Consider the following 55,242-nt stretch of genomic DNA (forward strand, 5'->3'; position numbering starts at 1 on the left):
CGAGTATCCAAAGACTTCTCCAAATTTCCTTAATCAACGATTGAATCCACCTTTCATTCTTTAATCTCAATTTTTCTTTTATTAAATTGCATGTGAGTACGCAATAATTCTCGTGAGTCCATACTTTCAATACAATCGATCATCTCTTTCCTCACATATTCTGCGACGAAATCGATAATATCCTCAGAATCCACTTTAATCTTAGTCTCTATTCCTTCTTCTGTATTTCCAACAATATATACCTCACCCCCAAAATCACCATGATATATAAACGTTGCGCTTTTCTTTTTAAAAGAATGCATTTTACCATCCTCCTGAACACGTAATAGATTCAATTATTCTAATAACTTTGACTTACTCGTACACTTGAGAAACCCTAAATACGACCTTCTTCATGGTCTTTAACAAATTCTTCACACTCTTCTAGAGTACCAAATATATTACCATACTCATCATAGCTAGAAATACTTGGAATCAACTCGTTTGTAATATGATTAAATGGAATCCATCCTCCAATTGCTTTGTATGCACTATGAGTTTCAGTAATTCTTATATTCAAAGCTCTTGCCTCTTCATATACCCTCTGAACAAATTCTGCATCATATCTTCCATCCACTGTAATCGCCTCATTTCTGTATATTAATTACGTATACGAACTAAGGAACCTTCATTAATGTAGAAACTTTCATTGCGACCAGAACGAATTTGAATAGGGTCTCCTTGACAAAAACTCCATTCATAACGACCTTTAATCCACCCATCACCAAACTTTACTTCAATATAACTCCCAGCATGTACTTTTTCTCCAGACACAAAGTGTCTTAGGCTGCCTCCTCCCTCATGTCCTAATGTGATATACCCCTCAATCATCCCTTCTTTAGTAGGTTCAGGTGTCATTGGGTCTTTTTCCCCCACCCACTTCTTTACATTCATTCTGAATCCAGGTATAGGTTCTAACCAATCCGCATCAAAATAATAGGTGCCAGTATAATTACCAAATCGTTCTGTATTAAATAGCATTCGAACTTCTGAAAAATCAGGTAATCTAACTACCTCTTCGCCAACCTCAGGATAATACCGCTCAATTAGACTTGACCAAATACGTGAAATAAAATCATCGTTACTCTCTAATTCAAATCTTGGTAAAGTAGATATAAAATCGGCCCTTCTCTTCCCAATTGACTCTACGTCATGAACCCGGTTACTCGTTCCTAGATATGGATATAACAAATATAATCCTAAGTGATATAGGTGAATATCAATATCCCCAGACATCAACTTATCTAATAATAATTTCAGAGCTTTAATGCGGTCTGTTTTTGTATCCGCATGAAGACGAAGTCGATTTTTGATTTTTAAATTTGAAAAGTATGAGTAGGGGTAGTGATAAACTACATTAGCATCATACCAACGGTGAATCACTAAAGGCCACTCCGTCCCCCCTTTACCTGGCATGCCGGACTTGTACACATCCTCCATATAATTCATTACATGTTTGAGATCATTCTCAATAGTTTTGGAATTATTCTTATCCAGTCCTCTCACTCCTTTTCTAATTTATCTATGCAAACAGATACATTTATTAGCTATATTCCTCATATTACTGATCCATTTCATAGCTCTTATCATCAAATTGCGCACATCTTTCACCTTCTATCGGCTTCATTTGCTTCTCGAATAAACAACTCATAGCGATCCAAGTTAATCGGGTGAATCTTTCCGTGCAAAAGGCAATTGTCCTCTTCTAACGAAAAACCATCGATGGATTCTGCTGATTTAATTTTCAAACCATTAATAGAAACTAGATAATATTCTTGTCTTATCGTTTTTACCTCAAATTCTCTAATCCGTTGCCTGGCTTTCGTTTCACTGATCCGAAACTCTACAAGCTTCTCTTTGCGCTCATTAAAATGCTTATATAGTACATTTAATACATTGGATACTTTATGTTGTTTAAAAATGAGTTTTTCGATGAATACAAGAACGAATAAGATAAGAATCAGAAGCAATATGACAAATTGTATGTTCACCGTGTTCACCTCATGTAATCGGTTCGTTCATGTTGTAGTTTTTCGATAGCATCTTTAAGATCTTTTACTGCAATCAATTTCATTTGACCTATGCTGTTGTTCTTAACTTGTTCTTTCATTGAATAGGGATACAAAAATAGGTCTGCTCCTGACTCTGCTGCAACCTTCATCTTAGTATTTAATCCTGAAATCTTTTTAACCTCTCCCTCTGAACTTATTGATCCTGTACCAACAATCTTTAGATCACCCAAATGCATCATATCAGGTTGGAGCTGTTGAACCAGCCCAAGAGCAAGGATCATGCCTGAGGAGCTGCCTATCATGTCGTTTGGAACATTAATAATTCTGTCTTCGTCAAGTTCTGTGTAGGGAGTGTTATTAGCAAGCATAATGCCTATAGATGGCTGACCGTCACTACCCGGGATCAATCTAGACTTAAGAATCATTGTCTCCCCTTCTCGCAGAAGCTTCACTTCAATAATTTCTCCTATTTGTTTTTCCCTCAAAGCACCTGGGATGTCAGAAACAATGTCGATCGGATATTCATCAATGGAAATAAGATGATCTCCTTCTAAGAATACCGATACCTCTTTCATTTCAGGAACTAATATCACCACAGGTGATTTCAATGTACGAGGAACATCCATATCTAAGTAAGAGAAGACGGAATGGAGTATTTCTTGTTTCATATAAGGAAGAATGTTTCTTGATATTTTCCTTTGATCTTCTGGTGATAAGTCGAATTCATATTGCGCTGCTTCTAATTCATAACCTTTGATCGCATTTATAATATCACTAATCTTTTTAGAGGAAATGTAACTTTTGTTGTACACTATGTTGAAGTTTGATGGTACTTTTTTAGAAGTAAACATACTTGAGTCAAGCATTTCATCGACACTTATAATTCCACCTGGACCTATATATGTGCGACTCTGTTGGGGTATCAATATATCAAGCCATACTAATAGAAGCACAGCTGCGCTTAAGATTAGAACTTTCTTATATCTCATTATAAGCCCCTCACTTAAAGCAGCCTTATTTGTTTGTGTGATTCATCTACTTCCTTTAATAGCTTTAAATGGTTAACATGACTAATCACTCCTTTGTTCATTTTATGAAACCTTACTAAGTAATCAAGTACATGCGACTCGGTAGGCAAATCAAGCGTTTTCTTTAAATGTTCCACTTCATCCTTTACATGTGGCTTTGCTTTCACACTCTTTCTAGGGTCCTTTTTGTTATTCAATTTCATCACCTTTCTGATCATCAATCATTTTGTACCCAAATGAGTATCATTTGTACCCATTATACCCCGTTTTGTACCCAAAGTAAATTCATTCCAAGGAATTAACTTCATAAAGAGACCCCTTACATAACGGAAGGGGTTGTAGTTACAAACGTTCTATATGGTTAGTCCCAATCTCTCATCCTCGATAGGAGCAGCTTAATCAAATTTCGCTGATTTCCTTTTCGTACTTCAATAATAAAATCCCAAAAGAGAATTGAAATGAGCTCATGAAGTGTCATTTTAAATTTGGAGTCGGCAAGCCTTAAATCTTGTAAAAACACTTCACCCCTAAGAGCGAGCTGTCTCTTCATATCAATTTCAAGAGCACTCCACTTCATATCAATCCAATCTTCTTCCGATTCCACAGTTAGGTGTCTGTGATGAACCGATCTCTTTTCTAAAAGTCGCTTTATCATTTCCTCTGTCTGATAGTGACTTCGTATTTGCAGCAAAAAGTCTTCGTATAACATTTGTACCAGCGAAGCAACTGAAATGAGATTATCGGGATCTTCACCAGTCAAGCTGTACATATCATCAAGAAAGATTTCAGCTCGCTGAAAATCTATTTCCCTAGCTTTAATGCGAACCGGAGTAGAGTTTTTCTTTCTATTCCCTTCAAAAAAACCACTGAATGCATGGATAAAACTTTTACGCTTCATATTCAGCAAAACGAATCACCACCTGACCGCAATTTAAGTAATTCATAATATACCGATGAACAAATCGTCTAATTGAAGAATTACTTTGGAAAGCCAGCTCCTCTACGTAATCAAAGGTTTTTTGATCAAGTTTTATGTGCATGTATTGACCTGTGTCCTGGTATTCAATTTGATGCAAGCGGTCAGGATAAAGTTTGTAATGGTCTAGCGCTGCTATGAATACAAGGGTGTTTGAAACGGATTCATTTCTAACGATCTGCCTTTTTTCTTTCGCGAGGCCGCGCAATTTCTTCCTTTGTTCTAGTGTGACAGGAAACTTAATTGACTTTAATTTATCCGAACGTACTTTCCTTTTCCGTTCTGCTTCATTCACAGGAATAGACTCTGGTTCTTGAAAGAAAATTGAGTTAAGCCCTCCCCTTTTCTCCACTTACAATTCGCCTCCCTTAAATATCCCATGGTCATTTTGCTATTTTTCCATTTTTCTATTAATAAAACCTATGAGGACAATCTATGAATTAGAACGTTTACGACGTGGTTTTTATGGAGAGAATATTACATAGAAGGAGGTGTTTAATTGATGAGTAGCGTCACTAAAAAGGAAGCAATGGAATTAATGCATATCATGAAAAAAGTGGCCCATAGACACACCGTTCCTAAAGTGGTGAAGAACAAAAAAAAAGGAACTACAAAGTAGCTCCTTTTTGATGGTTATTTCTTTGAAACTTCAAAAAAGTTATAGATGATAGAAGCAGCCTCAGCGCGTGTAACATTCTGTTTAGGACGGAACGTACCGTCTGGATAGCCCTTCACAATCTCAGCTGCAGACAGCAACTGAACATCTGTCATTGCCCAGCTAGAGATATTAGATGTGTCACGATAAGCCATGCCTTTCAATTCATGTTTTTCCATTAGGCTGCCGATCATTCTAGCTGCCTGTTCTCGTGTAATTAAGGTGTTCGGTCTAAATTCAGTTTTACTAAACCCTTTAATTACTCCATGATCATGCGCAATGCGCAATGTTCGATAGTACCACGCATCAGATTCAATGTCCTTAAACGCCATAGGCGTTGATGAGCCTTTTTCTTCTAAACCAAGCGTCTTGACTATGAACGTCATAAACTCCGCGCGTGTAATGGCTCTATGCGGCTCAAACAATCCATTTACGGGTTTTGCAATAATACCTCTGTCATATAAGGATAAGACCTTATTTTTGTTGTACAGCCCTTCAATATCCTTAAATACGACATCTTCAATTTTCTGTTCTTCTTTATTGTTATCTTGTTCGTCAGGGACTTTGTTATCATTACCATCGGATGGTTTGTTATCGCCATCATTAGTAGAAGATGAATCCTCTGTACTCGACTCGCCATTACCAGTATTACTCGAAGTATCCGATGATTTCGCAGTCCGTGATTTTATCATTTGAACTTTAGATCGATCACCGGATTCATTTTCTGTCCAAACCTCAACCTGGATATCCGTATCTGGTTTAAGATTTTGAAGTGTGAATGTTTTTTCTTTCCCGCGATAAACTTCCTTATTATCTTTCGTCATAATAATCATTTCGTTTTTAGAACCGATCTTGAAATGATAAGTTATTTGAGACTGAGCAGCATCAACATCTACTTTAAGGTCTCCAGATGGCAAGGTATCGAACGATGGCACTTTGACTATCGAACCTTCTCCAGTAGAATTGAATGGTACTAAGACTATATCCTTGTATCGCTTAGCACTCTCTAATCCTGTTAATGTAGCAAATGAATCTTTTGTTTCTACGAGTAGATTACCTCCTTGATACACTCGATAACCATCTGCTCCAGCTGCATCTTCCCAATCGATTTTCACACTATTCTCTGATATCTCTTTCATTACTACTTGTTGATTGTCCATACCTGGACGCATAACCCAAACAAATGGTGTTTCTGCACCTATGCCAGTTTCGTTAACAGCTTGAATTGTAAACCTATAAGTTCCACCTTGCTTCAATGACTTAACCGTCCATTCAGCATTGGTAGCAATGCCAATTTCTTTCCCTTCTTGCTTAATCACATAGGTTTTCGCAGAAGGGGTAGGCTCCCAAGAAAGTTTTAAGTTCTGACCATCTTCAATAGCTTTGATTACCCCAACTTGAGAAGGTAAAGTTAAAAAGGAAGCAGACGTATTTGGGCTATACCCCGATTCATTGCCAGCTGCTACATTTACCTTATAATGCTGACCTGCATTTAAACCCGTTACCTCCAACTCCGTATCAGAAGTTTCTATTTCCCTATCTCCAACCTTCACTCTATATTTGTCAGCACCAGTAGCTGCTTTCCATGTAAGAACAGCTTTTGTTTCATTAATATTCGATATTTGCATGGAGTCAGCTTCTACTACTGCTGGGATCGTTTTTAACGAAGTAGATACTTCTTCGCCATGTCCACTTCTGTTTTCAGGTCGAACACTAATCTTATAACGCTCTCCTGGGTTAAGATCCTTCACCTCAAATGTTGTTGCTGGAGTGTTCCCAACTACTTGACCATCCACAAGAATTGAATAAGTACTTGTCCCTTTCAAACTATCCCATTCTATAATCAAATGATCAGATCCATATTCTAACGTCCGTATACCACTAATACGTGATGGTAACGTAACCACATTTAATAAATCTGCCATTTGTCCGGTTCCTGTTTGATTGATTGCTGAAATAAAGTAATTATACTCGGTTTCTGAAGCAAGCCCACGATCCCTAAATGACAACTCATTACCATTGTATATCGTGAGTTGTTCTCTCTTTAAATCATAATACGTAGCAGTCGTTACTGAATCCCAATTCAAATGAACACCATCATTATAAATTTGTAACGTTGAAAACTTTCCTGGTGCACTTGGGAGCGACAAATAACTAGCTGTTGCTGCAGCTCCTCGTCCTGCGCTATTTTCTGCAGCTACCTTAACCGTATAGTATCTACCTGGCTGCAAATTGTTTACAGGATGATACGTTGCTGATGTGACTGTATTTTCAAAAACAGCCTGTTGAGATACATTTTCTATTACACTTATATGATACTTATCTGCTAATGGAACTGATTCGAAATACACGTTCGCGTTCGCTGGATCTCTTTCAATAGAATACAAAGTTAACTGCTTAGGTGCAGTTGGTATTGTTTTTGCAGATACCGGTGAACTAAACGCGCTGCTTCCACTGTGGTTCTTAGCCATCACCCTGTATTGATATTCGTTCCCAGGACTAATCGTACTATCAATCAGAGTATTAGTAGGATATGCAACATTCCAAACTTGCCCTGTCGTCATATTTTCAATGAAATATTGGTATCCATCTGTTAGTACGTTACCAGGTAGGTTCCATGACAACTTAATTTTGTTTTCTTCTGCTGAATCTATTTTTAAATTTGGTGCAACTGGTAAGGACTGCAGCTGTAATTCTTGACTTGTCATCTGCTGTGTATTCCCAGCCAAGTCCGTTACTTTCGCATGCACGTACCAAACACCCTCGTTTGTGATTGTAAGCTCTTGTTCATTTTTTGTAGCAGCTGTCCAGTGTAAAGGTGCTGCCGGACTGTTCGTAACCGCATAAAAACGATTGTTTTCGTCAATACCTTGATCGTCTTTATAATGTATAACAATTGGAATATGTCCTTCATGCCAAGTACGCTTCATTGGATCGATAACAATAGTCGGATCCGTTCGATCGATTTTCACCATCAACTCGGATAGTGCACTCACATTACCGGCCTTATCTATCGTGCGGGCTTGTACACGAGTTACACCATCTTTAGTAAGTTCGATCGGACCTGTATATTCATTCCACGTTTGTCCGTCGATACTCCATTCACTTTTTTTAACACCATGAGCATCGATTCCATGCTCGAGAGTGACCGTCACGTTATTATCTGTTCCAACCTTCGACTCCAACTTGGGCGCTGTTGACGCGGTTCTATCAATATACACCAACATCTCAGATTCTGGTCCTATTAATCCAACATTATCAATTGTACGTCCAACAATTCGAGAAATTCCTTCCTTGGCTATTTCAAAAGGTGTAATGTACTCCTTCCAAGGGCCCCCATCCACACTATATTCACTCTTTTTTGGACCACTCTGTTTAGCACCAGTGGGACTACTAGCTTCTGAATCTGATCCATGAAGCATAGTAATTATTACATTATTAGGTGTCCACTCATTATGATCTGTTCGAAGTTGAGGTGATTCAGGTGGGGTTTGATCGATATAAACAGCCCTTTCAGGTGCATCAGTGATAAGCCCTGCTTTGTCTACTGAGCGAGCTTGTATATATGTTGATCCTTGTTCTGTGATGTTAAATTCTCCAGTATACTTAGTCCAGTCTTGCTTGATATCACCATATGTATTAGTAAGTTTATATTCTGTGTAGGCGATACCTGAATGATCATCAATACCAGGCTTTATTGTAACCGGCACTGATTGACTAACCCATTTTGATGTCGCCGGCAAAATCTCAGGAGCAGAAGGAGCTTGGCGGTCAACAGTAATAGTTCCATAATATGTTTCCTCGCCTTGTTCACCATGTTGATCTTTCCCAATAACTTTGAAATCTTTATAAACGCCATCCGGCAGCTCATCAACATGCCATTCTAATGCCCATACTTGACTAATGTTAGTATCAATAGTTGTTTCTTTGCGAACCCCATTTAACTCTGCACTAATAGTAATTTTGTCATCAGCATGATCGGTATGAGTATCCGGATCAATGGCCGTGCCTTCAATTCGAATCGTACCATTATGAGATACCATTCGATCTTCATGAAATGGATATATTCGTGGAGCTTCATTTTTTATTTTTTTATAAAAATACACTTTGTAACCAACGTAATCTTGAACATATCCACTATCTAGTAATATTCCTTCCTTATTTACTAAGTCTCCACACGTAAACGTAGGATTGGTTTGATACGGATCTTCCATTTTTCTAAGCTCTTTTTTTTCTAGTCCTTCGTATCCTTTATCGTACTCAAGCTGGTAATAAACATCATATTGGTTCAAAAGATAGGGATCAAACTCTGCTATCTTTGTGTGCATTTGGTATTCGTGATAATATACCATTTTGTTTCCTTGAATGGACGGATCTAAATCGTAGTATAGACAGCGATCTCCACCATCATTGTAAGGAATATAAGTAGATGACTCTGTTATTAATTCATAACTTAAGACATCTGTTTGAGATGCATTAACACGTGATATCCCAAATGGCTGAGTAATACCCGATATTACTATAAAAGAACATAACATTGCGGTGAATCGCTTTCTTAAAATTGTCATATTGTAATTTTCACTCTCCTAAAAAAATTTGCTTTAGCTTCATTACCTTTAAGTACTCTTCAACATCTGTGAGTGAATACTTGGATAATTCTTGATACATTTTGAACTTTTCAAAGGTTTTAGGTTGCTGCAAAGCACTAACAAAAGCATCCTTTCCACATTCCATAATCATGCGTGCTGGGTCCATTTGTTCAGGTAGCTCTCCCACCCAAACTTCCATGCCCTCGTCAGAAAGGAGTTGCCCTGATTTTAAGGAGCCCTTTCTTCCTGCAGCATCACCGTCATAAACGATGAATACTCTTTTTACACCTTTCCTTTTTAAAAGCTTGGCATGTTCCTTCGTAAACTTTCCTGCACCGCCGGCATCAACTCCATTCTGCACACCATGACTTTCGGCTACTAAACGATCAATAGCAGCCTCAAATAATAGAACAATATGCTTGGGATTGATCTGATCAATGCCGCCTAGAATATTGTCACCTTTGATATAAAGATGCTTCAAACTAGTGTTCTCATCATTAATCGATCTTCCGTAAAGATCGATTATTTTTCCGTTCCGACTAACAGGAATAACAGCACGATGGAACAACGTATCCATGCCCTTTGAATTAATCAGCTTATAGTCAAGAAGCTCTTCTTTTGTATAGCCTTTTCCTTCTAAAAAAGACCGTAACGCACGACCTCCAGGAGCATAACCGACTCCATGTTTTTCAATAACCTCTTTAGCTATTCCCCTAGTGACTAAGTAGTCGTTTTCATACTCAGCATAGAACGTTGCAGCCAGCTGGAATGCATCCTGTTTTCGTTTGAGAGACTCCAACTCTTTCGGATCAACGACAGGTAATTCAACGTTAGCCATTCTAGCCAGTTCTACTACAGCCGTATAAAAGCTCATTCCGACTACGGTTCTCAAAAAATCAATGGCATTTCCACCATACCAACAGTTCATACACATGAATTTTTGTGTTTCGATTTTGATGCGACCATTGTCCATATCACTCTTGCCACAGCAAAATTTCGCTACGTAGAAATGATTGAGCCCTTGCCCTCTTTTTACTTCAACACCATAGTTAGCCATCACATCAATCATTTCTACTTGACCGAGTAGATTATTGACAAAAGTTTGCTCAAAACGAATATTCACTATTAGTCACCTCAGGTATTTTAGATTATCTGAATATCATATAAATAGTTCAAATTATCTATATTCAGATTAGCAAAATGTGCCTACACCGTCAAGGTTGATAGAACCAACCTCCTATGTTTTTGCACAAACTATAAGTCGGAGTTCCCCCATCTCTGAGATAAGATCCACAATACATTTTTTTTGCGGCCGGTAATGCTTGCCGCTTGGCACATAAGGACTATGCAAGGCTAGTTCCACCAAGGTTCCACCAGGCGCGTTTTTCGCGGCGCTGGAACGGTGGAACTCTATTGTCATAAGGGTAAACTGTAAAACAGGCAAACCTTTGACAATAGAGTCCTGCATGGTACGCTGAGCCGGCGCGGCAAGTGTCCATCTTTAGGCCGCTAGCTTCCGATTTATCGAAAGCTTTCCTTATAAAGAATTCATTTAAAAACTGAGGAAATTAACCTAGTAAAACAAACTTTCTGAAAAACTTGATGATCTACTAATTTAATCAAGCACCTATTAGATATTGTTCCACCCCAGGGGAAGTTAATTATGTATAAGATTTATATTTAGAAGAACTAACAGAATCAGAAGTACCAGGCAGCTGCATATCAGTCAACAAGCGGTTAATAAATGGAACGGAAAATGATTCAACAATTAAGTCATATCTGATATATGGAGAATACTTATCATACTTAAAGGAGAATAAGAACTTTTTTTAAAGAATCTTCCAATAATATAAATCATGTGCTATTATCTTAATATCAACTAGATTATTCTCCGTGTATTAAATTTAAAGGAGAAGATTAAAATGAAAATGAAATTAAATGTACTTGTTGCCTCTACCCTAGCACTAACAACACTTTTATCCCCTCTGCAAGCCTTTGCAGCTCAAGCTAAACCCGCAGCTATTACCACACTATCTATTCCAGATCCAGGATCAAGCTTCACCTTGATTGGTGAAAAAAGAGAGACTTTTGATAACACCATTGTTAATAACGTCCTCTCTGCAGCACTAGCGTTCATCTTTGGAAAAGTAACAAAACTGGAGAAAGTCACTAATTCGGCTGGATACATTATTGGACTTACTGCACTTAGCAATTTCATTAACACGAAATTGAGCGATAGTCGTTATGTTTATGCTAATATTCGTGTTGGAGTTAGCTATAATTCTTATCTTGGATACTACGAATACGTCGAAAGCGTTGTTCATTATAAAGATGCCAACTTTAATCAAATCAAAGAGGTATATTACGCACAGACTGGCCATAAAGTTGAAAATGATGTTCTAGCTCGCTACGGGCTTAGAAATCCTTAAAAAAATGAACGAAAACGCCAACGAGTGTAATTGACTCTCGTTGGCGTTTTATTGTCCCATTCCTCTTTCCTATAACCCTTGTGTAAATTCAATGAAACGTCGCACCATAACCACGGCCTGCGCCCTTGTACCACTAGCTTTTGGTGACAGTAATTTTTCAGATGTCCCAGATATAATACGAGCTTGTATGGCAATATTAAAGGCATCTTTGGCCCATGGGCTAACCTGGTTAACATCTTTAAATGAGTGAATATTAAGGGTGTTGGTATAAGAGAAGTTTTCTGTATTTTCAATAAGACGGCCAAAGATAGCAGCAATCTCTTCTCTTGTTATTTTCTCATTAGGTCTAAACTGATTTTTCTTGTCACCCTTTACAATACCTGCAGCACTAGCTCTGTTTACTGAATCATAGTACCAAGCATCTTCTTGTACATCAGCATATTGCATAGACTTATCGCCTTTGAGCTCAAGTGCGGTAACGAGCACTTGAATAAACTCGGCTCTTGTAATTTGCTGATCTGGGCGAAATGCTCCGTCTTCATATCCCCCAATCAACTGGCGTGCAGCCATTAACTGAATGTCCTCGTTAGCCCAATGGCCCAGAATATCATTAAATCGACGTTCTATCATTCCAGCGGATAAAATGGTATCTCCATATACAGATACATACTTGAGATTATTGTGAGCACTGGTTCTCGCAAGCTTTTCGTTTTGATAAACAACGGCTCTCTTCGTGTTCTCAAGCGTTAGATCTAGATTCAGCTCTATATCGACGTGAAGCGATTTATGATTACCCGTTGAGACTTGATAATCTACCATAGCCGGTATTGATCCTTTAGGCAGCTGAGATCCCATGGACGATAACCGTTTTAAGGACAAGGTTAACACATCTACAGGTAGCTCATTAGATTTTAAATTAGCACTTATCTTGCCTACCTCTAAACGAAGCGCAAGTTTCTTATCCTTAAGAAACCCCAATGTATTGTTATCTAGAGTAATAGCATGCTGGCTATCATTAGCTTCCCCTACTTTTATTACAAGCTTTTTACTTTTGTCAGAGTATACTTTTTTGATATCTTCCAAATTAACCTTATATGGAGTTGTTCCTGATTTTTCTCGAATATCTAGCTCTAACGTATCTCCTTTTAGTACAACACTTCCTACAAGTTTAGATTCCGTAGTTTTTCCATTGTTCGTATTTGTACCTGTAGAACCTAAGCGAATAAGATGTATCGTATAGGTTGTTTGCTTTCCATACCCATCATGAAGTGCAACTTTGATTACATTAGATCCTTCTTGTAATGAGACATTTACAAAATTACCTGCTTGAGCATAACTGTTTCCAATCACCACATACGCCGGAGCATTTACAAAGGCGAATACCTTTGCTGTTTCCTTTTCAAACGGAACGGTCGCAGTGTAATTTGTTCGAGCAGGATCAAACCATTCTGTAAATTTGACATCCTCTACAAACAAACTTCTAAGCGGCGATGAGCTGCTAGGAGTGCCACGAGTGATTTTTAAGTTATAGCTATTTATTCTTCCTTCCGGATCCGTTACTGTAATATTGAAATGATTATCTCCTACTACTAAGGTTGTATTATGAGCTGTTCCTGACGCAATAGGACTTCCATTTATCTTAATGACGGTGGAAGTATCAGCTGTTGTTACAATTGCCGCATCTGCTCTCTCGAAGGGCACATGAGCAGTATATGAAGTTCTTCCAGACATAAAAGCCTCATTCAACTTTACGTCTAGAAGAGACAGTGAGATTAGATCAGACTTCGTTGATTGATTAAGTCTCGTAACTTTTACTATGTAGTGTGTGGATTGTTGGGTGTTGGACCCGATCACTTCTACCTTAAATTCATTTAATCCTACTATTAAAGGTAGTGTCATCTGACCTGATATCTCGGTATTATTGATCTTTATTTTAGATCCAGAAACGCCGACTGGATAAATGGTTATCTTATCTTTGGTATAGGCTGCCGTAGCTGTATATGACAATCTTGCTGGCGAAAATGTTTCATGTAAGGGAATGTCTAGTCGCAAAGTTGTTAGTTTTACATCCCCTACTGATTGACCGCTGCTCGTATGACTCAATATTACAGGTGAACCTGATTTACCAATCTTGTTATACCCCACGATACTAAACTGATATTGTCGTCCTGGGCTCAGACCAGTAATCCTAAACTCTCCATCGCTTGCTTTAACTTGACCAAGAGTGTTCCCATCTTGAGAAACGAAAACCGTTTCTAGATCTGTAACTCCTGCAGGAATAGACCATGTTACGATCGCTGCTGTTTCCCCCGTACTCTTAATCGATGCTGATAGAACGGAAGGAACAGGATTTCTCGTCACATTAATTGTATATGATTTCTCTGCGCCATCAGCTTTTACTAAAACAGTTATACTTGTAATTGAATCAGCTGCTAGCTGTATTTCTTGGGATGGATTACCACTATTAATCTTCATCCCATTTACCGTAATGGTTGCTCCTGTATCCCTTGCTGTCGCAGTAACTGTGGTCTGTTGCAATTCACTATTAACCTTTGCTGAATATTGAGTAGTAGACTCATGGAATGGCTGATCAAGCTTTATCCCTTCTATTGTAAGTGAGGACAAGCTGGCATTGTCGGGAGCAGCTGCAGCTGCTGGAACGGAATATAAACCAAATGAAATAAAGAGAATAAATAAGATATAATGAGATATTCTTTTCAACTCAGGTTCTCCCCTTATAAAAATACCGGAGCATTAAATGCCCCGGTATACGAATTTTAGTGTGGTACGGATGTATTGAAGTCGTCATAGCTAGACAAGTCCCCATGATAGAAAATAACGTCTCCATCGCTTAATTGATAGGTATGACCATAACTGTCCTTCTGTGTATTCTTAAAACCTTCCATCTTCCATTGGTTATTCAATGGTGTCGAATGGCCTGGCAAACGATAATACCGCAAGTATGGGTTTCTCGTATCATTATTACGGACAGTCTCAATGTTGAAGTTTACTACAATGTATCCGTTCTTCAAGAAGATGGGCGACTTATCGTGTAGACCCCCATTTTTTCGTCCATACTCAGCAATATTGGTCCCTTTATCAACGACGTATACTGCAGGTGGCAAATAGTATTCACCGTACCACTTCTGAATCGATGCATTTGCTCTTTGTGGACTAACAGTACTAGGAAGCCCTGCTTTTGGTCCAATAAAGGTACGCAGCTGATACGGCAGCGTGAGCTGGCTATAGTACCCTGATAACATTTCCTTTTTAGCTTTGCTTTGATAATCCATGATAAATGCATTACGAGATAGCCCATTTGAGCCATAGTTGTCGTATGCAAAATTCGCAGAGTCCGTTATCTCGTGTGCCGGCACATTACGCATCGGATCATTCAATTTAACTGTTTGCTTGATGTTGTCATCTGGAGAACCAATTTTAACAAAGTACTTTTTACGTGAATGATCATGGTAATACAGATCAACTGGCCTACGTCCTGTACCGTCTTTGTTCACAAAGTAAAACGTAGGTACAATGCGCACTTTATCGTTAGCCCCGAACATGTTCCCCATCGTTTTAAAGTCAAACTTGAATGGATAGCCGGTTTTCACACTCACGTTTTTATACCCTGGATTCGTATGACTACCTGGCTTAATTGGGAGCTGCAATGGCTTCGCATTACTTACTGGATTCCCGTTTAGATTACGGTTTCCAACGAAGTTACCGTTGATATCTCGATCCCCTACCCAATATAGGTTTTGAGAATGCTGCGAGCTGCCCTTCTTCGTTCGGAAGACCGTCTCCCAATCGTAGTCTGAAATGTCCGTTATCCTAAAATCATAGAGCCTCCCGATAACATTGACATCGATCGTGTTAACAGCTACGTGATTTTGCCACTGTCTATTAGCTGATGTCTCATAAGTGAAGTCACTTGGTGTATTCTCAGCTATCGATCTAAAGCTCACAGTATAATTTCCCTCATCAATCCACATTGGCATAATAAAGGTTTCCTCAAGCTGCCCCACCGGAATATCAATCCATGTGTTTTTCAGAATGTACGCACTCTTTGACTTATTGAAAACATCAAATGGGAACGAGACTTGCTTTCGGTCCGTATACTTCGCATAATCTCGATGACCATAACCAGGGTATCCGTTATGCTGCCCCACTGTAGGTAGGGAAACAGTGAATGGTCTATCCAGTATCAAAGCAGCTCGATTTGAGTCCGGTTCTACTCGCTGATTATGCGGCTTATCATCCGTTATGGTTGGATACATCACGACAGGAGTATGTACCGTTACTGTATTAATGCCGTAAATCGGATATGACTTATCAGGATCTCCACCGTTAATATTTCCATTCATCAATTCATATTTAATACTTCCACTACTTGGTTCATCTTTTTTGTTTTGCTTATTAGATGAAATCATATTATTAGGGCTATACAGAACATCTTGTCCAATGATTTTGGGTTCCGGTATCTTCCCTGGACTTGGACCATTTTTAGCTACACGCTTTTTGTCCATAATTACTTGATTTTCAAACTTCAAGTAATCATTTTCAACCTCCACATCTTTGATAGCTCGTTCAGCTATACTCTGAAATGCACCATTCTCATTTGGAACAGATGGCGGTGTAGATCCACCTGTTATAGTTTGTGGTGGTGCAGTTAACACTCCAGGTTCATCTGCCGCATAATAATTTCCCTGTGTTGAAGCAGCATATGCTGGTGGCGAGTAATTTTTTGGCGTCAATATGATTCCGCCATTAGGGAGTGCATAGTTATTTAGTGCTGCTTGGGCGATATTGTAAACGTGAAGCATATCGATTTTATAATATGAAAATGGGCGTTCTACTGTATGAGGGTACACCTCTCGCACAGTGGTCTGCTTAGGATCAGGTACTGTCATCGTTCCTTTACCATCTGGAGTCGGAACGGTCTTACCAGGGTCCCATTTGAGCGTATAGTTCTTTTCTACATTTACTTTATAAGTGCATTTGCCTTGCATTTTATTGAATTTGTTTTCGAATAAATAGTCTCGACCAAAGGTGTTCCCGTACAAAGATTCACTTGTAGGTATCCCTAGTCCAACATCAAACCGTTCATTTCCGCGCTGGTCTGCCTTAATTACTGCCCTTGCCAACGGATCCATATACTTACCATCAAGTGTTTCAGCTACTGATACCGTACATTGCTGTCCTGTTGGGGGATTACATACTGGATCATTAGGCTTACAATCTTCTGGTGGTGTACAACTAGGATCTTTTGGATTTGTTTTACAAGGATCATCCTTTACTTCTTTGTAGTACATATGAACAGTGTACTTTTCATGCTTTCCGTTATAGACGTAAGGCCATGGGTTACCAGCAATAATATCTCCCGATGGTGGTTTATCTGTTGTAGACTTTTTAAATCCAACATATTCATACTTTGCGTTTTTAGGTGGAACTGGTTTATATTCCTTATTCACTACCATTTCTTCATCTTCGATAGGGTTCAAGACATTATTCAGGCTCTTACCATCCTGAGTATAATAACGAACATTGTACTGTGTTGCTAGTTCAATCTTAAAGAGAATAGGTACATATACACGTACACCTCTGACATTAGGAGCACACCCAGCGCACGATTCTTGAGTAATATCTTCAGGTGTAACCATTGCATCTAACAGCATATCCACGGTTATCGGAACCACAGTAGTGTCTGTTCCAATTCCAGAAGGTGTAACACTCTTAATTTTATTATTAGTTAATCCAGCACTAATAGCCTTTTCATATTTGCTATAATTATCACTTCTTGAATCGGTAAACATGATATCGTTGTCTGGTGTCCAAATATAAAGTGAAGGTGTAACACTTTTAATTTTTCTTCCTGGAAACTGAAAGCTGTATACAAAAGATGCTTCTCCGCTCATTCCTTTTCCTGGCGCTTTTCCGTCAGGAACCCAATATCCTGCACTGTTCCTCCACATTTCGTAGTACATCATCCCGACAAAGTATCGGTTGTTATATGAGGGATCAGTTTGATGATATTTTAAAGGCGTTATTGGTGTAGCAGCATTTGCACTTGGTACTTTTACAAGTAATGATGGAAAGGAAGCTACAATTAAAGTAAACAGAGAAAACATGACTATCACTTTATGACATAGAGACGATTTTTTAATCATAATTTATTCTCACTTCCATGAATTTTTCATTAGTGGAATATAGTCATCTCCTCCATGCATAAATCCAATATATAGTACATCTTTTATAGTCAAACTTTTATACTTATTATCACCATCTAGTTCATCTAACCAAGATACAACAGGATAGAAGAAAGTTTTTGTTCCATCGCCATGATCGATGGTTTTCTTAAATACTGGATTTCTTAGCTTCGGCTTATTATCTTTTGTTAGGAAGAAAATATCACCTGGGGTAGAAGTCCGTGTCTTTGTACGTGCTTTGATATAAAAATTCCCGTCCTTCTCTTTCACATAATCTAAACTATAGAAATCATCTATAAACGTTAAAGGTAATTGGGACCTTTCAAAGATAACAGCTTTAGTGTAGTCATCCTTCAATCCTACTTTTTTCATCATTACTGGCTTACCTGAGAAGAACTTTTTATACGGTGCTATATCCACAGGCTTTATCCCGATCTCATCAAGTGCTTTTACATCTTTTTTTCCTATCCAAACCCAGCGGTTTATTTTATCCCACTCAACATTTTGACCAAGCCCTTCACCTACCAGGCGAAGTGGCACATATGTGCGATTACCTTTCAAAACTACTTGTGTACCATAGTTTCTGTTTTTACCGTTGACCTTAGCAGTAGTTTGACCAACTGTCATCTCAACAGTATTCTTTTCATCAGCTACATTAACTTTCATGCTGCCTTTGCTTTTTTGGAAGCCTACTTTCGCTCCTAAAGCCTCCGAAACAAATCGGATAGGTACCATTACACTCCCCTGTTTATCCTGGAAGGGCTTAGAATCTCCCAAATGAATCTTCTTTCCATCCTTAATAATCTGAACTTTATTATCAGTGGGAGCAGCTGCGTAAGAGTAATTTACTCCCCCTAAAATTGACCCAGCAATAATTGAACTAGCTAGTACGCACAACATTGTCTTTTTCATTGTCTACACCATCCTATTGTTTGTTTTCAAAATGTTGATTTTACACTCTAACTTTAATTAATTCTTCGATACTGACTTTATAATCATCAGGGATAGAATCTGCATGTTTAGCGATGTCTTCTACATCTTGGAATAGCCGATATGTTAAATCATTAAATAGTTCAATAGAAGGCAAGTCTCCTCTATAAATATGGATTCTGTTCTTATATTTGAAAACTTCACTTATTCCGTTATCTTTCCACATTTTTAAAAGCAATAGCTCCAGTAACTCCTGCTCACTCATGACTTAAACTCCCCACGTATCATAGTTTTGTTTTATAAATTGCTTCTCCATACTATTAACAATCAGACAATGCTCGAGTATTCTTCAATATCAAATAAGATAAGTATTCCACAATCGTTATTTCCTCTCGTGAAAATGGAGTGTCATTTCTTATTTGATTGTCTTGAATAAAATCATACAGCTCGTGGAATGCCTGGAACACCCTATTTTGCCTTGTATATGAAATACAGGTCAAGGCATGATGTAATTGTGATTGAGTAATGGCATCGAAATTACTTCTGGAAGGCAGCTCTACATTCTCAACTACCTTAATCTTCAACGCTTCTAGTAGATACATAAGCAGGTCATTAATTTCTCTTTCACTAATTGAATTACCATGCTTATCAGCTGCTACTAGTTGCTGCAATATATCCTTCCTGGATTGCATTTTCACTTTTCTCTTAAAGATGTTCATGTCCATATGCCTCCTTCCATGAAACCCTTAATGATTGGTATTTAATCGGCGGCCGGTAGACTTGCCGCTTGGCACAAGCTATTCAGGTCGAATAGCTTCGTGAATAATCTTCGCGCGTAGTTCAACTAGAGGCTCAGATAAGCGCGTTAAGCGCTGCTGAGTAGTTGAACTTAATAGTCAAGGAGGAACGTGTTAACGGCAAATCCTTGACTATTTCAAGCGCCCTGATAAGCTGAGCCGGTGCGGCAAGTGACATATTTAGGCCGCAGGCTTCGGACTTGGCCGAAGCCAACCATGCCATTAGGCACTAGGAACTCTGACGGTCAATTTCATTCATAATGTTTCTACCGACTATCTTGATTATCTTCCAGACAGTACATCCATAATTGCAATCTCGTCTCTCTCTTCAAGTGCATCTATGAGTTCCGCAGGAAGATCTTCACAATCCCAAGCTAAATCGACTCCTGTCCATCCTGTTTCATCTCTTTCATATCTTTTTATAATCACAGCTCCGTTATAAACCAATGACTCTGTAAAGCCTCCAGGTGTAATTGTTACTGTAAATGAGTTCATAAAAATCCTCCTCTTTTTTCATTTTTACCGTCAGACATCCTAGTACCTAAGTTTGTTTACCTATTGTTTGTACAACTTTTTGGGAAGTACCCAGCAGCTGCAGCATCTTTTTCACTTGTAAACTTTTCAATGACCTGATCGGGATAATTACAAGAAGCTCTATAATAAATTTTCAAACCGTCACGTACTGCCCCATGTATTGGATCATTTTTTACAAGTCTTCCTCCGCCAAAAGCATAACGATTGTATTCTCTTTGACCTACCGGCAGCCCCTGTATAAAGGCGATAAAACCAACGTCATCTATGGTGTTGTTCCACTCTTCTTCGCTAATCTCAGGGAGCGTGAAGGTATAGGATATACCTAATAGCCTGGAATATTGATTATGTGCGTTAATAAAATGGGCTAAATCATCTTGTATAGCCGTTACGATCGTTGTTCGCCTTACCTGGTCAAAGACATCGGGATCGTTTAAAAGTGAAATTCTACCTAAGACTTCTTGATCAACGACTTCTCTCTTTCCTTCATGCCATTGTCCTGTTGCTGCATCATAAGCGTATACATAATCATCTAAAGTAAAAGTGAGGCTGTTACCATAATCATCTGAATACGCATAAGGCTTCTTTTCCTTCCAAACCGGACGTATGACATTCTCTCCATTTCCATCTTGGAACATCTCTTCGGTATGTATCCAAAAACCATCGTAGCCTATAACGGCTATAGCAGGGATATATCTTTTTACAACATCTTGTGTAAGCTGGTCATCTGCTAGACCTAGATTAAGGAATAGTGACTTGTAAAATGAATCTAGTGCCGTCTCTTTATTTACTTGAAACTTCTTCATGAAATCATACTTAGGTGCATCTGTTTTGGTTTCCTGATAGGTCAAGGCTACACCTGCATCCTGTACAGCTGTTCGAACTGCCCAATCGTATTGAACAATTGTTTCTGCAGCCACACGTTGTGCATTTAGTCTCATATCACTATGAAAAAACATAGGGAAAACAATGATTACAAATATGAGGGCCATACTAGCTATTTTCATTTAACACCATGCCTCCGTAAGGAATATAGATACGTGTAGGATCAGGAGTTATGGAGTTAGTAAGAAAGTCCCTCATCAGTGTTGCATTCGTTGTATTTGTATTCTTTACCGTAACAGCAAAATAATCGTACATTCTTAGGACATAACGCCTGCTGGGATCATTCATGTCCTTTTCATTGTCAGGAAATAAAACGTTCATAATTTCGTCTGTGAAGAAAGAATCATAATACACATCGAAATCTCCTTGGAAGCTGTTCGGATCAGCTGGATCACCGTACTTGGGATTATATTTTTTTTCGTCATGCTGCATTTGGATGTCATACATATTATTCGTAGTGTCTAGTGCTTCCATAAAATCTTCATACATAACCGGAGTAATATATCCTTTACTTCGTACAGCGTCAACGAACTCCGTGGTAGCCTTCTGCGTGATATTAAAGGCTATCTGGTCCATTTGGTCATAGTTTTTAAATATAGGGTAGATATACAGCAAACCAAGTGCCACAATTGTTGCAAAGATTAAGGTCAGATATTTTGACATTGCGTCGTTCCTTTCAAATAGTTATAACGGCATATATTCAATTTGAGTGATGGCACCGTCAGCTGCTCTTGTGTACGTTGGCTGATATTCTTTGTATATATCGATATCAGTAACACTCGTTTTTTCTATTTCTAATCCTGGAGCATATGATAACGTTCCGTTTGGATAGTGAATTTTTATAATTACATTCATTTCATCAATGTTATAAATGGATTGCCTAATTACATCACCACTTACGGTATACGGCTCTTCAACTATTAGGTCAGGTGTTAAGTCTAAATCCTGCTCGTATATAAATTGATCCGCCTTATCGAACATGTCTGTCTTCTCGGTATGGGCTTCCACAGCTCCCCCTAGTGCAATAATAAAGAGCATGAAACCTACAGCAAATAACAGCATTCTAGTAACGTTGCTCACATTAGAACTCCTCCAAATAAATCAGCCTCCCTCCAAAAGGAAGGAGGCTGATTCAACTTTCTAATTTTGAACGAAAATGATTCCTCGAATCGCATTATTGGAATCTCGTACAAGCTGGCTTTTAAAGCGACCAGAAGGATTAATATAATCATTTTTCAACTGATCTTCTGCATTTGCTATAGTTCCACTAGCACCTTTGACTACAGTTCCGTAGGTAGGGTCAGATGGTCCACCAGCTACAGAAACTGTATTGTTATACCAAGATCCATCTTGATTAGCAACTTTGTTTTTGCCTGTTTTAACATGGATTCCGAAGCTCTCTATTTTCGCAAATTTGCGGATCGCTGCTTTTACCTGGCTTCCCGTTTGAATCCCATTTTCGTACGTATTAAATTTGGTTTGAGCCAATTGCTCATTCATTTCGTTAAAATCATTTTGTGCTACTTTGGATGATTCAGAGGCTGAATCAAATAAGTAGACACCTATTGTAATAAATGCAATGGATAGAAATAAGGCTGCCGCTAGTATTAGTGCTTTTGGTGCTACGTTCATTTTTTCATCGTCTCCCTTTTAAATTGTATTATTTATTTGCATCTTCCCTATCGATGTTATGGAGGAATGCAAATTAAAAGTCTTAACAAAGGCAGCACCCCTTCCATTTATATGTTTCGAATGTTCGACATCGATTTACCCATCTCGGTAGTGCTTAGGTACAACATGGGAATAACGAGATACATTACAACCAAATAGGTCATAGGTGTAAATCCGATAATTTTCCCATAGAAAGATTTCTTTTCAATAACTCGCATATGATGTTCTTTTCGAACTTCGCGGTAATGTTCTTGAGCACGCTCCAAATCATCGAATGCGACTTTCAATGGTACCTTTTCCACTGAGTTTTTTAGCTTGTCAACCAATCTTTCGAACTCTGGAAAAGGAGAATCTCTTTTCATGTTTTCAAGAGCCTGGATTGCACCACTAGAATAGTCATTAAGACAGTATTTAATCGTGTCTTGAAAGATAACTGCAAAAGGTTCAAGCCACTCTAATAGTGTTTCTGCATCCATACGTTCAAATTCTCGAAGAATTGTTATAACGGAATTGAACTGATCAACCTCATCTTGCATTTCCATATGTCTGATCCGTTTCTGCATTTCCAGTAACCATACCGGACAGTGATATGCAATTAAACTAATCAGTAATCCAATAACTAGCTCCCACCACTTAAAGTATTCGTTCTGGAGTGTACTGTATTTTGTAAAAATGCGTTCAGCTGCTGTGAATATCGCTTCATCATTCATAGCAATATTCATATCATCGCTTACAACCTGTATGACAGTTTCATGATTTACATGTTTAATTTGCTCTAACTTTTGAATCACTTCACGATCAAATGCAGTAGTCTCCATAGCTTTCTGTAATTCCTGTTCAGATAGCTTCCCGTACATTCCCATACCTTGCAATGGATTATGAAGAATGTGATTGGCTGTGTTTACGTGCATCATGATAAATAATGTGATCGTAAGTAAGAAACTTAAAACAGTGACCGTAATTCGTTGAATATACAACCACTCCAGGGTTAATGATGAATTAGCTTGCTTGAGCAATAAAATTAGTTTCTTATGCCCCGACTGAAACGGCCTAGGCTTGATTCTATCGACAACCCAGTTCATTGGAGTTTTTTCATACAGGAACTTTTCCCACTCTATTCGTTTGGCTTTTCCAGAATATCTGGATTGATCGTTCTCTTGAATCTTCCTTATTAATAGGTAAGCAATGAGTACAATTAAATAGAACGATACTTGAATGGTAAGACCCGCCTTACTATTATAAAAATCAATCATGATAGGAAAGTGTGTCTTGGCCCAGTCTCTCAAAAGGCCTGTTACCAAAATTGGCGCTAAGGCTATTGTAGCTAGGCCTTGTAGAAGATAATTCAATTTGTCTCTTCTACGAATCTCATAGTTCATTTCGGACACAAGCTGACCAATGGAATGCATAAAGAGCGATCCATTTTTGACATCTCTATCTCCATACTCTTTAATCCACAGAGCAATACCTGCAAAAAGTCTATACCAACGATTCGGGGATACTTCGTGAAACGAATTCAAAGCCTTTTTGTAGTCTTCCGACACGAGAATTTCATATACCCGTTCCCCATGTTTCGCGGCATCTGGATGTGCGGTCTGAGTCGCCTCATAAATGGCATCTTCCACAATTCCTAACTCTTGATAGTCTTGTCGAGTATCTTCAAAGAAGTGAACGGAATGTCTTAGCAACCTATCTTCTAATCTATGAACAAATAGATCTATAATCATCCCATTAACAACCACTGCTCCGAGAATCACAAAAAATATAGTTGTAAATTCCGGATTAAAGATAATAAGCAATATAGAAACAACAGCTATTGCACTTAATGCGAGTAACGAGATCTTCATAGTTTCATGTCTTATGCTATATTCATTAAATGTTTTCGATACTTCTAGTCGTTTTCGTATCTTCCGATTGTATCCATTAAGTAATGGTAGTCTTTCGCTAATGACATATGCCTTTTGTAGAAACAAATTAAATTGCGCCGTAAAAACTTTTTTATTGATGTTTTTCTTCCAAACAGTGATAGGATTTGAGTTACTTCCTTCTCTTTGCATCGTAATGATTATGAATGCACCGAGACATAATACTGTTCCTATTACAGATATCCATAATAGCCACATTAACAACTCACCGCCCAATACTTATCAAGAAATTCTTCGAATGCGATGCGATCCTGCGGCTCCATGTTTTTCTTCATTTCTTGTATTTGCGTTTCGCTTGGTCTTGATTTTGCAACATAGCTCCCATTCTCCACAGCAATACAAACGCGAGTCTCAAACAATTTTGGACTTATCATAGCTTTAAAGTACTCAATGGCTGCCTTTTCAAAATTATCGGGAATAGGCTGCTCTGTTACAGGAATGATTTCAGTAATATGTTCCAGATAGCGTACTCCAGCTGCATCCCCAAATGAGTTATTACAAGCATGCACATTGAATGGAATCGATCTAACGATTTGAGCTTCTGCTATTCTTTCATTTGAGAAATGACCTGTCTGCATAACAGAATTACGCAAAGAATAGATCATGTCCGCTGGTGTTTTACCATGGTGTGAAAACATAGAGAATTTGAAACCAACACCTGCATTTTGTATGGCCCAAGCTGCTTGTTCAGGCGTTGCAACCTCACCTGTAATGTTGACTTGCCCATCGGTCTTTTTGAGGCTATCCATGGCTTTTTGACCCGAAACGTTAATCGTTTCACGTACCGAGTTAATATTTCTGCCTGAATATCGAATTCTTAGATGCAATTCAAACGCCATTTCCAAGACTCGAAGTGTCCAATATCCATAAATGAATTTAACAAGGCCCATCATAAGTGTGGTTTTACCTGCCCCCTGTTCACCTGTGATTGCGACAGTACGACTACCTTTCATTAAAAACTTGAGGAAAGTAAGTGGGAGCTCTTCATTCCTAATTTGCTGTACAGGATCTTTAGCTTGAAACCATGCTTCTGGAGCCGTATAAGACGGGTTAAATTTACGATTCCAGAATGCCCAAGATTCACTGTATGGTGGTCGAAATACAACAATACGCGAACCATCCCACATATCATTTACAATAAATCCGTTTGATTCGTTAAGTGGTCCAGGATTGTTGTGTTTATAAATGTTTTGGCAAACACGTTTGAGCTCCATCATTGAATGAAATCCTAAGAATGACAGGTGTATCGATTTACCTTTATACAGAATCCAAACGGAGTTAATATTCATTTTGGATGAAGACATTCCATTTAAGAATTTTATTTCATCCTCTACTTCGTTTACTTTGAACGATCCGGAAACGCCGCCAGATACTCCATCGATTTCCATGTCTCGGATTTCATCAATAACACCTAGTCCCTTGAATTGCTGATAAATACGCTGTGTAATGACATGTAGCTTATCTTCAAAACTTAGTGAATGTTTGATTTCCTTCTTGAAGATTTGCGCGATTTCAGTCTCTGTTATTCCATAAGACTGTGTCTCGCCATTTTCAATAATGCTTTTTATTCCGTCCAGCTTATACTTTTCAATAAGAGCTCCCAATGCTTTATATCCATGTTCTTTCTTCCATTCATTCATTAAGATTTCAAACTTGTCTTGTACGGTTAGCTTGTCTGGATCACTGAATGGTATGACAAGATCGATCGTTTGTTCATTAAAGTCATAGTTTTTGATTAAACGGTCAAATATAAAATCTTTAACGTACAATTTGTCGTTTATATTTCCAGAAGTGGAACCCTTCAATGCGTTTTTAAGCTCCGCCTTCTTATTTTGTCTTCGTTCATAATCCTCTTGATCTAGTGCTTCATCGTAGAGATCAGAACTTGTCACATCATTGATAGACTTTTTAATGAAGTCCGTAATTGCCTTAACAGTAAACTGTTCATAATCAATATGAACGGCCTTCTTTTTCACATTTCCGTGTGGATCACGCAGCCTATAGATTAAGAACGCTATAAGACCTAAAATGATCAAGCAAATGATTATAAGGTTGATCATTTTAAGCTCCCCTCTCAATATTCTTAAGCTGTGTGTTCACTCCAACTTCATCAAGTACTGCTTTTGCAATTTTCCGTACCTCTGACATGAAGTAGTAGTTAGGATGCTTCTTATTAATATTCTGATTCTTAATGAACCAACCTAAGATATCTTTATCGTTGCATGCGTCTTTGAAACTTGAGCAGTACGGAACCGCGAACATTGGAACTTGAACTTTAAAATGTCGCTTGATATTAGTGATTGTGTACTTAGATTTAGGATCATAATGTCCTAATACAATGATCATCTTCTTGTTGTCTAGTGCAGCTGGCCAGTCTTCTTTTTCGAAGAACTGCTCAAGCTGATTCATGTTTTGAGATAAATTAACTACGACTAAATCAGAACTCTCTAATAAAGCATTCGTAATCATGTTTTTATTACCGTGATGAAGATCAACTAGTACGGAGTGATAGTACTGACCTGCCGTATGAAAGATGTCTTGAATAACTTTGCTTAAGCCATCGTATAGTTCTTCATTTTGCTTCATCGTTCCTAATAACAAATCGAGACGGTTTCGTTCTAGAGAAATCGTATTATTACGGACACTTTCAGGCGTTAGACGCTGAGACCGGATGAGACGTTCTAAAGCATCAATGCCGGTATCTGAATAGTCATACATGGTTCCTAACTTCTTCTCTTTTGATCTTAGAAAGGAACTTTCTAGATAAGATCCATTAAAATGAGTTTGAGTAATTAAGGAACGAATTTCATATTCCAGACCAATAATGCTTGCAACAGCTGCTGTATTCGATGTTGTACCAGCTTGTCCAATGTTATTGGACCAAAATGTAACTTGACCCATTTACTTGTTCCTTTCTGCAGCGCGAAATGCTGTCTTTATTTCTTTTTGTGACTGTCCACTAATCAGCTGACAAATCGCCATTATTTCATTTTTCGTATAGCGACTTGACTTTTTAATCGAAACTCTTGAGTCATGCTGATTGTTAACGCGGACAATATAATCTGATTCCTCAAGGTAGAACTCAAACGGCTCTTCGGACCATGAAATCGGAAAATGGTCTAGGTTTTGGATCGGATACTTTTCATCAAGGTTACATTTCACAAACGGATATATAATGAGTTCAAACTCGGTAAGACTCTTCTCTCTATCTGCAAAGAAGGCATTCAACAATCGTTCATTTTTTTCAACGGTGTATCGCTCAAAGTTCGAAACAATAAATTGCATATCCAGGTCTCCCCAGTTGGAAACTGCTGCTTCACAATCTGTATCGATTAAGACAAAATCATAAGCTTCTAAATCTTCTTTATTATTTGCAAAGCAGGTTTCTACATCTCGATAATCAATACAATCGCGTATGACATCAAAACCATCATATTCAGTTAGTTTTGTTTCTAGAGAGATGGCAGGGATACTATAAAAGTATCTCTGTAACATGGTGGCATCTATAAGTAAAACCTTGTGTCCAGCAGTAGTCAGAACCTTGCTGATATAAACCAGCAAGTCTGACTTCTCGCATGCTCCGACGAATAAAATACGTTTCATATAATTGCTCCTCTTTACCCGTTAGTAGATACGCCCTCGATGCCCTTTTCAAATACAGGTGTTTCTGTAATGGTAGGTGAACCGTTGTTAGGCCCCTTCACTGACGGTGTTTGAATCTCTGGTTGACTCGGTGGTGAAGGAACATCAATAGATGATGGTTCCGTTACTTTTTCTGCTATGTTCTCTGGCATCGTTGATGTTGGGTCGGAACCGATAACTGGCGGATGCTCCCCTTCTGGCTGCGGTGGAGTTATATTTCCTTGAATCGATTGTTCTCCAGTCTTACGAGATACGTATTTCTGTAAATCCATCGGATCAATAGCATTCAGATCCTTTTCAAGACGTACTCTTAAACGCTTCTCCAACTCTACGGATGCCTCTTTAACGATATTAGGATCTCTCTGCATGAGATCTAAGACCTTTTCATTACTTGGATAAGTCACAATCGCTTCATCTTGCATGTATGGATCAACGTACTTAATGGCGTAGATCTGAGCGTCGTTAATATAAGCATCTACAATAGCTGAGCTCATTCGTAGGATTTCTGTTTCATCCATGTGATGCCAAACTACACCGTTAGATAAGTTCTTAACTTTCTTTTTAGAAAGAACGATGAAATCCTGGCCGTCTGGAAAGACAATACGAACATCAACAAAGTCATCCTTCTTAAGCTCTAATGGCAGCATGATCACCTTTAGTTCTTGAATACGTAAATCATTCGGTGTAACGCCTTCTTTATAAAGCATAGGTTCTAATAAAGTCGTATTTTTTAACATATTGAACTTAGTATGCTTCCCGACTACATCTTCTTCTGGAAGAATATCTTCTGGAAGTGTATTCTTAGGAACGGCTAATACTTGTATCATGTCTGCTGTGATTTTTTGCCCAGCCTTCACATCTTGTTTCAAGACAGATACATTTCGCCTCTGACCCAGCTGCTCATCTAATTTCTTTTTTGTTGCTTCCAACTCTTGCTCAACTGCATATCGCTTCTCATTCTGGACATTGTTGAGATAGGTATAAATGAAGTAACCGGCAATCATACATAAAAAAAGCATGCTGAGAGCGCCTATTCCTCCTACCGTGAGAAACTGCTTTGTCCTTGGCCTTAATCTTGCCATGATAAATCCCCTTTCAATTTATTGTTGCAACAGCAGCAGCACCAAAATTACAATTACAACAGCTGCTGCTATGATAATTCCATACAGATAGGATGGAGCTCCCTTTTTCATACGCTGTCCTAAGTACTCAAGAAGGATCGAATCAAGTACTGCATCCGTTTCTTTATTGGAAGTCCATGGATCTGGATGAGAAGGAATGAGCGTAACTACACCCGACTTCAATTCTTCTTTGATATCAGATATGGTGAGCTCATCTGCAAACGGTACCGCATAAATCCACTTGGTTTGGTCCCTATCTTTAAAGCTCTGGCTGAAATCAAACAACTTGGTTTGTCGCCATTCACTTCCATGTCCCACGATAATTTGTACATTAGATCGAAAGAACTCTTCAATATACTCGGCATCCGCATATGCGCCTAAGTCAAGAACAATATAGTCATATTCCTTTTCATGTAATTGGGCCATATCAAGAGCCGAACTTGACTTATAGTAGTCAACATCATGTATGGAGAAAGTCTGTTCACTGCTTTTATAGCCCTTCATTCCCTCATAGACATATTCAATTCTTTCAAAGTCCTTATTCTGATTAGCCTCAACGATGGCAACCTTGTATCCTCGCTCCACTAAGTAATTCGCGACTAAAAGTGCCGTATGTGTTGTCGCTGCATTGGTTTCTACACCGATCACCGACACAAGCACAGTTCCTATTATCGTTTCTAGAAGAGTCACTTTATTTGATTTCTCGGTAGGTGGATCAACCGTAATAGAGTGAATATGTTCTATAATAGAAGGATCTGTAACCATCTTCTGGGCTTTAGACGAGTCTTCATTCTTTCCTTTTGTTTTAGGTTTTTCAGGATCAGCAAGCTGTTGATTCTGAACATCCCATCTAGCAGCGTTCCCATAACCGAAATCGGATGAAATCTGTAGCTTCAATAAAGTTGTTAGATAAGATTCAGAATTTGGATCTTCTTCTTCATAGTCACCTTCTTCAAAATCATCTTCTTCATCTGGATCCGGATCGATTTCTTCTGGCGCAACAATATCCCATACCTGTAAAGACAGCAGTGATGATATCGTTGGGTCCCCTGGTTTTCTACCTGGTGCAATCAAAATAATTCGAGATAATCGTTTATTTCGAAAAGTTCGAAGTCCCTTAATCAAACTTGTCTCATCCGTGCAATCCATATCCACTATGAGTGTTTGTAGTTCTACGTTAGATGCTGATTGGCAGTGTTGAAGGAACTCCTCTTGGCTAAAAACGCCTGCTTCTTCAAACCATATTTGACTTCCAATCACTGCATCTCGAACATCCTTAATCTTTTCGCGATTAATCAGTAATCCGTACATCTTGCAATTACCTCCACTCAAAATGGAAAGATTTCCAGCAAAAATGGATATTATATTGGATATCAATTCTATCTTTATTTTATATAATAAAAAGATAAAGTACAACGAAAAATCTTTATAAAGATAAAAAATACGTTGATTATTGAGTGTTAAAACTTGACGTATTGGTTTTAATACGCATCATGATATATATTAAAGTAAACTTATTACACATAAGGAGTCGAGCTTATGTCTCTAGGATCCAAAATACGCGCTATACGTAAAGAGCGTAAATGGACTACGACACATCTTGGGCAAGTAGCTGGCTGTACGCAATCTACTGTTAGTGAGATTGAAACTGACAAGCGAAGTCCACAAGTAGATACCCTTGATAAAATTGCGAAAGCATTAAATTTATCGTTGGTAGAACTTCTTCCATTAGAATTTCATCCGTTAAATGGTCATTCGTTAACAGATGAAGAAAAGGAACTACTTGTATTGCTTCATCGATTAAATGAAGATCAACGTCGTAGTCTAATTACTTTGATAAACGCTTTTATTTCAGATACCGATTAATAAAATTTAAGCGGATCTACTGGTTTACCTTTAATTTCGATCTGAAAGTGTAAGTGTGGGGCTGTTGATCTACCGGTATTTCCTGATAAACCGATCAAGTCACCTTTTGTTACCTTCTGACCAGCGCTAACTTTCACTTCATCTAAATGCATATATTTTGATACCACTCCATTACCATGGTTGAGTATTACCATTATTCCTGCAGTATTTGCATCACCTGCATGACTAACTGTCGCGTCATCCATCGCGTATATTTCTGTGCCAATAGCTGCCCTAAAGTCAACTCCCTTATGGTAAGAAATCTTACCAGTGAAAGGATCTTTACGTGTAGAAAACGGTGACGTGACACGTTTATGTGTTGCTGGTAAGGGCCAAGCATATTTACCGGATTTGACAGTGAAGTTTCCTTCCATATGTATTCCGCCGATATCATTGTCACCTTCTGGTTCTGCAGTTAGGACGAACAAGGTGTAATTTTTCACGTCTTCAATTTGATTTGCCTTGATGAGACCGTCTCGGACAAGCAGTTGTAATGCTTCGTCGAATGTTCTTTGAAAGTATACGGTTCGATAACAAGTAGGCGGGGGTGGTGCAGCTCCGCCACTATTAATTTTTGATGATGAACTACCTGGGCTGCTTGTTGATACAGGGCATGGATAAGCTTGTTGTTCCTCTCGGACAAAATACCTTTTGTAGCTATGTGCCCTACTTTGAGATGATTTTGAGAAATCTTGTTCTAACAGTACTGCATCGATAGCCATGATTTCTTGCCAGTTTAACAATATCGTTGTTTCTGTTTGAATTTGCTTGGCTGCGTTTATATAGTAGTTGAATTGTTCATCATTCTGACCGAGTGGAACATGCTTATATACGTTTCCTGGCCCTGATATAAGCAATCCTAAAAATACAATGAAACCGAGTGGCACAAATACTACAATGTACAGCAACTTATCCTTGGGTACGATAGTAGCTGCAATCCTAGCGAGTGTGACCCACATTTAGCGGCCTCCTCCTTTACCAAACAGGAGAAGTTCCTCTGGTGAAATTTCAAAGGTGGCATGCAGACGGCGATTTCCTGCAATAAATAATGCTTCACCTCGGTTTCCTGTTTGCAGTGTCTCAATTTCTTTCTCTGATAAATGCATAAGTTCAGTTAGAGATTTAATATCATTTTCGCCTTGTCCCATAATAATCTTGTAGACTGGATTATCTAATAAAGATTGTCCGTATCGTCGCACTGACTTATCCATAAAATCATTCATATTATGAGTGATGACCATGAGTCCTCCCTCATACTTACGTATTCGTTTAGACGTGTTCCGAGCAAACTTCAAAACCTCTGGATTTTCTGGATCTACATTTAGATAGAATTCATCACCGCCGATAATTACCTTTTGCATACGATCCTCAGCAACTTTATTCCAGCTCCAACCCAGAACGTTAAAATATTGAGCTTGTTGAATTTCTTTATCTGCTTCAATTAGATTGTGAGTATCTAACACAATAAAATCACTACTTGGGTTAATAGTTGTGTATCCATTCCACAAAGCACTATCTGCCCCAACTGCTGCAGGACGCATAAGCATCATGAGTTTTTCCCAAATAGGTTTTGTCGATTCTTTTCTTGCCATATCTTCTAACCAGTAAAACAAATCTTGCATTAGTGGGTAATCGGTGTTCGACAACTTTGAAATATCTGTATTCCAGAAAATCTCCTTCGCTGTATAGACCTTTTCTAGAGCTAATTCAAGATAGGTTATATCAAGCCTCGTTGTTTCTTTACCAAAATATAATTTAAAGAATGTCCGCAGTATTTGGAAATGTAAAGCCAATGGACCTTGGTTAATTTGTTCTTTAGTGAACAAACGATCCTCATCTTTTTCTTCGTCATCATCTAAAGGAACTTGTCTTATTTGCAGTGGGTTTATGAGTCCATTTTTACCTCCTCCACCACAATTAATCCAATCGCCGCCAACGTTTTTACAAAGATCCCTACACTCACGTTCTGGGTCAATCATAATTACTTTTGTTCCTCGAGCGTTTTCGTTTGTCAGTATTTTTTTATAAACAGTTGATTTACCAACTCCAGGACGCCCAAGTAGTGTCACATTAGAGTTTGTACGGCTTCCATCTCGCACCCAAAAGTCTACGAGAAGTATACCTCCGTCTTTATCACTACCAAGTAATACACCATCTCCATCATTAATCCCAGAATAAACAAATGGATACATAGCTGCTATTGTCTCAACAGGCATATTGCGAGCCGCAAGTTCTTTTATCTCAGGGGCAATAATTCGATATGGACCTACAGAGCGTAAACCTGGTTCTTGTTTAAACATAGGTGTTCGCCCTCTCATATTACTAGCAGCTAGTGCAGACTCGACTCGCTTACATCGTTCGTTCAAGGAATCCATATCTGGAGCTGTAACTAGCATTACGACAGTAACTAAAAAAACAGCTTGGCTTTCATTATCAATTTTTTTAATAAGATGCTTAGTACCTTTATATTGCTGTTCAACACGGTTAAGAGTAATGGCATTCCCGCCTTGTAGCAATTTGGCTTCAAGTTCTCCCATAGATACTCTGATCTGATTTAACAGTTCGTGAGGATCGGTTGGGGTTGCGTGTATACTTGTGACAATACCGGGCATATTAGCGATTCTAGAGAGCCATCCAGGCCCTACTCGATCTGGAAAATCGATGATTGCTAATACTCTCTGATACATTTCTCCATTTGTTATAACTTTCGGTTGGAAATCTATCGCTGTTGGACTGATAATATCCAATAGACCTGTTACTGCTGTACTTGGTTGTGAAGACTCTTTTTTTCTTTTTCTTTTAAGAGCTGTTTCTTGACTCAAGTTTCATCCTCCTCTGCAAACAACATAGTTGGTAAGAAAATGCGATCTATTGGTGCTCGTTCGAAGGCAGCTTGAGCAGGATTTGAAAAAATGAACTGTAGTGTCCGCAAATCACTATCTCCGCATACTGAACTTAGTAATTCTGCGCTAGACATCGCTGCCGCGAGTTGTGTAGCTTGTTGAAGTATTACTTGCTCATCTAGCTTAGGGTTCTTTCCAAGCTGATGAGCAATAAGAATATAGAAATGACGTTCTAAAGCTTCACCACTTGAAGCCTTAGCGACGGCTTGATTTGAGTAAATACTTAAAAGCTTTTTCTTTATTACATTATCTGTATCTCTTCTCATCTGCTCTAATTTCATAATGTATGAATCCAGATCAACAGGTTTTGCAATTGAGATAATTTGATATTCATAATTTAGTCCGCTCAATGCCTCTTCTAGGCGCTTTACTTTTCGTATTCTCTCCTTGATACTTAACAGATTCAAATTAACTGGTTGTACACGAATAGCAGCTACAATATGATTATCTTTTCGATACAATAGATTGTTTTGTATATCTTTAATAGGCATCCATTCTTGAGTAGATGGATTTTTAGTAGTAGAAGCCGTTTTAGAATTTTTTTTCTCTTTGGATCGGTTAAACATAAATATTCTCCTTTCTACGATGAGAAGAAGAGGCTAATTGCCTCTTCCTTCACCAAACTGATAATAGTATCTTTTAGGACTAGCTTTGAACCTTCGCATATCTTTCAATATATCGAGGGTGTTTCTCCCTGTACGGGGATTAGGCTTAACCAACAAGGTCATAAAAGCCCCTGTTGGTATAGCCAAGCCTACCCATAAAATTGAGCCAGTAATAAAGTTGAAAATAAAACCCACACTTAAACCAACAATACCAGCAAGCAGAATCATGGCAATTTCGCGCACACCAATTCCAGGGAAAAACTCAAATCTTGCTTTAACATTCTTAGGTACTATATAGGGTTTATAATCGTCTTCTGATTCTGTAAACAGGTCACTCATCTACGATTAAGCCCCTTTCATCATGAATCTTCGCATCATAACCATGGATCCAACACTTTGAGTTGCCTGTGCAGAAGCTCTTCCTATGCCCGTAGAATAGATATACTGCTTAAGAATACTTGGGGACTTGTACGTAACCCAGAGAAACCCAGCGAAAACCATGATATTGAACATTGGGACATCGTTGTTAAATCCAAATGTTAGAGTGAAAAACGAGCATTTAATAAGGAATAGCTGGATGGCCTGAGCAAGTGAAATATTAAGCAACTCTCTCCACCATCCCTGAAATGCTTGACTTTCATTGTTAGTTAAACCAAGTGCCATAAAGGAACCTACAGCTGCGACAACCGCTAATTCAGCCGAACGAATAAAGGTTTGCACAAGAACCAATAGAAAAATCACAAGTGCAAATACAATTGCTACAGCAACAATGACTATGGAACCACCACCTGTTTGCAAAGTTGTCGTAAACAGATTCTTCATTAGGTTAGAGCCACTATTTAGATCCGTTCCTGGTAAGTTTGCAACATCCGTTGCTATGCTTGTCCCCCACACATAAACTTGTTTCGTTACCCAAGGTACCGCCCCGATCATTGCTGCTGCTTGAGAAACATTAACAATGGCTCCTTTCACATCAGCCTCGGAATCACCATTATCACGAAGCAAATTGTTGTACCATATCTCGTAAGCAAACTTTACTGCCAATATAGAACCTGCAAGGACTTGTGAATATAGAATGGCATGGTTTACAACAGGAATATTAAGAATATCTATTGATATGGAATTCATGGCTGCCAGCAAAGACAAAAACATATTGATGCACGATTCAGCCAAGTCGGAGAAAAACTTTGCTACAGCATCATTGATCAAATTTCCTATCAATTTTACTCACTCCTTTATTTAGATGGAGCAAGATACCAAAGGATAACCGTTACAATTGCATTTGCGCCTAGAGCTATACCACCCCAGATAAGAGTTCTTTTCATTGCAGAGTTATGTTGTTGTACCTCTCCAGCATCAGCATCGGACAACGATTTTTGCCATGCATGCCAGGCAAATTTAAGACCTGTTGTTGCTGGGATAATTCCATTCAATATTGTAAAAAACCATTTAATTACATCTTGAGTCCCTTTAATAATTTTTGGATCTGCTGGTTTTCCAGCTGCCATTGCTGCAGTTGCAAACAAAAGTGACATCATTGAGACAACGTATAATGCTTTCATTTTTTTAGAGCGAACCAATTTTGATATCATATCTTTCATGTTGTACCTCCGTTTTTTCTCTTTTAATCGATTGCCTCCATAAAGCTTGGCACCGATCTTTCTCCCTCGTTAATTTCTTCTACTTCGTTTTGATGATTAGAATCAGCATTAACGTCAGGAATGAACACATCTACTTCTTTAATTTTTCGTTTAATCTCACCTCCATCTGGAGTCAAGTCCTTATCAGCAGGCCATTGACTTAAATCAGGAAGTGGTAAGTAAGCAGGGTACTGTCTTGCTCGAATAACAAGAGAGAATCCTTCCGGCCATCTTAATATCTCATCGGCAGTAAGCAAATCTCTACTTGTTAAGCCAAAGCTTCCACCACGGCTTACACTACTTCCTTTCCCAACATTGTAAGAAGACGACTGAGTTGAAACCGTATACTTTCCACATCTTTCACTAATAGCTTTTGCTGTGGCTGGATCAGTGGTTAAGAGATAAATTAAATTCTGGCAATTACCACGGATCGTATTAGCTACTTCTTTTCCGTAAGCTGAATCAAGTTGGCTAAAATCTTGCAAGATAATATTCCATCGAACTCCTCGACCAAGAGATACCGTTAATTTTGTATCAAAGTCTTTAAGTGGAGGCATATTACCAAACTCATCAAGCAACTTATTCACACGGACAGGTAGTCTACCACCATTCACATTCGCGCACTCAACAAGTGCCTTATACGATTGGTCAACATACAAAGCAGCCAATGGATGCCTTGTCTTATCCTCGTCAGGAATAATCAAAAATACTGCCGATTTTTCTTTACCTAACTCATCAAGCTTGTGGTCTTGTTTGGATGTAAGATAACGAATTGATGGATCCGAAAAAAGACGTAATAATGATGCAACGTTTGAGAAAAAACTTCCCCTTGTACGCTCTGGTGCTAGAGTAGCCGTGTTGTATGCGTCCCTAGCAGGGTGATCAAATCGTAAATTCTCCATATAGTCATTGAGTGCTACATAATCTACAATCTGATTGCCTATCCTAACTTTCCTTGCTTTTCCGAGCTCTCCTAAAGTTCGATAAACCGAGTACATATGTTTTTGAGTATCATTTGGCGCTTCCATTGCAACTACCATAATTAATGCTGCAATAACAGATTCTGCCCCGTCTTTCCAAATAGACTCTCCGCCCTTGTCTCCAGGCTTCTGGTACACAAACATGTTTGCAATTGACCATGCATGTTGGGTAGCTGTTGCAATATCGCCGTCTTTAAGGGCGTCTAGGACCGGTTGCATTGGGTTCCAATAGTTCCCCCAACCAGGCTTTCTAAAGTCAATGACTTTGACCTTGTATCCCATTTCCATTAGGTATGTAGATGACCTATCATAGAGTTCACCTTTTGGATCCGTTAACAGCATGGATTCGCCCGCATGGGCCAGCATCCAAATTGTTGGGTACACTAGCCTTCTTGTCTTACCAGAGCGTGTGGTTCCGATAATACAAGTGTTAGTGTCATTAACGTCTATCCAAGCACTAGACTTTCGGCGTTTTAAAATAGCACCAAACACAATCCCACCGGCAATGACTATGGAACCAAGGGGCCATGTTTTGGATGTCTTATTTGTTTCCTTTCTATTTTGGAAACGGGCCGAACCGTACTGACCATTCCCTGCAGCTGGAGGTCCACCAATCCCTGTTAATGGAGTTGCACTAGGCATGTAGTTTTTACCTATGATGATAATGACTAAAAAAATAATGATAGGAATTTGAAGTATGGCATAAGTGCGCAATAGTAGATGCTCTTCAAACAAGGTTTCAAATGCCTTAAATGGGCTGTAATTGGAAAAAAGATTCAATGCATCATTCGGATTAATAATTAATGTTACGAGAAACACCAACATAGTCGGCAGTAATAGTAGATCCAGTAGAAATAATAAAAAAGCAGATAAGTACTTGGGTTTAAGTAGCTTTTTCAGATGTTTCGCCTCCTGATTGGAAATTAAAGCTATTCACCTGTCTAGTAATAAGTTAAGGGTTCAAAGCATTACCTAAGAAAGCGGTTAATGTAGCGCGTTGTTGCGATTCTACGGATACTTCTTTAGGCACATGTGACGTATTGTCATTCTCTAACGGTAAGATCTCATTAGCCTGCTGGTACTGCTCAGTAGAATTAAAATCGGTACTTCTTTCTACGTAATCTACCTTTTTCTCAGACCATAAATGGAGATAATTTTCAATCTGATCAAGACGAAGTAGAACGTCTCTTTTTTTTACGTACCCATCTTCCGAATACGCAGTATAAAACTCAATTGAGTTTTGAATGAAATCGGTCTGACCTCCATATTTTTGACAAGCCTCAGTAAATCTCGTGTATGCTGTAGGAGATAGCTCTACTAGAACACCGACCTTAACTTTTGTTGTACTATCTGTAACTGATACTTGCCCTATGCGCTTTTTGGGCACGGATATCCTCCTCTCTATTTATTCGAGACAAGATCTTTATACATCTCGATGACTAAAACATGAGCTGCTAACAATCCAAGTACTTGGGGAGTTTGAGTATGATTAATCAATTGAAGATTAGATATCTTCTCCTTGATTTTCAGGTAATACGTTGTTGATTGTTCACCAATGATAAATATGTCCTCCAAGTCCCCTATCTCGTTACCCCATGTGTCATCTACCCAATTGGCTATTTGAGATGCAAGTTCAATCTCTCCTTGATTTTGTAGCTCAAGGAGGTCATACGTTTTGCCTTTAAAATCTAATTCCCCATTGTATAAAACTACTGCCTTTTCAATTTCAATGAGATCTGGTTCTCCGTGAGACATAGACTTTAATTGGGTTTGAATAAATCTATAGGATTCCTTCATTCCGTAATTGTTAGGCGACATAGTCGTTAAAGGTGTCAATCCTACACTATCTTTCTTCATGTAAAGCAAATCGACTCCTTGATAGCCGATTTGTATGATTCCAATGGGCTTGTTAAACAAACTTCGAGCTGTAATATTTCCTTTTGAGTCATACAAAGTTGCATAATACATTCCAATCGTTTCGGGATAAACAACAACCGTTCTGATATTCAGTAACTTTTCCTCATCATTTATCTGAATTCCAATTTTCGTACCCTGGAGTATTTCCTGAACAGACTCATGCATCGCTTTAAATAAATGTTTAGGTAGACCTAGGATTAACTCAATTGGTTCATCAACATCTACTAACTGATGTACAGCTGTAGCTATAAAACACCTCACATATTCAAATCTTCGTTCGGTAGTCTCCCATCCTCGACTTCCACCTTTGGACAGGCCCTTCTCGCCTATGTAATAGCTACTCCCTTCTATATTTACTTGATACTTGCTTACTCCATATCCCATATTTGGTTCGTCAGCAGTGGGTACGATGATACTTGGGAAAGAGATAGATTTGTGATTTTTACATTCGACGCCGGTAATAAACCCACAACCTACATTGACAGCTATTCTCATGAACAAATCTTATCATCTTTATTCAGATATTTTTATAGTAGGAAACTATGATCTTTTAGTAGTTGCAGAATAGGAATTCATACTTTAAAAAAGCTCGTATGGCTATTTATGACAAGAAAAAAACATTCTGAATTGTGCTAATTCAGAATGTTTTCAGTAAATTATTATTCATCTCTTTCCCGTTGAGCTTGATAAATGCGTTGACGCTCCATTTGACGTTTTAGCATTTCTCCCTGAGCGTGTGTTCTCATTCTTTCTTGCTCAACTGCATCCCAAGCTTGCTTCCATAGAAGCTTCGCAAAATCCATCGAATGACCCGATTCATAACTCCGGTAATCCTTTGAATTTCGTCCTTCCCAGATATAATCGGTGTTAACCTTTAACGTATCACATAAGTTCTTGAAATCTTTTTTGGATACTACTGGTGGCCGTCCCCAAGATTCTGCATCACGGGAACTCTTCTCAACACTATCTACAAGCTTACCTATCCGATCTTCATCAATTCCTGCGCCTGATCGTTTATTCCAATCCAGTATGATTTTCTTTAACTGCTCTTTATCCAAGCCAGCAGCAATCAACACTTTCGTAAAATTCGTAATAAGCTCATTGACCTGGTCCTTAATCCCAAATTGCTTGGATAGAATTTGAGAATCATCTGTTCTTTTCTTTAATAAATCTAGCTCATTTACTTGAGATTCATCTAGATTTCCCGTTCTACTAGCCCATTGTTGGACTTCGAGCTTAACATCTTCTCCCGTATGTTCAAGCCTTAGACACTTGGCTAATGTCTCTGCCGTCCATTTACTTTCATCGGGAGCGACTAATTTTTGTGCAGCCTGCTTGAATTCATCGACTGCAGCGCGAAACTTATCTGTATCACGTACCATTATATCTTCGGTATGCCAGGGATAATCTGACTTAAGGTTTAGATTTGCACTTAATCTAGACCACGTTTGCTTCTTAAGATAATTGGTTTCTGCTTCATTCACGGTTTGTAGGATATTGTTTATTCCTTTAATGCCACCACTCCGCTGAGCAAGGTCTAAGATGATATCAGAACGTTCATTATCAGCTACTCCCAATTGTTTTAATGCTACATTAACGCAAAATGTTGTATATCCTTTTTCACTATCTGAAACATTTGCAGCAAAACTAGCCTTTTTAAGCTCTTTTATGAAAGCTTCCTTCTGGTCGTGTAAGAGTGTTACTTCCTCTCCTGGAACCCATGGATAAGCTGCTGTCACTCCCATATTCTTTGTTAGCCTGTTCCACTCAACTTCACCCAAATAAATATCATTTGCCTTCTTTTCAAGCTGTTTCATACTAGCTTTTATAGAAGTGACATCTTCCTCATTTAATCCACTTCGATCCAACAATCTCGATATGTACTCATTTTCATGGCCACTGAGTTTAAGAATTTTCATAACAGCAGCTGTATTTTGAACCTTTTCCTTACCAGATAATTCAGAATGGTCAAAAGTTTCTACTTTTGCGATGATTGCTTTTAAATCTTCTTCGCTGACATTCAACTTTGCTTGATCCATCCATTTTCGGACTATTTGCTCCTGACGATCAGGAAAATAGCCATATCTACTAAGTGCTTCGACGGATTTGGTTACAACCTCGTGGTCTAAATTCTGCTCCGGTTTACCCATTGCTTGCGAAAAAGCTTCTACTACTTGAGCTGCTTTTTCTGGAATAACTGTTCTTCCTACAAACTTACGCGACTCCGCAGCTGCTCGTAATACATGTTGTGATACTCGCTTCTCAAGATCGACCATTGCCTTATCAATTGCTTTTTTTATATCTGCCTCTTTAAATGTGTATTGTCTGGTCATATCCTCAACTGCACCCTTGTATTTTTCTATACTTTCTTTAAAGGAATGTTGATTTAATAACCACTTTGTCGTCTCGTCAACGGCAGCCTTTACCTCCACTGGCATGAACTTATATGCAATTCGTCCCTTTTGAGGCATGGCTTCACCTATTTCATCAATACGTTTAGCAAGTTCTGCTGCATATGGATTCGTTATCTTAGGCGAAATACCTGTAGTACCGGCTCCCATACTCTGCAGCTCCAATTCAACATCTTTATGTGCCTTACGAAGATCACGAAGGACGGACACAACATCAACGAGCTCGTTCTTGCTTAGATCTCGAATTAAGTCACGAGTCGCTGTTTTTTCTTGAAAAAGTCTAGAACGTTCTTCTGCATAGATTACATTCTGAAAAGTCTTCTGCACATCAACTCGTTCTGCATGAGATAATTTCCCTTTTCTTCGCTTAGGCTGATTCTCCCACATTACCAAATGAACATGAGGATGTCCCTGCTCCTGGTGGAACGCAGCTACCCAACGTAAGTTTGTTTCTCCTATTCCCATCTTTGCAGCTGCATCGGGAACTGTTGCACGCAAAGCCGTCTCCCAACTCTTACGATCGGTGTAATCCAGTTTTTTTGCATCCTCTTCCGTCAGACTAAGTACCACACGCCAAACTACGCCCTTGTGATGCAGCAGCTCCTCTTGAATAGCAGCCATATCGGGTTTCTCTCCTAGACCTGAGAATAAACCATGTGACCGTGGTCTCTCATCAATGTATCGAACATGCCCTGCAGACGTACCAGCTATACTTTCTCTAAGTTGACTCTCATCTACATTCTCAACACCTGGTCGAGTACCAATGTACTGTATATGAGCTGCATTCTTTTGCTGGATCATGGCATTCTCAGCTTTGAATCGAGAAGGTGCGTTAAATTTTATCTTGCATATAAAGGGAGCCTTCATTTTGTTGTGTTCCGAAATCAAGCTATCTATTCGATCTGCCATTAATTGTCCTCATTATGTACATTGTCTACTGGGTTTGGTGTTTTTACGAATGCCATACCTTTTTGACGTGCCCTTTGATGAAGAGCTGTTGTCTCCGTAACAGTCATCTTTCCAATAGTCCCTAGTGCTTCTAGATTTAAATACAGCGATGTTGACGCTGCTATGCCTGCTTTCGCAAGCAATTTAACGATTCTCTCCTCTGTAGGTTTTGAAGTTTCAAGCATTGCTTTTCTAATAAGAGAAAGAAGTTCATCCGCAGCAAACTTCTCAAGGAACTCTGCTTGAGCACCCTCCTTTAGGATTCGTCTCATTACATCTTGTTTGGTTTCTTTACGTTTCTGAGCAAGTGCAGTAATCATAATATCAGTATCCTCATCCAATCGTAATGGAACAGGATTTAAAAGCTTTTCATAACCATCATTGGAACTTGTTCTAGATTTGCCTTTAGATTTAGATTCACTCATTTTAAATTAATCCTCCTAATATGTAGTCTATTAACATATGATTATAATAGTATAAAAACCTGTTGCGTAGTATAATTTGAACAAAAAAAGTACCAATGTAGTATGTAATGTAGTACACCTTAACCCCTAATATCACAGGCTTTGCCTGTGACGTGTAGCATTGCGCGACTACGCGCCTTAACCTGCATTCACATCTAGCTCCTTTGTCGCCCTCTGTAAATGCCTCGCTGCCGCTCTGACCTGGTCCGTACTTTATCTGTTTTGCATCGTACTTGTTATGAATTCAAACCTCCTGACTCTACTTAAAATAGCTAACCAGCATGTATACTCCCCTAGTATCTTGGGAAAACTACTTTATGAAGTAACCGCCTTTCATAGTAACAAGAGAATCGGATTAAGATGTTTATTGATGTAAGAGAGTCATTCGGTTATAGAAATATCAACTGGATGCCTCTCCTAGTCAAACTATGCCGAGAATAGGTCTAGTAGTTAAGATAGGTAGTTCTATGATAGTGAACCCCATTTAATTTGATTCCAGACATAGTACTACAAGAGGATTTACTGTTTCTTGACTCACACTTTAGTACAGCATGCTCCCATTCTTCTGATTCTCATCCTGATTTGTTAAACCAAACATGTTCTTTCACTATTTATTCTTATAGATATGCGAAGGCTTGATCTCTCCTATTATAGTTTCAGGACTTGTTTCAGATTAACTTCTGAATAACTTCAGAAAAGTTTCTGAAAAAATGAAGCAAGCATAGGACTATACATATAGGGGTAGAATAGGATTTTCATTTTTCAGTTCTGCAAAAGTTCAGAAAAGATTCTGAATAATTTCTGATAATGTAAAGCAGTATTATGATGCATAAAAAAGAGATAGTACGTCGAAGCAGCCTATCTAAACAATGCGCCATTCCCTGTATAGACTTAATTCCTATGTCTTATGTAATCAAAACAACTTTGAAAGTTAGAAATACGAAGATTGCCATAATTATATATTGTGTTATGGTGTGTTATAATGTGTTATCATGTGTTTCTAAACCCCTTCTGAAAACTCCAAAAACCCTTATATATCAAGGTTTTCTTCATCAAAAACACAATGTGTTATGGTGTGTTATAATGTGTTATTATAACACGTAATAAAAAAGAGGCCTAAAATGGCCTCAATCTAGCTCACATTCGTGTTTATAACGCTCTGGATAGTGCTGTAGAATATATTCCTCGATAAAAATGTCTCTTTTCACTGAATCTTCTTGCTTTGAAAAGAAACCTACCTTTATCATTCGGTCACCTGCAGGTAGTTCCCCCCATTTCTGTAATGCTTCGATTCTTAATTTAGACCGGACTCTGCTTCTTGTTATTTCATCAGTTACTTCTTGTTGTCTTCTTGAAAGAAGCAAAGCTCTATTAGCGTCCTGCATTTCAGCTAGTTTTTGTTCAAGCAGCGCATTCATACCTTGTTGCATTTCATTTTGGAACTTCTCACTGAAACGATCAGATAATTCAATAGATACACCTGTGGAATCCTTATTATAATCCTCAGGAAAGGGCCTTGTTTCAACAGCACCTCTAGCTATTTCATCAAATATAACGTTCATTAACCACTTTTCATTTCGTCTTTTTACTATATACTCACCTATGTTTAGATCAAGTTGTGTGAAAATTCGATTTTTCGTTGCCTCTGACCTGTTTACATAATGAATGTTATGCAATTCAAGAGTGTTAAACCATTCTGTGACAGTAGATAGATGCTTCCCTAGTTTCTTTGAAAATTCTCCTACTTGCCAAAATTGTTCCTCATCCATCATCAAAACTCCTCACTCCTATTAAATGCCTATTCACTATGCTATTCCTATTCTACCATACCTATTCTTCCCCTACTACCTACTCTATGCCTATTATAGAAATTGGAATTAATGAGTCTTTTATACTTTATATCGCTATAGTAGCACTATTCACTAGTCTACCCCTATTAAATAAATCTATCCTATCCCTATTGTCTATTCTAGCACTACCGTAGATTTATATTGATATTTGCTTCTATTCATGTTATATTATTAATATAATGTGTTACCGTAACACATTATAACACATCAATTGCATCAAGGAGGGTTGCTAAATGAACTTTGATAGAAGTACAGCAATTAGCCTTGAGGATATATGTAGGAGAAATCTCAAAGGCACTGTACTAGATATTTTTTATATCATTATGCTAAACAATAATATTTCAAAAAAAGAGATTATTCAGCACTTCTTAAACTATGACACTGATACAACAGCAAAGGCTACCAAATACAGGCTTCTTGTTGATGTTGGCATAGCCAAGCTTGAAGGGGCCATGCTGATTGAATGCTGGAGAGAAGGTAAGAATCACCCATATACACTAACCGCATATGGACATGAAGCAAAAGAAATCATGAGAAATCTATTTGAAGAAGATTCATCTATGTGCTATGGCAGCAAAGTTATGGTTCATGCAACTTAATCCAATGGAGGGATTTCAGTGGTTCAATTAATAGACGGCGTTTGGACTCTAGAAGGGTTTGTTGAACAAAAAAATGCGGAACTTGGGCTACTTACTGGCTATATTGGTATTGGTCAAGTTGGGTCTAAAATGGTTGATGCCATTGCCGGTAAGATGAACAAAGCTGGTAATACGATGAATCCTATTATGATTATTAATTCCAATGATAGAGATATGACTTCATTAGAAAACGTTCCGAAAATGTTTCAGTTCGTCCTGGAAGGATATGAAAAAGGAATAGATAAACAATCCATTATTGCAAATGGTGCTCATATCTTTAATGCAATCTCTGAAAATATAGCTCACTGTAACAAGATTTATGTAGTTTGCTCTCTTGGTGGCGGTACAGGAATGGGTACTCATAATGTTTTAATTGATGCCATAACGGATTGTATGGGTATACCTTTTACCAAGTCTAAACTGCATGTTGATGTTCGAGTATCCATGCTAGAAGAGGCAATATTTATAATTACCCTTATGCGCTGACTACATTTGGACATGAAGCAAACGAGGTCATCAAAGATCTATACAAAGATTTATCTAAATCCTATGGCAGCAAAGTTATGCTTCATGCAACTTAATATATTTGGAGGGATTTTAATGACTAATAAGATAGATGGCGTTTGGACTTTAGAAGGTATTGTTGAACAAAAAAATGCGGAACTTGGGCTACTTAATGGATACGTTGGGATTGGTCAAGGTGGGTCTAAAATGGTTGATGCCATTGCTGGTATTAAGAATAAAGCTGGTAATCCAATGTATCCAGTAATGATTGTTAATTCAAATGTTGGTGATATGACTTCATTAAAAAACATTCCAAAGAGACTTCAATTTGCCCTAAAAGGCTATGACAAAGGAGTAGGTAAAGACCCGGCCGTTGGCAAGCAAGCATTTCAAGAAAATGGCGCTCCCATCTTCAATGCGATAATTGAAAATATGGGACATTGTAATATGATTTATGTTGTTTGCTCTCTTGGTGGAGGTACAGGAACTGGTGCTCTTAATGTACTAGTCAATGCAATTTCAGATCATCTTGGTGTTCCTGTCTCTGTAATTTGTTCAATGCCTAGACCAAATAAAATTGAGAGCCATAATGCTTATAATGCATTAGCAGAGCTTGCTCCAAAACTAAGAGAACTAAGAGAAGATGATGAAGGGCGTACATATCGTGCTCTCGAATCTCTTGTACTATTAGATAACGAAAAAATTATTCTTGAACACACAAATAATCCAGAAGTTACTGGTCTTACATGGGACTTTTACTCAAACTATAAATTTGCAAGTATCACACATGAATGGAATGTACTAAGCACACTTGAAAGTCAATATACTGTAGATGCTGCTGACCTCTCTAACCATATAATTACTGGCGGAGGACTTATTACTTACGGTAAAAAGCGTATTAATTTAGATGAGGTAAGGAATAAAGAAGATCTAATCTCAGAAATTATTACTACATACAAGGAAAATAATGTACTTGCTAACGGATTCGACTATGAAAATGATATGCGTGCTATGGCAATGGTCGTTGTCATTCCTCGTGAACGAGAGAATGTGTTGAACCAGGATACACTTGAAATAATTCGTACTCGTATTATGGAAGAGCTGCCTAACATTAATTTCTACCCTGGCTTTGTAACATGGGGAAGCAAACGAAATGCCGTAGTTTATACAATGGCAAGATTAGAAGGGTTGCCGGAAAGAGCAAAAAATCTTCGTCAAGAAGTTGAAGAGCTTACAAAACGAGAAGAAGAGAGTAGACAACGGACATCCGGCTTTGATATGGGTGCCATAATCGAATCTAGTTCCCGTACTACCACTCGTAGAGCTACTGGTGGAAATCCATTTTTAACAGCAGCTTCAAAGCCTGCTAATACTATTACTACAAACCCATCAATTAATAAGCCAAAAACGAATCCATTTGAAGTATAACCCAATTTTGCTCTATTAGTTCTTACTAATAGGGCTTTTTTGTTTAAATACAAGCATTTCGGGAATAATAATAGTAAGAAGGGAGGGTTTGAATGTCAGATCTTCGATACTTGATGCATTCTATCTTTTGGTGCAGTGAAAGCATTTATAATTGCGAAGAATTGGCCAATTTTTTAATTCGTAATGGAGTTGCTGGTCAATACGCTGAAATTTCAAAAATCCCTTCAACGCAGAGGTATTGCGTAGGAAAGCCCATGATCTTTACCTTGATTTACGATACCTGGCGTCTATTGGCTAAGCACCGAGCTGTATGCCTTGAACTCAGACATAACAACTTCTATATTCATCCCATTATCTATCCTCATTTGCTCATCAATTTCTTTCACTCAAAATCGATTCTAAGCAGCTCAACACCAACTATGCACGCTGCAGCTGTAGGGAAGCAACTAAGATTCAACATCTGGGAGGGTAACAATGCACCTACTAGCATGCACAACTGGACTGGTACTGTACTTTCTAAGGTAAAACGTTCTAACAATCCAATAGAATACATCATAAGAAGAGAACATGACGATGAAATCATTAAGCTTACTAGAGACTACTTACTTCCGATACAAAAAAAACTATGAAATAAGAGATTCTTAGAGTATAGCGCCTCAATAGTGCAATTAAGCTACTGTATACCGGGGGGACTCCCAATTAAACATCATCAAACTGTGGATATCTTTATTCTTCAATCAAAGGTTATCCACACCCCGTGTAAAAAGGTAACAACGCTACGCGTTCTATATAAATATTGATATTAAACATATCTCCCCACGCCCACCCCTGCATTATGTGGCTGCTGGATTTAATATTTATAAGGAATTTTTGCACTAATCGCTTGACATCGATCGGGTTGGGGGGATAATCGGGATTGCGGCAGCCACAGCCCCCCTTTAATATAAAACGATATATATGCAAAATCGTCTTACATCAAAGAAGAGCTGATGGATTATCGGTCTGCCGTCACGCATAGGGGAACGGCTCCCTCAGGCTCCTAACTAAAGGAGCGTCCATTGGTAGTAGGTCTACCAAAGCTGTTGTTACAACGTGTCCAGGTCGTGCTTTACCACGTATAGTCTCATCACTAACTACAACAGCCAGCCTACGCCGAAGCGTACACGGACGGGTCATACATCATCCTATCACGGCGCAGCGTGTAGGAATGAGTATATTGGTCGTTGGAGTCACAACGCCAATTCTGGAATGCCTTGTGGGCTTATGAACACAAATAGACTTTTACCCATTTAACGGAGGACACCCGCAGCTCTTCTTCCCCGGACGTTGTGTCCTGACTTATTAGCCCGCCGGGGAGGGTACTTCGCGGGGGGTGGGACGACTGGAACCATCACCATCAACGGCAATAAATTGCCGAGTTTGTTTATAGTCGTTTTGGGTGGCATTGAGCGCCCAATATTCAGCTGTAAAGCTTTCTTTCATTTCGCACCTATGTATTTAATCCGAACATATAATCCAACAGTCATATGGCATGTAGTGCAGAAGGGCAAAGGTTCAACCTGCAGCTGCATCTTTTCTGTGCGAATATGACCATTAGGACAAGCGTATTTATAGTAATGAATGCGTTTAGGCTTACTCTTCTTTTGCTTAGGTTTCTTTGACTTCCGACGTTTCTCAATAAACATTGATGTTCCAGCAGAGCCCTTGTGATATCTGGGCATAACCAGCACACCTCCATTAAAAGAAAATTTGTCTTGAAGGAAAAAAGGCAATAAGAAACTAAGCCCTCGGACACTACTTTTTTGAAAAAATCGAGATTTCAAAAAAGTTTCCGGAGCAATTGGCGTATTCTTTTCTGATCCTTTTTTACTAGACAAGTGTAAAATACTAGAATCCTAAAAAAGACAATAGGAAATTAGGCCCTCATAACCTCGTCTTCAAAAAAATTGAAAATAGGGAGGGTTAGAACAGTAAATCCTATTCACTTAGATGGGCTCAAAGCCTATGTACACTGGTACTAGTAGCCTTAATCCCTTGTAAGCTACATTCAAACAACTAAAAGAGCCCTGATTCCGTCCGATCTTAACGTCGGTGGAATCAGGGCTCACGAATGTCAGTAATATGACCTATGAAACTACTCCTAATTTCATTAGAAAGCTTGATACTAAGGCTTTCAATATGATAGAATAAGCTTAACAAGTTGTTGAAAACAACAACAAATAAACCTATTTTGTTTAGGAGAGTCATCGTGTAGCGCCTGTTTCGTCGATGGAAGTGATCGAACGGAGCAGCTGAGGGTCGCCAAACCCTTGCCGCTGAAACGGTGGCTTTTTTCATTTGTCCGAAGAAAAGGATGTCTATCGATAAAAAGATATCATCCTTTAGATCTAACTATATCATAATACGAGTTTCAAGAGAAGTCGAATTTTGCATATTGCTGGGAAGTTATCAACAATAACAAAAATAATTTACCATTTTTCATGTCAATCTCTCATAAATACCTGTAGATAACCTGTAAATGATGTTTTTCAATGCTATAAAATTGAATGTTTACATTCAAAAATGATAGAATATTAGTATCTCTTACTGAGGAGCCTATTACATATGATTACGATCGAGAGAGTTACCGAGGAGCTGCACGCTGCCTTTCGTTGTTTGAATAAAGAGTTTTTCAATACTGCGCTGCCGGAACCGGCTATAACGATTCAATCAGGTGGTAAACGCTTGACGATGGGCTGGTGCACCACAAAACCTATTTGGCGTGATAATGATGCAAAGATCAAGATGTACGAGATTAATATTGCTGCAGAGTACCTTAATATCGAGTTCTATGAAACGATGGACACGATGCTTCATGAAATGGTCCACCTCTATAATCTCGTAAACAATGTGAAAGATGTTTCTCGAGGCGGCCAATATCATAACAAACGTTTTCGTGATGAGTGTTTACGACGAGGTTTCTACTATGAGTCGAATAAGCCAGATAAGCGCCTGGGTTGGTCATTCGCTAAAATCACAGAAGAGACAAAGCGGATTATCGATGGATTTGATATTGATAGAGAGGTATTTGTTATAGCACGGAATACGTTTGGTAACATGCAACGGACTCCAGAAGATGAAGATGAATCTCCTGTAAAACAAAAGAGTCATATACGAAAATACGTTTGTTCGTTATGTGGTATTTCCGTACGAGCCTCAAAGGAAGTAAATATTCGCTGTGATGACTGTGATGAGAAGATGGTCGTTGAAGACTCCGAAGATGAATGAAGCACTTGATGTTAGAATCTTTTAGAGGCAAAATCCCCCCCCTTGTTTAAAGCTTCGTTAAACAGAGAAAGCTAGTATAAACAAAAGACAAGGAGACGGGTTCCTATTTTGTGGACTAAAGAAGAAGTAATTATTAGCTTGCTTAATGATGAAATGCCAAAGAGGAAAATGGCTGAGTTCTTACAGTTAGTTAAACCTTGGAATAAGTATAAACGCGAAGAATTTGCGGAGCTTGTAGCCTATGAAGCAAGCGTTAATATTGAGCTTTCGAATCAACTTGATGAACACCGGCTCCAGTTTAACGCTAGGGAAGAATTATGGGATTTGTATCTCACTGAGCAAAATACAAATCCACCCGTATTGACCAGAAAAGATTGGGTGACGCTCCTACGAGAGTACAAAGAAGCTAATCCCGTTCGCAAAAAATACTTGGGTCTATTACCAAGGCCGCATGAATAATCATGCGGCCTTTGCTTTAAATAGAGTATACACGACATAATTTCTCGATCGATGGATACTGATATATCCTTTCAATGAGAGGCGCATTGTCATACGTCAGGATGATATCAGCGCCAGGCGTTCCGGAATGAAGAGAATCCAGGAGAAGCTGCAGCCTATAATGCTCAGACTCATCATAATAATGCCGGTATAAGCTTTTTCCTTTCGCCACATACGGCGGATCGATGAAGATTGTTGTTGTTGGCCGCCAATATTCCTCTTCGATTAATTCGCATGCATCCTGGTTCAGGATCTCATATCGATCGGCCAGATGGTGTATCGTTTCAATTCTGCTGCAGAGTTGTTCTGGATTCCATCTGGAAAGCAGCTCCTCCTTTGCCCCGTGTCTTCCACCTAGCGGATTTGCGTAATAGATACCCGAAAATGCCAATCGGTTCACAAGCAAGGTAATCCAGGCCGCCTCTATTAGCGTACAGCCCACATAATCTGCTTTTACTACTTGCTGAGCGTCAAAATACATTCGGTGGGTTGGCTTGCAGCTGCGTATTCGCTTTACCAGCTCCTCAGGCATATGCTTGATAACCCAAAACAGAGCATAAATCCCAACATCTTTATCATTCAAAATGAGCTTATCAATTACGCCAGCCTCTAGTAATGCTAATTCGGCACTGCCGCCGCCGGTATATGGGCTTACTAGCGTCTTATACTTCCCCTCCTGCAGCTTATGATACAGTACGGGAATAAACTTACTTTTCCCGCCAGGATACCGCAATGGGGAAAGCTGTTTTTTTAGCTTGATAGGTACGCTGGGAACCGGCGTGACTGCTTGTCCCTTTTCTTCAAGAATTAATGTGAATCGGTGATGCTGTGTTCCACTGTAATACGTAAATCCATCACAATGATCACACCAAAACCCTTCATCACTATGATCAATCGTTTCTAGTAGCGGATAATACTCCTCGCAAAACTGACAAATCAACAATTTTACTGTGCTCTCCTTCTTTTTATTGGCATTCTCTTTTTAGGCCTAGCTTTTACGATAAGCGATTCAAATGAAAGGATCTCTGTCGGAGATAGCTTATTTATCAAATCCTTAATGTTATTAGTAACTAGCGAACATAAATGCTCACCATCACTCCATTTACATTCAAATACAGGCTTTTTTAGATTGACGCAGCCTAATAGATTTTCATTTTTCGTACGCGCTGCAGCTGAACGATAACCTTTGAACGCATCATCTTGAGTAAAATCGATAATTACGCATGTATCGTTAATGAAGTATATCCCAAGCAAGTAATTCTGGTGTGCCTTCGTTAATAATTTTGCGACCTGTTCTTTATTCATATGAATAACCTCCAGCATGATTGATTAAAGAGCGCCACTTCTCGTGTATGCTTCGGAAGATAATAGGCAGCGCCTTACGTTCTAGTTCACGAACACGGGATCCTGATATCCCATGTAAAAGCCCAATTTCTGCATAAGTAGATTTTTCATATCCATTTAGCCCGAGATGCCGGCAAATAATATCACGTTTACGCTCATCTGTTACAAAGGCAACCCTGGATGCTAATAGTTCATAGAACTCTTTTTCCTCCTGGGCATTTAGCTTCTCGATCTTCCTTGGATTCTTGCGTGCCTTTCCATACCAGAGTGATAAACACCCCTTTTGAAACACCTCAATTTTGCTCGCTGCCATGATGAACGCCTCCACGTTGTGCTGCTCATGCTTTAAAACAGCATGAGCAGCGAATATAAGGTTAGTTGTCTAGCTTTGAAAGATAATAGCTATATTCAGACCCTTCAAACATTTGGCCTTGTATAAGGGCCTTCAAGGCCTTCTCTCGACGCTTTGGTCCAGAGCCTACCCTTTCCAAAAACGAATCTATACTGATTAATCCTTGTTCGTTGGTTTGTCTATTCCATTGGATGACTTTAATTTCCTCATTACCCTTTCGTTTTTGAGCCTTCTTATACGCTTTATAACCATCGCGTACTAGAGGGAATGAAGATGGTACGAATGGAGCAAGTTGACGCCTAACTAAATCATAAACTTCCTCCATTTCGCTTAAGCTCGGCTTCCCCTTAAAAGTAGGAACCTCCATATAGTTAACCTTTTTTATCGATCGATCTTGTGACAATACAAAATTATGAAAACAGATATCAATCCCCTGCTGATTAAGACCACGCCCATCATCGGTTATTACTACAAAATAGCGAAGGCCGTCTTTGCTTTTTCCAAGATACTCAAATGCATACTTCATCGTTCAATCCCTCCAATGAATGTGACTTAATACACTTGATCGGTCTCATTCTCTTGTTGCTTAGTCTCGCTCCACATCTGACGAAATATAACGACCATACCAATGAATAAGAGAACACCGAGAAGATTGAACCAGGGGGAATTTACTACCTCACCTAAAAATTTCACTGTTGAATTGGACATTGTTTCTTCATCCTTCCTTTGTTAGAATGAAGGAGCGAAGGCACCGGCTAAGTTCTTTCGCCCCAAGCCATTCGCGATTGAGCGAATGGCTTTACTTATTTTTTAACCTTGCAACTAATGTATGGTACCTGTTAGTTACTACATCTAAATCCTGCGATAAACGAAGCAAGTCATTTGTAACACCGCGAAATTCCTTTCCCATACGATTCAGCTCAGCTCTCATACTTTCCATTTCTTCATAGAGACGTTTCACATCTTCTGGGGTACTCTTCTTCGGCATTGGATACATATAAGACTCCCTTCAAGAAGCAAGGTGGCATTAAATGCCGCCTTGCTTCTTAAATAGTAGATTTGCATACTCTGTAAACATTTCATCTACAGACTTTACAGACTCGATCAATAGCTCCTCTGCTGAATCCTTCCCTTGCATGGCCGCAAGTAGGTTCAACTTGAGCAATTGATCCGGATTCAATGAATCCATTGTGACGGCCATCTTTCTTCGATTAGGGAAAGGAATAATCGTACATGTCTCTGTACTTTTCATCAGATGATGACCGATACCCAATGCTTGTCCTGCCTGCACCTTACTTGGATTTGTTTTCCGTCTATCGATGACCGGATAGCTGTCCCTCATTAAATCGGGATAATCCATAGGTGTAATGCCTGAAAGGCTGCCTTGTGTAATTAACTCCATCTCAGCTGCAGCACGTTCAGGTTTATTGGCATCCAAGTACGTCTTCTCCCATGATTCCATGTAATCGATAAGCGCTTGCTTACGCCCATCTGACAGCTGACGAGAAGCGTCTAAATGTCGCGCCCCCACATAAACAATCCCCTTCCATTCATATCCCGTAGCTTCGTGTCTATCATCGATATCAAGAATACGGGTGTAACTCTGAAAGCGATTCAGAACTTTTTCCACGTCATGCTCCAGCGGTCCATCTGTCCAAGACACTCGAACCGAATCGTAACTGGAACGAGAACTGAACTTGATTCCTGGGAACACTAATTTAAGTGCCTCCACAATGTGACGTTTCGTTTCTTTCCCGCAAATAAATTGTTTTTCCATCGTACATCCATCCTTTTTATATAAATTTGATTCCAAGCTGGAAAGACCGACTGGGTCTACCCCACATCCGGCAACGGCTGTGTGTCTAGCCCTAGCGGCGATGAGCGGAATCCTTTAAGGTTTGAGAACAAAAGTGTTACTAGAGAGCTTGCTGCTTTCGTATGGAATTTTCAAAGAGCAGACATCCGTGTAACGTTGTGGTCATAGCCAAGGTCTTCACACCGGAGACAGCCGTGCAAGGGTATGCCCGTTAGGGACGGCGTAGCCGCCCTTGCAGGGCTGTTTACGGTGTGATTGGCTAAGATTGACCAATACGTTACGTCTACGGATGTGCGATGAAAATTTCAGGAGAAAGGAGCTCGCAGCAACTACCTG

54 protein-coding genes (1 of these 54 cut by a window edge) are annotated in these 55,242 nt (G+C 38.8%); 8 read left to right on the top strand and 46 right to left on the bottom strand.

The features are described 5' to 3' along the window. The 11 genes from FPZ44_RS24905 to FPZ44_RS24960 all read right to left on the bottom strand — a co-directional run. Positions 1-37 carry the start of a hypothetical protein gene (locus FPZ44_RS24905; protein ID WP_144995124.1) on the bottom strand. Its footprint begins 296 nt before the window's first position, so only the first 37 of its 333 coding nucleotides appear in the window; its start codon is at positions 35-37; its stop codon lies beyond the left edge, outside the window. 16 nt (positions 38-53) lie between these two features. Then, positions 54-302 (bottom strand): hypothetical protein, encoded by a 249-nt coding sequence (locus tag FPZ44_RS24910; RefSeq protein WP_144995126.1) that lies wholly within the window; start codon positions 300-302, stop codon positions 54-56. Between the two features lie 74 nt (positions 303-376). After that, positions 377-616: a hypothetical protein gene (locus tag FPZ44_RS24915; RefSeq protein ID WP_144995128.1), complete on the bottom strand. Its 240-nt coding sequence runs from the start codon at positions 614-616 to the stop codon at positions 377-379. 23 nt (positions 617-639) lie between these two features. Beyond that, positions 640-1,455: a hypothetical protein gene (locus FPZ44_RS27010; protein ID WP_261378545.1), complete on the bottom strand. Its 816-nt coding sequence runs from the start codon at positions 1,453-1,455 to the stop codon at positions 640-642. A gap of 191 nt (positions 1,456-1,646) precedes the next feature. Continuing rightward, entirely contained in the window at positions 1,647-2,030 is a 384-nt protein-coding gene (locus tag FPZ44_RS24930) for a hypothetical protein (protein WP_144995132.1), read from the bottom strand. A gap of 5 nt (positions 2,031-2,035) precedes the next feature. Then, a complete protein-coding gene (locus tag FPZ44_RS24935; RefSeq protein WP_144995134.1) occupies positions 2,036-3,040 on the bottom strand; it encodes a hypothetical protein in 1,005 nt (334 codons plus the stop codon). A gap of 14 nt (positions 3,041-3,054) precedes the next feature. Continuing rightward, positions 3,055-3,276, bottom strand: coding sequence for a hypothetical protein (locus FPZ44_RS24940; protein ID WP_144995136.1), 222 nt, complete (start codon positions 3,274-3,276; stop codon positions 3,055-3,057). A 164-nt stretch (positions 3,277-3,440) separates the two neighbouring features. Continuing rightward, positions 3,441-3,977: a hypothetical protein gene (locus tag FPZ44_RS24945; protein ID WP_261378552.1), complete on the bottom strand. Its 537-nt coding sequence runs from the start codon at positions 3,975-3,977 to the stop codon at positions 3,441-3,443. Further along, positions 3,967-4,407, bottom strand: coding sequence for a hypothetical protein (locus FPZ44_RS24950; RefSeq protein ID WP_144995138.1), 441 nt, complete (start codon positions 4,405-4,407; stop codon positions 3,967-3,969). Before FPZ44_RS24950 ends, FPZ44_RS24945 begins: the two co-directional genes overlap by 11 nt. Positions 4,408-4,688: 281 nt before the next feature. Next, complete coding sequence (locus FPZ44_RS24955) at positions 4,689-9,278, bottom strand: fibronectin type III domain-containing protein (RefSeq protein WP_144995140.1); 4,590 nt, start codon at positions 9,276-9,278, stop codon at positions 4,689-4,691. A gap of 10 nt (positions 9,279-9,288) precedes the next feature. Further along, positions 9,289-10,422, bottom strand: a complete 1,134-nt coding sequence (locus FPZ44_RS24960) for a toprim domain-containing protein (protein ID WP_144995143.1) — start codon at positions 10,420-10,422, stop codon at positions 9,289-9,291. 799 nt (positions 10,423-11,221) lie between these two features. On the opposite strand from FPZ44_RS24960, the gene FPZ44_RS24965 reads away from it, so the two are divergent. Next, positions 11,222-11,728 carry a hypothetical protein gene (locus tag FPZ44_RS24965; protein WP_144995145.1) on the top strand — a complete coding sequence of 169 codons (507 nt, stop codon included), beginning with the start codon at positions 11,222-11,224 and terminating at the stop codon, positions 11,726-11,728. A 69-nt stretch (positions 11,729-11,797) separates the two neighbouring features. Here FPZ44_RS24965 and FPZ44_RS24970 read toward each other — a convergent pair whose 3' ends face one another. From FPZ44_RS24970 to FPZ44_RS25045, 16 genes are all read right to left on the bottom strand, one after another. After that, a complete protein-coding gene (locus FPZ44_RS24970) occupies positions 11,798-14,449 on the bottom strand; it encodes a cadherin-like beta sandwich domain-containing protein (RefSeq protein ID WP_144995147.1) in 2,652 nt (883 codons plus the stop codon). A 56-nt stretch (positions 14,450-14,505) separates the two neighbouring features. Beyond that, entirely contained in the window at positions 14,506-17,700 is a 3,195-nt protein-coding gene (locus FPZ44_RS24975; protein ID WP_222429839.1) for a DUF5704 domain-containing protein, read from the bottom strand. Between the two features lie 204 nt (positions 17,701-17,904). After that, positions 17,905-18,846 (bottom strand): copper amine oxidase N-terminal domain-containing protein, encoded by a 942-nt coding sequence (locus FPZ44_RS24980; protein ID WP_144995149.1) that lies wholly within the window; start codon positions 18,844-18,846, stop codon positions 17,905-17,907. Between the two features lie 40 nt (positions 18,847-18,886). Beyond that, the gene (locus FPZ44_RS24985; protein WP_144995151.1) at positions 18,887-19,129 is read right to left on the bottom strand and encodes a hypothetical protein; all 243 of its coding nucleotides are present in this window, start codon (positions 19,127-19,129) and stop codon (positions 18,887-18,889) included. A gap of 55 nt (positions 19,130-19,184) precedes the next feature. Then, positions 19,185-19,583 (bottom strand): hypothetical protein, encoded by a 399-nt coding sequence (locus tag FPZ44_RS24990; RefSeq protein ID WP_144995153.1) that lies wholly within the window; start codon positions 19,581-19,583, stop codon positions 19,185-19,187. Between the two features lie 360 nt (positions 19,584-19,943). Then, positions 19,944-20,156 (bottom strand): hypothetical protein, encoded by a 213-nt coding sequence (locus FPZ44_RS24995; RefSeq protein WP_144995155.1) that lies wholly within the window; start codon positions 20,154-20,156, stop codon positions 19,944-19,946. A gap of 56 nt (positions 20,157-20,212) precedes the next feature. Then, positions 20,213-21,199, bottom strand: a complete 987-nt coding sequence (locus FPZ44_RS25000; RefSeq protein WP_144995157.1) for a hypothetical protein — start codon at positions 21,197-21,199, stop codon at positions 20,213-20,215. After that, positions 21,186-21,740, bottom strand: coding sequence for a hypothetical protein (locus FPZ44_RS25005; protein ID WP_144995159.1), 555 nt, complete (start codon positions 21,738-21,740; stop codon positions 21,186-21,188). The genes FPZ44_RS25000 and FPZ44_RS25005 overlap by 14 nt, the downstream gene beginning before the upstream one ends. 21 nt (positions 21,741-21,761) lie before the next feature. Then, positions 21,762-22,157 carry a hypothetical protein gene (locus FPZ44_RS25010; RefSeq protein WP_144995161.1) on the bottom strand — a complete coding sequence of 132 codons (396 nt, stop codon included), beginning with the start codon at positions 22,155-22,157 and terminating at the stop codon, positions 21,762-21,764. A 60-nt stretch (positions 22,158-22,217) separates the two neighbouring features. After that, positions 22,218-22,709 (bottom strand): ABC transporter permease, encoded by a 492-nt coding sequence (locus FPZ44_RS25015; protein ID WP_144995163.1) that lies wholly within the window; start codon positions 22,707-22,709, stop codon positions 22,218-22,220. Between the two features lie 107 nt (positions 22,710-22,816). Beyond that, on the bottom strand, positions 22,817-24,595 hold the full coding sequence (locus tag FPZ44_RS25020) for a hypothetical protein (RefSeq protein ID WP_261378546.1): 1,779 nt from the start codon (positions 24,593-24,595) through the stop codon (positions 22,817-22,819). Between the two features lie 275 nt (positions 24,596-24,870). After that, a complete protein-coding gene (locus FPZ44_RS25025; protein ID WP_144995167.1) occupies positions 24,871-26,733 on the bottom strand; it encodes a P-loop NTPase family protein in 1,863 nt (620 codons plus the stop codon). A gap of 1 nt (position 26,734) precedes the next feature. After that, entirely contained in the window at positions 26,735-27,574 is an 840-nt protein-coding gene (locus FPZ44_RS25030; protein WP_261378547.1) for a hypothetical protein, read from the bottom strand. Further along, a complete protein-coding gene (locus FPZ44_RS25035; protein ID WP_144995169.1) occupies positions 27,575-28,276 on the bottom strand; it encodes a hypothetical protein in 702 nt (233 codons plus the stop codon). Positions 28,277-28,290: 14 nt separating this feature from the next. Next, entirely contained in the window at positions 28,291-29,397 is a 1,107-nt protein-coding gene (locus FPZ44_RS25040) for an SAF domain-containing protein (RefSeq protein WP_144995171.1), read from the bottom strand. Positions 29,398-29,415: 18 nt separating this feature from the next. Beyond that, positions 29,416-30,747, bottom strand: coding sequence for a P-loop NTPase family protein (locus tag FPZ44_RS25045; RefSeq protein WP_144995173.1), 1,332 nt, complete (start codon positions 30,745-30,747; stop codon positions 29,416-29,418). A gap of 228 nt (positions 30,748-30,975) precedes the next feature. Between FPZ44_RS25045 and FPZ44_RS25050 the strand changes: the two genes are divergently transcribed. Further along, positions 30,976-31,302, top strand: coding sequence for a helix-turn-helix domain-containing protein (locus FPZ44_RS25050; RefSeq protein WP_144995175.1), 327 nt, complete (start codon positions 30,976-30,978; stop codon positions 31,300-31,302). Here the strand turns inward: FPZ44_RS25050 and FPZ44_RS25055 are convergent. The 12 genes from FPZ44_RS25055 to FPZ44_RS25110 all read right to left on the bottom strand — a co-directional run bounded on the left by FPZ44_RS25055 (position 31,299) and on the right by FPZ44_RS25110 (position 44,984). Next, positions 31,299-32,300, bottom strand: coding sequence for a M23 family metallopeptidase (locus FPZ44_RS25055; RefSeq protein ID WP_144995177.1), 1,002 nt, complete (start codon positions 32,298-32,300; stop codon positions 31,299-31,301). The two genes, FPZ44_RS25050 and FPZ44_RS25055, sit on opposite strands and share 4 nt — an antisense overlap. Beyond that, entirely contained in the window at positions 32,301-34,163 is a 1,863-nt protein-coding gene (locus tag FPZ44_RS25060; RefSeq protein ID WP_261378548.1) for a VirB4 family type IV secretion system protein, read from the bottom strand. Then, positions 34,160-34,810: a TraC-like domain-containing protein gene (locus tag FPZ44_RS25065; RefSeq protein WP_144995179.1), complete on the bottom strand. Its 651-nt coding sequence runs from the start codon at positions 34,808-34,810 to the stop codon at positions 34,160-34,162. Before FPZ44_RS25065 ends, FPZ44_RS25060 begins: the two co-directional genes overlap by 4 nt. A 33-nt stretch (positions 34,811-34,843) precedes the next feature. Further along, positions 34,844-35,188, bottom strand: a complete 345-nt coding sequence (locus FPZ44_RS25070) for a PrgI family mobile element protein (RefSeq protein ID WP_144995181.1) — start codon at positions 35,186-35,188, stop codon at positions 34,844-34,846. A gap of 6 nt (positions 35,189-35,194) precedes the next feature. Then, positions 35,195-36,070, bottom strand: coding sequence for a conjugal transfer protein TrbL family protein (locus FPZ44_RS25075; protein ID WP_144995183.1), 876 nt, complete (start codon positions 36,068-36,070; stop codon positions 35,195-35,197). A gap of 14 nt (positions 36,071-36,084) precedes the next feature. After that, positions 36,085-36,450: a hypothetical protein gene (locus FPZ44_RS25080; protein WP_144995185.1), complete on the bottom strand. Its 366-nt coding sequence runs from the start codon at positions 36,448-36,450 to the stop codon at positions 36,085-36,087. A 23-nt stretch (positions 36,451-36,473) separates the two neighbouring features. Then, positions 36,474-38,294, bottom strand: coding sequence for a VirD4-like conjugal transfer protein, CD1115 family (locus tag FPZ44_RS25085; RefSeq protein WP_261378549.1), 1,821 nt, complete (start codon positions 38,292-38,294; stop codon positions 36,474-36,476). Between the two features lie 127 nt (positions 38,295-38,421). Then, positions 38,422-38,856 (bottom strand): hypothetical protein, encoded by a 435-nt coding sequence (locus tag FPZ44_RS25090; RefSeq protein ID WP_144995189.1) that lies wholly within the window; start codon positions 38,854-38,856, stop codon positions 38,422-38,424. Between the two features lie 14 nt (positions 38,857-38,870). Continuing rightward, positions 38,871-39,881, bottom strand: coding sequence for a ParM/StbA family protein (locus FPZ44_RS25095; RefSeq protein ID WP_144995191.1), 1,011 nt, complete (start codon positions 39,879-39,881; stop codon positions 38,871-38,873). A 164-nt stretch (positions 39,882-40,045) separates the two neighbouring features. Continuing rightward, a complete protein-coding gene (gene mobP3, locus FPZ44_RS25100; RefSeq protein WP_144995193.1) occupies positions 40,046-42,706 on the bottom strand; it encodes a MobP3 family relaxase in 2,661 nt (886 codons plus the stop codon). Further along, complete coding sequence (locus FPZ44_RS25105; protein WP_144995195.1) at positions 42,706-43,170, bottom strand: hypothetical protein; 465 nt, start codon at positions 43,168-43,170, stop codon at positions 42,706-42,708. The genes mobP3 and FPZ44_RS25105 overlap by 1 nt, the downstream gene beginning before the upstream one ends. A gap of 1,166 nt (positions 43,171-44,336) precedes the next feature. After that, positions 44,337-44,984 (bottom strand): hypothetical protein, encoded by a 648-nt coding sequence (locus FPZ44_RS25110; protein WP_144995197.1) that lies wholly within the window; start codon positions 44,982-44,984, stop codon positions 44,337-44,339. 308 nt (positions 44,985-45,292) lie between these two features. Here FPZ44_RS25110 and FPZ44_RS25115 point away from each other — a divergent pair, with 308 nt between their 5' ends. The 6 genes from FPZ44_RS25115 to FPZ44_RS25145 all read left to right on the top strand — a co-directional run bounded on the left by FPZ44_RS25115 (position 45,293) and on the right by FPZ44_RS25145 (position 51,355). Next, entirely contained in the window at positions 45,293-45,658 is a 366-nt protein-coding gene (locus tag FPZ44_RS25115) for a hypothetical protein (RefSeq protein ID WP_144995199.1), read from the top strand. 18 nt (positions 45,659-45,676) lie between these two features. Next, complete coding sequence (locus tag FPZ44_RS25120; RefSeq protein ID WP_144995201.1) at positions 45,677-46,183, top strand: FtsZ/tubulin family protein; 507 nt, start codon at positions 45,677-45,679, stop codon at positions 46,181-46,183. A gap of 114 nt (positions 46,184-46,297) precedes the next feature. Continuing rightward, a complete protein-coding gene (locus FPZ44_RS25125; protein ID WP_261378550.1) occupies positions 46,298-47,629 on the top strand; it encodes an FtsZ/tubulin family protein in 1,332 nt (443 codons plus the stop codon). Positions 47,630-47,721: 92 nt separating this feature from the next. Then, positions 47,722-48,258, top strand: coding sequence for a hypothetical protein (locus tag FPZ44_RS25130; protein WP_144995203.1), 537 nt, complete (start codon positions 47,722-47,724; stop codon positions 48,256-48,258). Between the two features lie 1,975 nt (positions 48,259-50,233). Further along, positions 50,234-50,896, top strand: a complete 663-nt coding sequence (locus FPZ44_RS25140; protein ID WP_144995207.1) for a SprT-like domain-containing protein — start codon at positions 50,234-50,236, stop codon at positions 50,894-50,896. A gap of 108 nt (positions 50,897-51,004) precedes the next feature. Then, positions 51,005-51,355, top strand: coding sequence for a hypothetical protein (locus tag FPZ44_RS25145; protein WP_144995209.1), 351 nt, complete (start codon positions 51,005-51,007; stop codon positions 51,353-51,355). Positions 51,356-51,371: 16 nt separating this feature from the next. Here the strand turns inward: FPZ44_RS25145 and FPZ44_RS25150 are convergent, their stop codons facing one another. The 7 genes from FPZ44_RS25150 to FPZ44_RS25175 all read right to left on the bottom strand — a co-directional run bounded on the left by FPZ44_RS25150 (position 51,372) and on the right by FPZ44_RS25175 (position 54,867). Next, positions 51,372-52,337, bottom strand: a complete 966-nt coding sequence (locus FPZ44_RS25150) for a DNA adenine methylase (protein WP_261378551.1) — start codon at positions 52,335-52,337, stop codon at positions 51,372-51,374. Between the two features lie 2 nt (positions 52,338-52,339). Beyond that, positions 52,340-52,699 (bottom strand): hypothetical protein, encoded by a 360-nt coding sequence (locus FPZ44_RS25155; protein WP_144995211.1) that lies wholly within the window; start codon positions 52,697-52,699, stop codon positions 52,340-52,342. Continuing rightward, a complete protein-coding gene (locus tag FPZ44_RS25160) occupies positions 52,692-53,051 on the bottom strand; it encodes a sigma factor-like helix-turn-helix DNA-binding protein (RefSeq protein ID WP_144995213.1) in 360 nt (119 codons plus the stop codon). Before FPZ44_RS25160 ends, FPZ44_RS25155 begins: the two co-directional genes overlap by 8 nt. A 61-nt stretch (positions 53,052-53,112) precedes the next feature. Continuing rightward, positions 53,113-53,616: a hypothetical protein gene (locus tag FPZ44_RS25165; RefSeq protein WP_144995215.1), complete on the bottom strand. Its 504-nt coding sequence runs from the start codon at positions 53,614-53,616 to the stop codon at positions 53,113-53,115. 26 nt (positions 53,617-53,642) lie between these two features. Next, positions 53,643-53,798 (bottom strand): hypothetical protein, encoded by a 156-nt coding sequence (locus tag FPZ44_RS26650; protein WP_186786235.1) that lies wholly within the window; start codon positions 53,796-53,798, stop codon positions 53,643-53,645. Positions 53,799-53,889: 91 nt separating this feature from the next. Next, positions 53,890-54,078: a Spo0E family sporulation regulatory protein-aspartic acid phosphatase gene (locus FPZ44_RS25170; protein WP_186786236.1), complete on the bottom strand. Its 189-nt coding sequence runs from the start codon at positions 54,076-54,078 to the stop codon at positions 53,890-53,892. Positions 54,079-54,117: 39 nt separating this feature from the next. Further along, the gene (locus FPZ44_RS25175) at positions 54,118-54,867 is read right to left on the bottom strand and encodes an LPD29 domain-containing protein (protein WP_144995219.1); all 750 of its coding nucleotides are present in this window, start codon (positions 54,865-54,867) and stop codon (positions 54,118-54,120) included. Positions 54,868-55,242 lie beyond the last annotated feature (375 nt).

Source organism: Paenibacillus agilis, assembly GCF_007786455.1.
Classification (GTDB): Bacteria; Bacillota; Bacilli; order Paenibacillales; family Paenibacillaceae; genus Paenibacillus_B; species Paenibacillus_B agilis.

What these genes read in the sequence shown, in the direction of transcription:
- FPZ44_RS24910 (WP_144995126.1), bottom strand. Translation starts at nt 302, where the DNA reads ATGCATTCTTTTAAAAAGAAAAGCGCAACGTTTATATATCATGGTGAT.
- FPZ44_RS27010 (WP_261378545.1), bottom strand. Translation starts at nt 1,455, where the DNA reads ATGCCAGGTAAAGGGGGGACGGAGTGGCCTTTAGTGATTCACCGTTGG.
- FPZ44_RS24935 (WP_144995134.1), bottom strand. Translation starts at nt 3,040, where the DNA reads ATGAGATATAAGAAAGTTCTAATCTTAAGCGCAGCTGTGCTTCTATTA.
- FPZ44_RS24945 (WP_261378552.1), bottom strand. Translation starts at nt 3,977, where the DNA reads ATGAAGCGTAAAAGTTTTATCCATGCATTCAGTGGTTTTTTTGAAGGG.
- FPZ44_RS24955 (WP_144995140.1), bottom strand. Translation starts at nt 9,278, where the DNA reads ATGACAATTTTAAGAAAGCGATTCACCGCAATGTTATGTTCTTTTATA.
- FPZ44_RS24965 (WP_144995145.1), top strand. Translation starts at nt 11,222, where the DNA reads ATGAAAATGAAATTAAATGTACTTGTTGCCTCTACCCTAGCACTAACA.
- FPZ44_RS24975 (WP_222429839.1), bottom strand. Translation starts at nt 17,700, where the DNA reads ATGTGGAGGAACAGTGCAGGATATTGGGTTCCTGACGGAAAAGCGCCA.
- FPZ44_RS24980 (WP_144995149.1), bottom strand. Translation starts at nt 18,846, where the DNA reads ATGAAAAAGACAATGTTGTGCGTACTAGCTAGTTCAATTATTGCTGGG.
- FPZ44_RS24985 (WP_144995151.1), bottom strand. Translation starts at nt 19,129, where the DNA reads ATGAGTGAGCAGGAGTTACTGGAGCTATTGCTTTTAAAAATGTGGAAA.
- FPZ44_RS24990 (WP_144995153.1), bottom strand. Translation starts at nt 19,583, where the DNA reads ATGAACATCTTTAAGAGAAAAGTGAAAATGCAATCCAGGAAGGATATA.
- FPZ44_RS24995 (WP_144995155.1), bottom strand. Translation starts at nt 20,156, where the DNA reads ATGAACTCATTTACAGTAACAATTACACCTGGAGGCTTTACAGAGTCA.
- FPZ44_RS25000 (WP_144995157.1), bottom strand. Translation starts at nt 21,199, where the DNA reads ATGAAAATAGCTAGTATGGCCCTCATATTTGTAATCATTGTTTTCCCT.
- FPZ44_RS25005 (WP_144995159.1), bottom strand. Translation starts at nt 21,740, where the DNA reads ATGTCAAAATATCTGACCTTAATCTTTGCAACAATTGTGGCACTTGGT.
- FPZ44_RS25015 (WP_144995163.1), bottom strand. Translation starts at nt 22,709, where the DNA reads ATGAACGTAGCACCAAAAGCACTAATACTAGCGGCAGCCTTATTTCTA.
- FPZ44_RS25020 (WP_261378546.1), bottom strand. Translation starts at nt 24,595, where the DNA reads ATGAAGATCTCGTTACTCGCATTAAGTGCAATAGCTGTTGTTTCTATA.
- FPZ44_RS25025 (WP_144995167.1), bottom strand. Translation starts at nt 26,733, where the DNA reads ATGATCAACCTTATAATCATTTGCTTGATCATTTTAGGTCTTATAGCG.
- FPZ44_RS25030 (WP_261378547.1), bottom strand. Translation starts at nt 27,574, where the DNA reads ATGGGTCAAGTTACATTTTGGTCCAATAACATTGGACAAGCTGGTACA.
- FPZ44_RS25035 (WP_144995169.1), bottom strand. Translation starts at nt 28,276, where the DNA reads ATGAAACGTATTTTATTCGTCGGAGCATGCGAGAAGTCAGACTTGCTG.
- FPZ44_RS25040 (WP_144995171.1), bottom strand. Translation starts at nt 29,397, where the DNA reads ATGGCAAGATTAAGGCCAAGGACAAAGCAGTTTCTCACGGTAGGAGGA.
- FPZ44_RS25045 (WP_144995173.1), bottom strand. Translation starts at nt 30,747, where the DNA reads ATGTACGGATTACTGATTAATCGCGAAAAGATTAAGGATGTTCGAGAT.
- FPZ44_RS25050 (WP_144995175.1), top strand. Translation starts at nt 30,976, where the DNA reads ATGTCTCTAGGATCCAAAATACGCGCTATACGTAAAGAGCGTAAATGG.
- FPZ44_RS25055 (WP_144995177.1), bottom strand. Translation starts at nt 32,300, where the DNA reads ATGTGGGTCACACTCGCTAGGATTGCAGCTACTATCGTACCCAAGGAT.
- FPZ44_RS25065 (WP_144995179.1), bottom strand. Translation starts at nt 34,810, where the DNA reads ATGTTTAACCGATCCAAAGAGAAAAAAAATTCTAAAACGGCTTCTACT.
- FPZ44_RS25070 (WP_144995181.1), bottom strand. Translation starts at nt 35,188, where the DNA reads ATGAGTGACCTGTTTACAGAATCAGAAGACGATTATAAACCCTATATA.
- FPZ44_RS25080 (WP_144995185.1), bottom strand. Translation starts at nt 36,450, where the DNA reads ATGAAAGATATGATATCAAAATTGGTTCGCTCTAAAAAAATGAAAGCA.
- FPZ44_RS25085 (WP_261378549.1), bottom strand. Translation starts at nt 38,294, where the DNA reads ATGTTGGTGTTTCTCGTAACATTAATTATTAATCCGAATGATGCATTG.
- FPZ44_RS25095 (WP_144995191.1), bottom strand. Translation starts at nt 39,881, where the DNA reads ATGAGAATAGCTGTCAATGTAGGTTGTGGGTTTATTACCGGCGTCGAA.
- mobP3 (WP_144995193.1), bottom strand. Translation starts at nt 42,706, where the DNA reads ATGGCAGATCGAATAGATAGCTTGATTTCGGAACACAACAAAATGAAG.
- FPZ44_RS25105 (WP_144995195.1), bottom strand. Translation starts at nt 43,170, where the DNA reads ATGAGTGAATCTAAATCTAAAGGCAAATCTAGAACAAGTTCCAATGAT.
- FPZ44_RS25115 (WP_144995199.1), top strand. Translation starts at nt 45,293, where the DNA reads ATGAACTTTGATAGAAGTACAGCAATTAGCCTTGAGGATATATGTAGG.
- FPZ44_RS25125 (WP_261378550.1), top strand. Translation starts at nt 46,298, where the DNA reads ATGACTAATAAGATAGATGGCGTTTGGACTTTAGAAGGTATTGTTGAA.
- FPZ44_RS25130 (WP_144995203.1), top strand. Translation starts at nt 47,722, where the DNA reads ATGTCAGATCTTCGATACTTGATGCATTCTATCTTTTGGTGCAGTGAA.
- FPZ44_RS25140 (WP_144995207.1), top strand. Translation starts at nt 50,234, where the DNA reads ATGATTACGATCGAGAGAGTTACCGAGGAGCTGCACGCTGCCTTTCGT.
- FPZ44_RS25155 (WP_144995211.1), bottom strand. Translation starts at nt 52,699, where the DNA reads ATGAATAAAGAACAGGTCGCAAAATTATTAACGAAGGCACACCAGAAT.
- FPZ44_RS25160 (WP_144995213.1), bottom strand. Translation starts at nt 53,051, where the DNA reads ATGGCAGCGAGCAAAATTGAGGTGTTTCAAAAGGGGTGTTTATCACTC.
- FPZ44_RS25165 (WP_144995215.1), bottom strand. Translation starts at nt 53,616, where the DNA reads ATGAAGTATGCATTTGAGTATCTTGGAAAAAGCAAAGACGGCCTTCGC.
- FPZ44_RS26650 (WP_186786235.1), bottom strand. Translation starts at nt 53,798, where the DNA reads ATGTCCAATTCAACAGTGAAATTTTTAGGTGAGGTAGTAAATTCCCCC.
- FPZ44_RS25170 (WP_186786236.1), bottom strand. Translation starts at nt 54,078, where the DNA reads ATGCCGAAGAAGAGTACCCCAGAAGATGTGAAACGTCTCTATGAAGAA.
- FPZ44_RS25175 (WP_144995219.1), bottom strand. Translation starts at nt 54,867, where the DNA reads ATGGAAAAACAATTTATTTGCGGGAAAGAAACGAAACGTCACATTGTG.